The sequence below is a fragment of the Haloferax sp. s1 genome (assembly GCF_058382125.1).
On the sequence record NZ_JBZRPK010000731.1, the window covers coordinates 1 to 41279 of the forward strand.

Annotated in this window: 32 protein-coding genes and 1 pseudogene; 11 read left to right on the top strand and 22 right to left on the bottom strand. The window is 55.2% G+C overall.

What is annotated here, in order from left to right; all coding sequences use genetic code 11:
- Nucleotides 1-336 (top strand): annotated as a pseudogene (locus QT222_RS22465) (sulfatase); the annotation flags it as partial.
- Between the two features lie 294 nt (nt 337-630).
- On the opposite strand, the gene QT222_RS22470 reads toward QT222_RS22465, so the two are convergent.
- The 6 genes from QT222_RS22470 to QT222_RS22495 all read right to left on the bottom strand — a co-directional run bounded on the left by QT222_RS22470 (nt 631) and on the right by QT222_RS22495 (nt 8529).
- Nucleotides 631-2376, bottom strand: coding sequence for a hypothetical protein (locus QT222_RS22470; RefSeq protein ID WP_491478428.1), 1746 nt, complete (start codon nt 2374-2376; stop codon nt 631-633).
- 142 nt (nt 2377-2518) lie between these two features.
- Nucleotides 2519-3976 carry a flippase gene (locus QT222_RS22475; protein ID WP_491478429.1) on the bottom strand — a complete coding sequence of 486 codons (1458 nt, stop codon included), beginning with the start codon at nt 3974-3976 and terminating at the stop codon, nt 2519-2521.
- Nucleotides 3966-5153 (bottom strand): glycosyltransferase, encoded by a 1188-nt coding sequence (locus QT222_RS22480; RefSeq protein WP_491478430.1) that lies wholly within the window; start codon nt 5151-5153, stop codon nt 3966-3968. The genes QT222_RS22475 and QT222_RS22480 overlap by 11 nt, the downstream gene beginning before the upstream one ends.
- The gene (locus tag QT222_RS22485) at nt 5150-6166 is read right to left on the bottom strand and encodes a DUF354 domain-containing protein (protein WP_491478431.1); all 1017 of its coding nucleotides are present in this window, start codon (nt 6164-6166) and stop codon (nt 5150-5152) included. Before QT222_RS22485 ends, QT222_RS22480 begins: the two co-directional genes overlap by 4 nt.
- Entirely contained in the window at nt 6163-7239 is a 1077-nt protein-coding gene (locus tag QT222_RS22490; protein WP_491478432.1) for a glycosyltransferase family 2 protein, read from the bottom strand. The genes QT222_RS22485 and QT222_RS22490 overlap by 4 nt, the downstream gene beginning before the upstream one ends.
- On the bottom strand, nt 7240-8529 hold the full coding sequence (locus QT222_RS22495) for a nucleotide sugar dehydrogenase (protein ID WP_491478433.1): 1290 nt from the start codon (nt 8527-8529) through the stop codon (nt 7240-7242).
- A 267-nt stretch (nt 8530-8796) separates the two neighbouring features.
- On the opposite strand from QT222_RS22495, the gene QT222_RS22500 reads away from it, so the two are divergent.
- Entirely contained in the window at nt 8797-10464 is a 1668-nt protein-coding gene (locus QT222_RS22500) for an acetate--CoA ligase (RefSeq protein ID WP_491478434.1), read from the top strand.
- Between the two features lie 662 nt (nt 10465-11126).
- Here the strand turns inward: QT222_RS22500 and QT222_RS22505 are convergent.
- Nucleotides 11127-12560, bottom strand: a complete 1434-nt coding sequence (locus QT222_RS22505) for an aryl-sulfate sulfotransferase (RefSeq protein ID WP_491478435.1) — start codon at nt 12558-12560, stop codon at nt 11127-11129.
- 309 nt (nt 12561-12869) lie between these two features.
- Between QT222_RS22505 and QT222_RS22510 the strand changes: the two genes are divergently transcribed.
- Entirely contained in the window at nt 12870-14450 is a 1581-nt protein-coding gene (locus tag QT222_RS22510) for a sensor histidine kinase (RefSeq protein WP_137685645.1), read from the top strand.
- Between the two features lie 64 nt (nt 14451-14514).
- On the opposite strand, the gene QT222_RS22515 is transcribed toward QT222_RS22510, so the two are convergent.
- A complete protein-coding gene (locus QT222_RS22515; RefSeq protein ID WP_491478436.1) occupies nt 14515-16029 on the bottom strand; it encodes a hypothetical protein in 1515 nt (504 codons plus the stop codon).
- Nucleotides 16030-16625: 596 nt separating this feature from the next.
- Here QT222_RS22515 and QT222_RS22520 point away from each other — a divergent pair.
- Nucleotides 16626-16868, top strand: a complete 243-nt coding sequence (locus QT222_RS22520; protein WP_004059566.1) for a hypothetical protein — start codon at nt 16626-16628, stop codon at nt 16866-16868.
- A 166-nt stretch (nt 16869-17034) separates the two neighbouring features.
- On the opposite strand, the gene phnE (QT222_RS22525) is transcribed toward QT222_RS22520, so the two are convergent.
- The 5 genes from phnE (QT222_RS22525) to QT222_RS22545 all read right to left on the bottom strand — a co-directional run bounded on the left by phnE (QT222_RS22525) (nt 17035) and on the right by QT222_RS22545 (nt 21976).
- A complete protein-coding gene (gene phnE / locus QT222_RS22525; protein WP_491478437.1) occupies nt 17035-17841 on the bottom strand; it encodes a phosphonate ABC transporter, permease protein PhnE in 807 nt (268 codons plus the stop codon).
- Nucleotides 17842-18654, bottom strand: a complete 813-nt coding sequence (gene phnE, locus QT222_RS22530; protein WP_004059568.1) for a phosphonate ABC transporter, permease protein PhnE — start codon at nt 18652-18654, stop codon at nt 17842-17844.
- Between the two features lie 3 nt (nt 18655-18657).
- Nucleotides 18658-19452, bottom strand: coding sequence for a phosphonate ABC transporter ATP-binding protein (gene phnC, locus QT222_RS22535; RefSeq protein WP_491478438.1), 795 nt, complete (start codon nt 19450-19452; stop codon nt 18658-18660).
- 18 nt (nt 19453-19470) lie between these two features.
- Nucleotides 19471-20622: a phosphate/phosphite/phosphonate ABC transporter substrate-binding protein gene (gene phnD / locus QT222_RS22540; protein ID WP_491478439.1), complete on the bottom strand. Its 1152-nt coding sequence runs from the start codon at nt 20620-20622 to the stop codon at nt 19471-19473.
- A 106-nt stretch (nt 20623-20728) separates the two neighbouring features.
- Nucleotides 20729-21976: an MgtC/SapB family protein gene (locus QT222_RS22545; RefSeq protein WP_491478452.1), complete on the bottom strand. Its 1248-nt coding sequence runs from the start codon at nt 21974-21976 to the stop codon at nt 20729-20731.
- Nucleotides 21977-22227: 251 nt separating this feature from the next.
- Here QT222_RS22545 and QT222_RS22550 point away from each other — a divergent pair, with 251 nt between their 5' ends.
- Both QT222_RS22550 and QT222_RS22555 read left to right on the top strand, forming a co-directional pair.
- On the top strand, nt 22228-22665 hold the full coding sequence (locus tag QT222_RS22550; protein WP_004059572.1) for a universal stress protein: 438 nt from the start codon (nt 22228-22230) through the stop codon (nt 22663-22665).
- 85 nt (nt 22666-22750) lie between these two features.
- Nucleotides 22751-23470 carry a helix-turn-helix domain-containing protein gene (locus tag QT222_RS22555; RefSeq protein ID WP_491478440.1) on the top strand — a complete coding sequence of 240 codons (720 nt, stop codon included), beginning with the start codon at nt 22751-22753 and terminating at the stop codon, nt 23468-23470.
- Nucleotides 23471-23483: 13 nt separating this feature from the next.
- On the opposite strand, the gene arcD is transcribed toward QT222_RS22555, so the two are convergent.
- A complete protein-coding gene (gene arcD / locus QT222_RS22560; protein ID WP_491478441.1) occupies nt 23484-24953 on the bottom strand; it encodes an arginine/ornithine antiporter ArcD in 1470 nt (489 codons plus the stop codon).
- A 346-nt stretch (nt 24954-25299) separates the two neighbouring features.
- Here arcD and QT222_RS22565 point away from each other — a divergent pair, with 346 nt between their 5' ends.
- Both QT222_RS22565 and QT222_RS22570 read left to right on the top strand, forming a co-directional pair.
- Entirely contained in the window at nt 25300-26103 is an 804-nt protein-coding gene (locus QT222_RS22565; RefSeq protein WP_004059575.1) for an IclR family transcriptional regulator, read from the top strand.
- A gap of 253 nt (nt 26104-26356) precedes the next feature.
- On the top strand, nt 26357-27685 hold the full coding sequence (locus tag QT222_RS22570) for a class-III pyridoxal-phosphate-dependent aminotransferase (protein ID WP_491478442.1): 1329 nt from the start codon (nt 26357-26359) through the stop codon (nt 27683-27685).
- Between the two features lie 91 nt (nt 27686-27776).
- Here QT222_RS22570 and QT222_RS22575 read toward each other — a convergent pair whose 3' ends face one another.
- Nucleotides 27777-28043 carry a hypothetical protein gene (locus QT222_RS22575; protein WP_491478443.1) on the bottom strand — a complete coding sequence of 89 codons (267 nt, stop codon included), beginning with the start codon at nt 28041-28043 and terminating at the stop codon, nt 27777-27779.
- A 226-nt stretch (nt 28044-28269) separates the two neighbouring features.
- Between QT222_RS22575 and QT222_RS22580 the strand changes: the two genes are divergently transcribed.
- Nucleotides 28270-29289, top strand: coding sequence for an NADP-dependent oxidoreductase (locus QT222_RS22580; protein ID WP_491478444.1), 1020 nt, complete (start codon nt 28270-28272; stop codon nt 29287-29289).
- Between the two features lie 86 nt (nt 29290-29375).
- Here QT222_RS22580 and QT222_RS22585 read toward each other — a convergent pair whose 3' ends face one another.
- Nucleotides 29376-29942 carry a TATA-box-binding protein gene (locus tag QT222_RS22585; protein WP_004059579.1) on the bottom strand — a complete coding sequence of 189 codons (567 nt, stop codon included), beginning with the start codon at nt 29940-29942 and terminating at the stop codon, nt 29376-29378.
- A gap of 187 nt (nt 29943-30129) precedes the next feature.
- On the opposite strand from QT222_RS22585, the gene QT222_RS22590 reads away from it, so the two are divergent.
- Complete coding sequence (locus QT222_RS22590; RefSeq protein WP_491478445.1) at nt 30130-32670, top strand: extracellular solute-binding protein; 2541 nt, start codon at nt 30130-30132, stop codon at nt 32668-32670.
- Between the two features lie 179 nt (nt 32671-32849).
- Here the strand turns inward: QT222_RS22590 and bluB are convergent, their stop codons facing one another.
- The 6 genes from bluB to QT222_RS22620 form a co-directional block, all read right to left on the bottom strand.
- Nucleotides 32850-33545 carry a 5,6-dimethylbenzimidazole synthase gene (gene bluB, locus QT222_RS22595; RefSeq protein WP_491478446.1) on the bottom strand — a complete coding sequence of 232 codons (696 nt, stop codon included), beginning with the start codon at nt 33543-33545 and terminating at the stop codon, nt 32850-32852.
- Nucleotides 33546-33650: 105 nt separating this feature from the next.
- Nucleotides 33651-34556 (bottom strand): hypothetical protein, encoded by a 906-nt coding sequence (locus QT222_RS22600; protein ID WP_491478447.1) that lies wholly within the window; start codon nt 34554-34556, stop codon nt 33651-33653.
- A gap of 415 nt (nt 34557-34971) precedes the next feature.
- Complete coding sequence (locus QT222_RS22605) at nt 34972-35187, bottom strand: hypothetical protein (RefSeq protein WP_491478448.1); 216 nt, start codon at nt 35185-35187, stop codon at nt 34972-34974.
- Nucleotides 35188-35309: 122 nt separating this feature from the next.
- The gene (locus QT222_RS22610) at nt 35310-36506 is read right to left on the bottom strand and encodes an ABC transporter substrate-binding protein (protein ID WP_004059584.1); all 1197 of its coding nucleotides are present in this window, start codon (nt 36504-36506) and stop codon (nt 35310-35312) included.
- Nucleotides 36507-36680: 174 nt separating this feature from the next.
- Nucleotides 36681-37523, bottom strand: coding sequence for a helix-turn-helix transcriptional regulator (locus QT222_RS22615; RefSeq protein ID WP_491478449.1), 843 nt, complete (start codon nt 37521-37523; stop codon nt 36681-36683).
- 220 nt (nt 37524-37743) lie between these two features.
- The gene (locus QT222_RS22620; protein ID WP_491478450.1) at nt 37744-38664 is read right to left on the bottom strand and encodes a hypothetical protein; all 921 of its coding nucleotides are present in this window, start codon (nt 38662-38664) and stop codon (nt 37744-37746) included.
- Between the two features lie 423 nt (nt 38665-39087).
- Between QT222_RS22620 and QT222_RS22625 the strand changes: the two genes are divergently transcribed.
- A partial coding sequence (locus QT222_RS22625; protein ID WP_491478451.1) for a PAS domain S-box protein occupies nt 39088-41279 on the top strand: 2192 nt, incomplete at its 3' end.

A 41279-nucleotide genomic window follows, 5' to 3' on the forward strand; every position in this document is an offset into this window, starting at 1 on the left:
GTGGTGACGCAGCGCGGTGGGGAGAGAGCTCAACAAAAACTTGAGAAAATTTGCTCCTACAATAATCAATTCCCGTCGGATCAGTTTCTGGCCGGAGATGTGATAAGCCTCCGGTCAGAGGATTGGCGGTATCAGACCAACGGCTCCGATGCAGACCTATTCGCGTTACCGAACGAGAAAGAAGACATCAGTGAGGAACACCCGGTAATCACAGAGCAATTTACTGATCAAGCACAAGATTGGCTTAGCACATTCGGCCAGCCAGTGGGGGAAGCGGGTATCGCGGAGTTTGACAAGGAGATGGAAAGTCAACTCCGAGATCTAGGTTACCTGTGACGTAATCGATTGAACCTTATATACGGTGAGTGGAGTTTTGTCATCTAAATTAAATATATTGTACGAGGCGACTTCCTGCTCTTCGAGTAATTACTGAGAGAGCCTTGGTTTTTATTGTGACAGCTGCGAATGGCGTGATATGGTTTCAGATGCGATTCTCGGTGCTCTGTTGGTGGTGAAGATGCCGTTGCAGGCTCTTTCGTTCAAGCTATTTTAGTCGATAGAATACGAAAGACCAGATTAAGGCACGGGCAACACGCGTTCGTCGCAGGTCAGAAAGTCCAAGCATTGGTCTCAATCGATCTCTTGTGGTTCATTAATCGGTTTGATTATGTATACATTCGATTGTTTAGTATCAATTATGTTGGAAATGTGTTTACTAGAATCTAAATAAGAGTAGTCCGCTTTTGAGTATCGAAAACCACCGTACATTTGATCGGTTTGCCTGTCCCGTTCTGTAACAACGAGAGTATGTTCTTCCGAGTAATATGTTTCTAATGATTGATTTGCGAAATGATCGGGTGCTCTTTGTGATGCTTGTCCAACCTGCTTTGATTTACTGACTTGCTCAATATCGGTGGCAATGGCAGCATCATGATATCTACGTGAGGGTGATCTGACGTGTACGAATTTAGTTCCTTGAGGTGATGTCTCAAAAATAATATCGTATCCAGAAAACTGTGCTTCGGTCACTTGTGGAGAGGGCTTTTGGATGTATGGTGATGGGTGAAGAACAGGAATTGAAACCATCATTGTGGTGATGATAAATAGACAAACGACAATATTCGCAAACCGTTTAGAAAAGCGTTCGGATGCCTTATTATGGAAGTAGACTATTCCAACTGCACCAATGATTGTTCCAATGGATAAGATCGTTCCCAGATATCTTGTATATTGATTCATCATCCCTCCAGCTAAGAAACCAGTAAATAATACGAAAATTGGTATCGCCCCCGCCACTAGTCCTACTATCTGAGTATCTTTAGTTCGAGAGCGGTAGTACAGAGCAATTGCTACTGGGAGCAAAAATAGAATATACCTGCCACCAATCTTTAATACAAGATCTTGGATGCTAATACCGATCTCCGATAGTGAACTTGATTTGGAACTGATACTACTTCCAAACTCAGTAAGTTTCACAGCTCGTATAAATAACCCAGATAAGGCGGTAGCAAAGCGTTCTCTCGGTGCGATCCATGTCCAAATTGATACTGAAATCGCCGCAATTATCGCAATACTACCTCTATAATCTGATGACTCACTGACAAGGTCCGAAGTGATAGTCATACCACCAATAATGAATAGATAGTTGACTGCTTGTTGTGGATGATAGAGCACTGAAACCAAAATCAGAAGGGTAAATAATAGTAGCCATCGTGGTTGATTAGTTCGACTAAATTTAACATAGAGGAATACAATCATTGGCGTCCAATAGATCATCAGTGTTGTTGGGTGTGGCCGCAAATAAGTACTGATCGGGTTGACTGGTAACAACAATAGACTCGTTGAGAATGCAATTTCAAGAACCCGAGGACCATCAGAAAACTCTCTCACAAGAAGAGGTGTGAAAACAACCCAAGGTACAAATAGGATAACTGACGCTAACATGAGTGCCCATCTTGGCGAGACATAAATGATATTTGATATTATTCCGGAGAAAATGTGCAATCCGGGATAAAATAGTTCGATTGAACTGACATTTCCAGATAAAATCCCTTTTAACCAGCCGAGGTGAGTCATCGGATCACCAGGGGCCCAGAACCAGTACCCTCGGATAAGTGGTAGAGAAACAATACAGATTATACTAATCATAGAAACAAATAGGGATACAGCTCTGAGGGAATGGTCCTTAATGAAAATCCCTCCCGAAACACCAACAACAGAAGTGACTAGCAATATCGACCAGAAGGGAGTCCCTGCTTCCTGAAAAACCGAGACATCGTATCCAGTGATTGGCGCTGAGCGTGTCGCTAAAACAACTAATGCCACCGAAAGAAGACAGACTGAAACACTCAACTTTGGTATCTTTTCACCATTCATTATATTCCCTTTTTGTGGCACCATAGTAATGTTTCTTGATGAATCTCTTTCCGACTGATAACTTCATAATCATGGTTGAGAGAGATACAAAACACCTTCGTATTAATTCTCCAATCCCATATATAAAAATCCAACATAGATATTAAATTGAATTAATCAATTGCTTATCTTGGTCTGTAACCGAAAAACGAATACAAACTATAATATAAAATATTAAAGTCAAAGATCCAACTACGAGAGCAGTGATAACTCCTTTTGGAGCTAATAATCGAAGGGCTATCATGAATGCAGTTGCTCCCAAAAAAGGAAGTACTAACGGTGAATATGTCTTAATGTCTTGATTAATATCCAACAATATCTTTACTTCTAATATTCTCATACTATTGAGTAAAACCGTTGATGCTACAGTTGCTATTGCAGCTCCGATTCCACCTAGTACTGAAACAAGCACGTAATTCAGAACGATATTCACAACCATCATTGATATTGTATTTATTGATTCTAGCCTTTCGAACTCCGTCATAGTAAGTAGATATCCAACTGGTCCTGCAAGAGAAGAAATGATAAATCCTAGTACCAAAACACTAAATATTAAATTTGAATTCCCAAACTCAGACCCAAAAATTGATAATATTTCTTTAGAGAAGAGGATTGAATATATGCCACCTAGTAACGTAATTGAACCTAACCACTTGGTGGCGGTTCTGTAATATAATTCAATTCTACCATAATTAGAATTTGTATGAAGATGAGATATCAACGAAGGGAATATTGAATTCAATGATACAAGGCCAAACCCAAGAATTGAGGCGGTCTGAAATGCTGCCTGGTATTTTCCAACGACATCTGCAGGAACAAGAAAACCAAGCATGATTATGTCTGTCCAAGTGATCAGATATTGGGCTGTCGCAGCGAACATTAGCGGCACAGAGTATTTTAAAATTTTGAATATTCGAACCTCTGGGTCTCGTATGCGCCGGAACCCACCCAATTGCTTGAGATAGAATAAGATCGCAAAAACACCCAGCAGAAGTGATAATATGTACGAAATTATAACACTAGTTACTGTTCCGATAAGATATGATGATGCAGCTACAAGTAATAGTGAACTCCCTGATTGAATGATATCTTTAGCATATACCGCATATTTTGTCTCAAGGAATCCTTTAGAAGCTGAGAGACCTACATTCAGTATTCCCAGGAGTGGAATTCCTACAAAAAATAGTTGTACAGATTCTGAAATACCTAAATCAATGTATCCCTGACTAAACTTCACCACTATGTATGAGAGTAATCCTACAATGCTTCCGACGATTAACGTTGCGACTAGTCCCAAAACGACAGTGCCCGTCAGCCTTCTTTGATTGTTGGATTCTATATCTGCTGGGACAAATTTCCTAACACCATTCCCGAGACCCATTCGACCAATAATCGATCCGAGGTTCATTATCACGAACCCTATTGAAAAAACACCTAATGCAGTGGGTCCAAGGCTTCTACCGATGACTACGTATAGTAGATATTGAAATAGTCGGCCAAGTAGTCCTCCTATGATTGAGAGAGAAACCAGTCCGAAAATGCTGTCTTTTTTAATTTGCATATTCTAGTACCTGCTTGTATACTCCTTCGATTTGTTTCGTAATGTTGTTCCAAGTATATTCTTCACTATAATTGCGAATCGCTTCTCTATCCCAGTCCATATCTAAACCTCTCGTAATTATCTTTGCCAACTCATGTGAATCTCCGGACTCGCACATAAGCCCATGTTTGCCTTGTGTGATAATTTCCCTGACGCCACCAACGTCGGTTCCAACATAGGGCTTTCCACAGCCCAACGCTTCGAACATTACTGTTGGATTTCCTTCTGCGAGGCTTGGGAGCACAAATATGTCACACGCGTTCATCCACAAGTCAAGGCGGTCTTCAGGTACAAACCCTAGCACTTTCACATGTTCGCTGAGCCCGAGGTCTGAAATCTTTTGTTCTAAATGCTTTTGCTGTTTTCCTCGACCACCAATAGCACAAATGACATTCTTGTGCTCTTCTTTGATATGTTCGATAGATTCAATTAAATAGCTAAACCCTTTTCTTTCTATTAGGAGTCCAAGAGAAAATATCACTTTCTTGTCCTCTGGGATTTCCAGTTCTCGTCTTGCTTTAGCTGTCTCTAAGTAACGGAACCTATCTCGGGAATATCCATTTGGAATTGCGTAGACTTCTGAATTGAACTCTTTGAGTAAGGGCTTATCTCGCTCATTTACCCGTATTATTGCATCTGCCTGCTTCCAGGTTGTCTCTATTTTTTCGTTGTCTGAGTTATATTCCTCAAGAAATCGATCCCGGTTTGCGTGTGACGTCACAACTGCAGGAACATCATAGTCGTTGCTAATCTGTGTAGCAACATAACCAGATGTCCATGAGAAATGGGCGTGTATTATATCGAAGTTTATGTTATTTGACTGAATTTGGTTTTTCACCTTGTTATAGTGCTTATCACCAAGCTTGTCATACCCTGAACTAGTTGGGAGGTAATATATTGATGACACATCTAATTCAACGTTTTTTGGCATTTGATCCTTGTTGATTTTTGCTGATTTTATGTATGGGTCAAATCGTGATGTTGGGAGGCACTTTCCAAGCTCAGCAATCGGATTATATCGGACAAGGATCTGTACCGAATTGAATAACTCAGCCAATCGGTCTACTTGCTCTTTCGTAAATGTAGTGTACGAGTGGGAAATCACAAGCAGGTTTTTCTGTTGTAGTTCTGCAGTCATGGTAAGACCTCGGAGAGGATTACATTCGTCGCATCAACCTTTGATTCTATTAGCTTGTTACGCTGTTCTTTCCAATAGGACTCACTTTTATTTAACATGTTGATCGCTATTTCTACTGGATTCTCTTGGTTAGCGTCTCCGTTCACGTGATTTACCAATTCATATCGTTCTTCAAGCTCAGAAATATATCCTAATTCGAGTGAGTTCACATATACTGCTGGTGTTCCTAATACGGCACACTCAGATGCCATTGTCGAACTTTCTCCTACAAATACATCTGCGAACGCCATCAGGTGATGAATTTTGTGTGGGGGTAATGAGAAAGCATTCTGTTTAACACTTTCTGGGAAATCACCTTCTGCGCTGAGCACAACTGTTGCACCTGCATCCTCTAATTGGTGCACTACCTGCTCTACTCGGCCAAATCCTCTTTGTCCAACATCATGAGCTGCATTCCACGCAACTGAACGCACAAGTGCGATATCGTCATCTGGATCGATACCCAAATCAGTTAACACACTTGTGTCTGGTGTGAATCTATCTGGGTGTAAGTAAGCAAGCTCGTGGTAACTAGGATAGCGGTTCTGTTTCGCACCGATATCTCCACGATAACAGTCTGGTGTACATATCTTGTGTGCGAATGGATATGCCAGCCGGTTTTGAAGACTTGCGTGTTCTGTGTCAGAAAACAGTACACTTTGAGCGCCAGTTAAGCGCGAGACATGTGTAATTGCTGGCTCTGAAATTGCGGTAATGACGTCTGGCTCGAACTGGCGAGCTTGTGCGAGTAAGCGTGACTCATAAACTGCCTGTGTCTTAACTAGCTCCAAAAATGAATTTGCACGACCTGCTAGTATCTGGTAATCAATCTCGTATTCGTCTAATAGTTGGACTGCGATATCTTTTCGACGACAGTAGACTTGAACCTCGTGACCATCTGACTGTAACTCGTTGATGGCATTTCTAAAGAAGTGAACATGTGCTGGATGCTGGATAGTAACGATTACTCTCATTGGTACACCTGAGTCTCCAAATTTTCATTTACTTGCATGTCGAATAGCATTGCAAACATCAAAAACATACTACCCATTGAGAATAATATAAGTGATAGGGTTCCTCGAACGAAAATGGATAAATTAGTAGTGAGATATGCATATGCAGTGTACCCTGCACCCAAACACCCTAAGAGAGTACTGACCGCTCCAAACACATAGAATAATGCGAGAGGGTGAAAATCGAATATCAGATATTTCGTTTTTAGCCTCCAGAGAAAGTCCCTCAACAACATTATGGATACTTTTGAGATATACTGTCTGTAATTAATGCTGCTTTCTTCCTCTCCATACTTTGCTGGCATCGAGACATCTGCGATTCTGATGTTTTTTGCATTCAGTTTCACTAGGATGTCATTACAATAGCCGTAATATTCGTAAAGGTTCGTGGGATCAATCGAACGTAGTGCTCTGTTCGAGATTGCCGTATAACCATTCTGTGGGTCCATCATTTTCCAGTACCCACTTGCGATTTTGGTTAAGAACGTGAGTATTGAATTGCCAAAAAACCGGAACTGAGGCATTTCTTGGCGGAACTCCCGGTACAGCAGCCGGTTGCCCTTCACGTAATCGGCGTTGTCGTTGACAATGGGATCTAAAAATCGGTCAAGCATTGAAGCGTCCATCTGTCCATCGCCATCAATTGTAGGGACGATATCGACGCCAGCTTGAACCGCAGCCAAGTAGCCTGTTTTAATTGCTCCCCCCGCCCCGAGATTCTCGTGATGTTGAATCGGAACAACACGACCAATCCGGGTTTCTACAACTGCACGTTTAGCTAGTTCGCTCTCACCTCCATCCGTGACAATCTCAATACTCGAATTTCCTATCTGAGTCTTATCGCGATGTTTCTCCCATTCCTCGCCGTCTCGCTCTGCAGCATCAATGATCTCGTCCCATGTTCCGTCAGTCGATTGATCGTCGATGACGAAGATCCGGTCCACGTATTCGGGCATGCTGGTAATGACATCGCCGATCAGGCCCTCTTCATTAAACGCTGGTACGACGACCCCTACCGTGTGTTCTTGATACATCTACAGTGTGTGATATGTTGAAGTGATTTTTTGGGAGTTGAAAACACGCTCCGTATCGACAAGTGTACCACCTTCAACGAGCTGAGATTCTACCTCCGTCTCTCTGATCTCGTTAAATTCATCGTGACCAGTGGTAAGGATGATTCCTTGATACTGTAGATTCTTCCAGTCACCAACTGGTTCTATTCCAAACTCTTCCTTCATCACTCCACCGCTAACATGTGGGTCATATCCATAGACGTCAGCCCCTTCTGATTGAAGTAAATTAATCAGCCGCCGATTTGGAGCAGATCTAACGTCTGAAGTATTTGGCTTATATGACAGGCCCAGAATCAGTATGTCTGAATTTTGAAGTCTTCCTTCCATCGAACTGTTGAGCCAACTCACAATCCGATCAGGAACACGCTCATTTACTTTCCGACTAGCTTCGATGATCTCTGGTGACTCCCCATTTCGTTCCGACTGGAATATTAGATAATTCGGGTCAACGGGGATACAGTGACCACCGACTAACCCAGGATGATAGCGGTGGAAGTTCCACTTCGTATCTGCAGCATCTAGCACTGCTTCCGTGTCAATATCGAGAGCTTCGAATACGCGTGATAGCTCATTCATCAGGGCGATATTCACGTCACGCTGAGTATTTTCTACAACTTTTGCAGCCTCTGCAGCCTCAATACTAGGTGCTTCATGAACCCCTGCATCAACGATATCTCCGTACAACCGGGCGAGCTGCTCTGTGGTCTCCTCAGTATCCCCACTCACAACCTTGACGACATCATGGATTGTTCGACCACTGTCTCCTGGAGATAACCTCTCTGGTGAGTAGCCAACGTTAAAGTCTTGACCTACTGTGTACCCTGATGCTTTCTCAATTTCTGGAACAAACCGCTCTCTGGTTGCTCCTGGGTATACTGTAGATTCGAGTACTACTGTTGTCCCTGTACTCATGTGCTCACCTACTGTTCTTCCTGCTGCTTCAACAGCGGTCAAATCAGGGACTCCTTCACTTGTAACCGGTGTTGGGACAGTTACAATAAGAATATCTGAGTCTTGAAAATGACTCGGGTTGGTAGTAAACTCTATATCTGTCTCAGAAACGGACTCCCCAGATAGTTCTTCAACCTTTGTTCCTGACTTAGTCAGTGATTCAATCTTATCTTTATTAATGTCGTAACCTGTGACATCGTACCCCTGCTGATCTAAGGCGACGGCTAGAGGAAGACCGACATATCCTAATCCGACTATAGATACAACTGTCTCTGAGGCAGATGACTGCAGCTTTTCCATCTTGTACTCAAGAGTAGCGCGACAGGTAATCAAAATTTCGGCAAACAAGACATATCACGAATATATATTATGTGTAAATAATGTGTGGGTGTGACTTAGACACACTCTATAATTCGAAATTGCTGATTTCAACGATGTAGATAAATGGCCCTCTACACGGTTGTTAGTAGATATATGATAAATTCGATTGGTGCTTCACAACCAACCACACGTTCCCTGTTCCCATCCCTCACAATTATTTACCCAAATATCGTCTCTCAGGTCGAAATGTCAACACACAATCTCGGCGACTACGACGCGACGCGAGCCGACTTCTCGTGGGACGACATCTACACTGAAGCCTCGTGGAACGCTCCGGAGGAACTCAACATCGCTCACGAAACCGTCGACCGACATGCGGCAAACGGCGACCGAGTCGCTCTCTATCAGGTCGACACGGACGGCGAACTCACGACGCTGACCTTTTGGGAACTCGCAACCCGTTCGAGCCAGTTCGCGAACGTCCTCGACGACCTCGGCGTCGAGGCGGGCGACCGCGTGGTCTCGTACATGCCGCGCATTCCGGAACACTACGTCGCCCTCGTGGGGACGCTCAAACACGGCGCAGTGTGGGGCAGCGTCAACGAGCGGTTCGGCCCCGACGGCATCTCCTACCGACTCGACGACTGTAACACCTCGGTCGTCGTCACGACGACGGACAATCGCGAGACCATCGCCGACGCACTCACCGACGCGCCGAGCGTCGAACACGTCATCACAGTCGACCGCGGTGACGGCGCACCGACCGACGATGTGGTCTTCAACACGGCGCTCGACCACGCCAGCACGGACTACGAACCCGCACGGACCGGCGGCGAGGACAACGCGCTTCTGTACTACACCTCCGGGACGACCGGGCTCGCAAAGGGCGTCCTGCACAAACACCGCTGGATTGCGGGCGTCGCGGCGACCCAGCGTTACGCCGTCGACCTCCAACCCGGCGACGTGTACTGGAGCACCGGTGACCTCGGCTGGCTGACGGGGGCAATCAACACCCTCGGTGCGTGGTTCTGGGGGTCGGCACTCTTCACCTACGAAGGCGAGTTCGACCCCGAAACGTGGGCGGACCTGCTCGACACCTATCCCATCACGGTCCTTTTCTCCGTCCCGACGGCCTACCGCATGCTCCGCGAACACGAAGACGTGCTCGCGGACACCGACTCCGACCTCCGTCACGCCCTCTCCATCGGCGAACCCCTCAGTGCGGGCGTCGTCGAGTGGGCCGAAGACACCCTCGGCGTGACCGTTCTCGACACCTACGGCCAGACCGAGACGGGGAACATGATTATCAACAACTACCCGACGATGCCCGTGCGACCGGGGTCGATGGGCAAGCCCCTCCCCGGCATCGAGGCAGCCATCGTCGACCCCGAGTCCGGCGAGGTTCTGCCGCCGGGTGAGACGGGCGAAATCGCCGAACGCGGTGACTACCCCTGTTTCTTCGCGGAGTACTGGAACAAGCCCGAGAAGACGCGTGCCTGCTTCATCGACGGCCCTGACGGGGAGTGGTATCTGTCGGGCGACCTCGCGCACATGGACGAAGACGGCTACTTCTGGTTCGAAGGCCGCGCCGACGACGTGATTCTCTCGTCGGGCTACCGCATCGGCCCGTTCGAAGTCGAGAGTTCGCTTGGCGAGCACCCGGCGGTCGCAGAGGCCGCGGTCGTCCCCAAGCCCCATCGCGAACGCGGGAACATCGTCAAGGCGTTTATCGTCCCGAGTGCGGATGCGACGCCGTCGGACTCGCTCGCCGAGGAGATCAAAGCGCACGTCAAATCTGAACTCTCCGCGCACGAGTACCCCCGCGAAATCGAGTTCGTCGACGAACTTCCGAAGACTGTGACGGGGAAGATTCGGCGGACGGAACTGCGGGAAACCGCGGCTGAAGAGAACTGAGCCACCCACCAGAACGGGTTTTCCACGCCAGCTGTCACGAGGTGCTGCGGTTGAAGATATAACGGACATATTCATGTTACACTAGTAGGCCACTGTAACTCCGAAAACGGAATGTGATTCAGACCGGGTATCTCGTTTAAACTCGCCTTACCTCTCCTGAGCTGGCGTTCGTCTATCGAGCAGTCGAGAACTTTGTTGAACTCGACATTGAATCCGATAGTATTGAACAAAAACCACACTACTATGGTGGACATCTGACCGATTCCCGACCCACAAATCGTGGAACAGCTGATTCTCTGTTCACGTTTAAAATCGATTCCAATCATATTTTTGTCAGTGTCTGACATTTGTCTGTTTATCCAGAGTAAAACCTCTATACCCTCAACAACTGATATGGGTAGTATGATATATTGCTTGTAGATAATCGTGTGTCCCGGTACGGTTGTGAAGGAACGCACTCGACGGTTCAGTCACGTGTCGCTTAAAACTACGATAGGACAGTGTAATCCCTCGACCGATATTGTAGTTTGTAGACAAGACAATCGCCGTTATTTTGGCGGTGGTCTCGTCAACACCGTAACCGACTGAACGCTCTCCTTGAGTTAGATTCGGGTCAGAAGAGGACGGTCCAGAAGAGGACTAGACAGTGCCCAGTCTTCTGACTACCAGTCATCGCTTGCGGCACGGACCCGCTCGGCGAAGTTGTTGACGCGGTCCCAGAGGCGTTCCCGGCGGTAATAGGTCTCGACGGTGGTCCAGCCGAGCAGGACGAGCATCGCGAGAATGGTCCGCGCGAAGTCCCAACCGGTCATCCAGACGGGCGTCAGCCACGGCGTTACGTGCGCCCAGCGGAGGGCGAACTTCTCGACAGGGCCGGAAAGCGGTGTTCCGGCAGTAGTCTCGGTGAGCCAGCCGTGGAACGTCTGACGGTCGCCGGTCCCCGGCGTCACCCCCACTGAATTCGACAGAGTGGCGTGTTTGGGTGCGTCGATAGAGACCATCGGAGGGCCGTTCGACCCGTCGCCGGTGCCGATTCGCTCGGCGTCGTAGGGACCCCAGGTAGCGTAATACTCCCAGACGATGCGGCCCTCGGGGGTGACCTCGATGACGCGGTGGTTGAGCGTGTCCGTCACGAGTGTGTTACCGTTTGGGAGTCGGTCGGCGTCCCGCGGCCAGTTGAGTCCACCCGCGAGTGTCCACGTGCGTTCCCACTCGCAGTCTTCGGGGTCGGCCTCGACGACGCCGACTTTCCCATCCTCGCAGTGCCGGGTGTGCTCCACGACGCGGTCGTTTTCGCTGTCGGCGACGAGGACTGACACCGAACCGTTCGGCCCTCGGATAAGGTCGGGATTGTGTTGTCTGTGGAGAATCTCACGGGTGTCGTCCTCGCCAAGCCGGAGTTCTATCTCTCCCGTAGAGCGGTTGACGACGATGACCTGGTCGAAGTTGCGCGGCGATGCCAAGTAGAGCCCGTCACCAACCTTGTCGACATCGTTGACGTGGGTCCAGTCGCCAGCAAAGCCGCCGTCCGTCGAGTTGGGGTAGTGCTCGTGAAACAGCCACTCCCAGACTACTTCGTCCTCGTGACGGTCGTAGACGAGCAGCCGGTCGTTGCTGACGCTCGTCGTCTCGTTGTACTGACGCATGTTTGCGATGAGCAGTTTGCCGTCGCCGAGGGAGTCGACATCGTGCGTGTCGTGATACGGCAGCTGCTCGGACCAGACGACCTTGCCCGTCAGGCGGTCGAATCGGACGACGACGGTCCCCTGCGGAATCGTTGCACTGACCAGAATGTCGTTATCGCCCACTGGGTCGACATCGTAGAACCACTGCGCGCCGACGCGAGAGCCGTCGAACGACCGGTGCAGACTAGCCTTCGGCCCCACGGAGATGAGCCGCGCTGGCTTCTTCGTGGCACCTTGACCACGGAAGTGGAATCCCTGGATGCCAACGACCGTCGGGCCATCAGCGGGCGACTCGACCGTGCCAGTTCGGGAGTCCGTCGGCGTGTGGGTCAGCGCGGATATTCCCACTGAGACCAACAGCGAGGATACCACCAGCGCCGCGAGCGCCCGCGCCAAGTGACGTCGAGGCATGGGTGTGGGTGACATGGAGATAATATGAACATATTAGATATTCTCGCTTATACATTCACCTGCCGACGACCAGTTACTCACTTGATTCCTCTTCCAACTGTGAGCAACACGTCACCTGTCGCCTGCACACCACCAGAATATACATCAACTCACATGTCGATTCAAAGTGTTTGTATTCGGATAAAACATATGAACTCTCTGAGTGTTGGCTCGAACTTCCGGTCTACGACCGACTATAGAAAATCCAGTACTCTTACATGTGTATGGTGGAACGCCATCTTCAAGCGCGCGGAGGGTGCACCGAAGCGTATGGATAGGTGGTCTCTCTCGTGCGAGAAACCCTGCGCCGATAGGCGCGTCTGTTTCGATGGCGGGTGGGTTCCGCCCTCGGACCACGACATGGTCGATCAGATGTATTTCCAGGAAGCGGTCGAAAGCTCCGGGCACGTCGTGATGTTCACCGACTTGGATGGAACAATCCAGTACGTCAACTCGACATTCGAGGAGACGACTGGCTACGATGCATCGGAGGCCATCGGGAGCAATCCCAGTATGCTCCGCTCGGGGGTTCACGACGACGAACTCTATGCCGATATGTGGGAGACCATCTCGTCGGGGAATGTCTGGGAGGGTGAACTGGTCAACAAACGCAAGAACGGCGAGACGTACGTCATCGAGCAGACTATCGCCCCGATTACACAGGATGGTGAGCGACACGGCTACGTCGCCATCAATATCGAGATCACCGAGAAGTGGGAACGCGAGCGAAGCATCGAAGCACTGCACACCGCGACGCGAGACCTCCTCCAGGCGGAGAGCTTCGATGGTGTCGCGACCGGTGTTGGAGAGGCGATTACGGCCATTCTCGGGTTTCCCATCAACGTAGTTCGGCTTCGCGACGACAACCAGTTAGTCCCGGTGCACGTCGACGACCAGACCAGAGACCTCCTCGGTGACCGCCCCGTCTACGACATCGACGATAGTCTGGTCGGCGAGGCCTTCCGAGCGGGCGAGCCACGCGTCTACGACGATATTCAGGCACTTTCGGACACCGACACCGACACTGAGACCCGCGGTTCGATCCGGTCGTGGCTCTACGTCCCACTCGGTGACTACGGCATTATCAGCGTTGGCCAGACCGCCCCGAATGCATTCACGGAGACCGACACGCAACTCGTCGAGATTCTCGGCATGAACGCCGAATCGGCGTTGCGAATGCTCGAACACGAACAGGAGTTAGCCCACGAAAACGAGCGACTCGAACGCTTCGCACAGACCGTCTCGCACGACTTGCGAAACCCGCTGAACGTCGCCGAAGGCACACTCGGACAGATGCGCGACTTCACCGAGCAACTCGACCGAATGACGCGCGCGCACAAACGCATGGAAGAAGTCATCGAAGGCGTCCTAATGCTCGCACGGCAAGGCGAACGTGTCGTCGACCCGGCCCCTGTTGACATGGAGGCACTCGCTACGGAATCGTGGGACTACGTCGAGACGGAGGCTGCAACGCTTTCGGTCGAGACGGCCGACACTGACGACCTCGTCGTCGAGGCGGATGCTATGCGGAGTCGACACCTCTTCGAGAATCTCTTTCGGAACGCAATCACACACGGCGGCGCGACGGCAGTTACCGTCGGCCCACTCGACAGTGGTGGCTTTTTCGTCGCCGACAACGGGTGTGGGATTCCCACCGAACAGTTCGAGCAGGTGTTCCGTCCGGGATACTCGACTGCATCGCAGGGGACCGGCCTCGGGCTCTCGATTGTCAAAGAAATTGCCGACGCTCACGGGTGGACTGCGTCAGTGACCGAAAGTTCGGCTGGTGGTGCGCAGTTCGAATTCCAACCAAAGCGGTCATATGGTCGAGAAGCAGGGGCGGGACAGTAGGATACCTCTTCGCTTCGGGCGTAGTAAACGTTGTCTCCCAAACAGGTAGAATCCTCCCGAACAGTCAGCGGGAGGGTGACTGGATTGGCGACTCTACGCCGCCAGCGTGGCTAGCGAGTTCTTCTTTGTAGTGTCGGTAGATGACGACGACGACCAAGAGCCAGAGGAGTACCAACAGGAGGGGGAGGATGCTGCTGGATTGGTCGGTGGGCGATGTAAGGTTGTCACCACCGGATGGGCCGCTGGGTTGACCCATCTCAGCGACAGCGGCATCCGTCGTTTCCGTCTCAGTGCTCACCGAATCGTCCGCAGACTGCCCATCACCGTCGTCACCTTCGGTGTCGCCTCCGACGACAGCCCCATCGGTGACATTCGTCTCCGTCTCAGAACTCCCCGCCTCGGAGGTCGCGTCGGTAGTCGTCGTCGACGAACTCGAATCTCCACTATCCAGACTTGATGACCCACTACTGGACGAGATCTCGTTGCTGGTGGTTGTCTCGTCTTCCGTAGATTGGGTCGTGTCGTCGCTGGATGTCGAAGTAGTGGTTTCGTTCTCTACCTCGCCAGTTTCGTTGGAGTCGCTGGTGTCGTCGGTAGTGTTTTCGGTACTATCACCATCGCTGGTACCGTCGTCACCAGTACTATCGCCGTCTCCAGACGTGGTATCTCCACTGCTGTCTTCATCAGTAGAGTTGTCAGCGTCACCAGTGCTGTCTCCATCGTCGGGGGTGCCGGCGTCGTCACCATCGCTTCCATCATCCGCATCGTCGCCATCGTCACCATCACCCGCATCGTCGCCATTATCTGTATCCCCGTCGTCGCAGTCCACCGGGTGAGATGGCTGTGAGTCGGGTACTGCAGGCCGGTCGCTTCCGCCGAGAAGGCTAGCGACGTACTGGGAGACCTGTTCACCGATGCTGGTCGGTGCGTCGTCGTCGTCGTCTTCGGTGGGCTGGTCACATTGGTGCGCGGGTGGCGTGGCCGGAACACCGGAAGGAGATGCATTGGAAGCTGACCCACAGTTTGAGTGGTTATTCGCCCGCTCGTCAGCGCCGACAAGACCACCGACGAACTCGGAGACGTGCTGTCCAATCGTCTTCGAGTCGTTGGACGCAAGTTGGCAGTCGTTCGGATCAGCATGTGGCATGGACGGTGTGGAACTTCCAGCGGCAGACCGATTGTCCGCTCTCGGGTCGGTGGAGTCGTTCTCTGCTGCCGGAACGACAGCGACTTCGGAGTGATTCGATGACTGCTGAGGGGCCGGAGTCGCTTCGAGCGTCGTGTTCGCGCCGGACTCGGTCCTCTCGCTGGCGGCTTCGGTAGTGTTTGATTCGGACGCGGACCTGTCGCTAGCGCGTGAACTGCCATTCGTCGCCGTATCGGAGTTCGAAGCGGCTCGCTCGGACTTGTTGGTCTGGTTACTGTCGTTCGATGCATCATCCGCGGCACCGGACGCACCTGCACTATCTGCCGTATCCGTTCCATCGGCGGTCTCGACAGGCGGGGTACCTGGGGGCTGGCTCGCGACGGTTGGAACCAGTGTTGCCGCCAGGAGCAACCCGGCGATGAAGAGTACCAAAACTATTCTGAGGGACACCATAGGATTTCATCTATGAATTTGTTTTATTCTGATAATGTAACTAGTATATTAACTACCGTTAGCAGGCCATTACCAGCCAGTAAAGCGGGGTAACTCGGGAATATCGGGGGTAGCTATCTCGGGGTTTATGAGGCTAATACTGAGGCTGATAGGAGAAGACGCCACATTTCGTGGTTCTCAACACAGGGTTGGAGCGTCCCCCACTTCGGTAGTTCTGTCTCTGCCTCGAAATCCACTAAGAACACCGTAATTTGAGGGGTGAACCAATATACCTACCATGCTTGCACCAGAACATATCCACGCGCAGGACTTGCTGTCTGGTCCTGCGGCACGTAATGTGCGGCGTTCATAGATAGCGCAGGCCGCTGTCCGTGTGTGTAGCAGTTTCCGCTCCACGGAACTGCCGAGGAGCAGTGGCTTGCATCTCCCTCCCCCTCTCCTCGTGAGCACACACTTACGATGGTCCATACTGTCGCCTGACGCGAGTGATACTGCTTCCATACGTTCCAACGAACGCCGTACTGTTAGAAACCCGAAATTTCAAGACAACTGAATACAACCATGAACGAGAAAACATGTCGCTCATTCGCCGAGTCTGGTGGAACCTGCCTCCATCTGCTCGGATTGCCCTCTTTGCGATTACTACATTCGGGGCACTGTCATTCATCGCTCTCGGCTCGGTTGCCTACCAGTTTCAGCTTTTGACGCCCGAAGAATGGTCACTGTTGGCCGTTCCACTGCTTGTTAGTGGGATGTACATCTGCGGACTCACAATCTACATTAAGTGGGCCATCCCCAGCAGTGGGACTTCTGACTGACGAATAATTCAGCACGCACTGCACCAGTTGGTTCGCAACCGAATTCGATGGCTACCGTATTGCGAATCAACGAGTAACGAGTAATCCCTCGCCGATGGCGAGGGACAAAATCGAGGTTGGAAACGAGGTTGCGCGTCGAGAACGGTGTTCTCGACTGAAGGTGAAGTTAGCTCACCTTCCCGCGGAGGTACGCGGAGACGCCCTCGCTGATGAGGACGATGCCGAGGATGGCGAGCAGAATCGTGAGCACGGCATCCCACTTGAAGTAGTTAATATTCGTCTGCAGGGGGACGCCGATGCCGCCCGCGCCGACGAATCCGATGATGGTCGACGCGCGCACGTTGATGTCCCAGCGGAAGGTCGCGACGCTGATGAACGCTGGCTTGATCTGCGGGACAATCCCGTAGATGAACGTCTGAAGCGTCGACGCACCGGTGGCTCTGACGGCCTCGACTTCGCCGGGGTCGATCTCCTCGATAGCTTCACCGAGAAGTTTCGCGGTGAATCCGACCGAGCGGACCGCAATCGCCAGTACGCCGGCGAGTGCGCCCGGGCCGAACACCACGACGAAGATGAGCGCCCAGATGATGACGTTCACCGAGCGCGTGAACGAGACGATGAACTTCCCGAGGAGGTACGTCGCGCGGCTGGGTGTCGTGTTGCTGGCGCTGAGGAACGCGACCGGAAGCGCCATGATGATGGCGAGCGCCGTGCCGAGAATCGAGATGTTGATGGTCTCGAGCAGCGGCTTGGCGATTTCGCTCGTGTACATCACGTTCGGCGGGTACATCCGCGTGAAGAGGTCCATCACTTCGCGCGGCGCGGACGCGACGTAGCCGTAGTTGATGTCCATTGCCCGCCACGAGGCGGCGAGGACGACCAACACGCCCAGCGTGACGAGATACCGAAGCAGGCGTTCGCGCGGTTCGAACCGCTCCCACTCTGCCGTGCCGTTCGAAGATTTACTCGCCATTTACTGAACCCTCCGTCGGGCGTACGCACTCGCGGCCTCGCCAATCATGACGATGCCGACGATGACGAGGATAATCATCGAACTGTACTGGTAGTCGTACTTCTGGAACGAGTTCAACAGGGTGATACCGATACCACCCGCGCCGACGATACCGACGACGGTACTGTGTCGAAGGTTGATGTCGAGGCGGTAGATGGACAGCCCGATGATTCGCGGGATAATCTGCGGCAGGACGCTGTAGAGGTACACCTGTAGGCGACTACCACCGACGGCCTCGATAGCCTGCATCTGTCCCGTGTCGATATCCTCAATCTCCTCCGAGAGGAGCTTTGCGAAGAACCCGACCGTCTTGAATGCAAGCGCGAGCACGCCCGCGAGCGGGCCGAAGCCCACCGCTTTCACCATGACGATAGCGACGATGAGTTCGTGGAACGACCGCGTGACGGCGATGATACTCCGTCCGACGAGGTAGATGGGACGCGGAGCGAGGTTGTTGGCCGCCATGAACGCCACGGGTGCACTGACGATGATGCCGAGCGTCGTGGCGACGATGGACATGAGGATACTCTCGAAGATACCCTGCACCATCAGGTCGAACTGCACCGGCGTCAGCGCCGGTGGGAGCATGTTCGAGACGAGTGCTATCCCCTCTCCGACACCTCGAAGGAGGCGGTCCGGCGGGACGCGAATGCTCCAGATGCTGTAGAGGACGAACGCAGCGATGACGGCGTACACGAGGTACTTGGTCGTCCGATTGTAGAAGGCGGTTGGGCGCTCCCATTTGCCATCGACCGAGCCGGACTTGGTCGCCATCGCTTACTCCCCCGCGCTCGCTGTCTGTTCTGCCTTGGCGGCGTCGCGCTCTTCGCGCGACTCGCCGCCGCGGTAGATGATGTCTTTGGCGCGCTCGTCGAGGTCGTCCGCGTCGCCCTCGAAGACGAGTTCGCCGTCGCTCAGGCCGACGACGCGGTCGGCGTAGTCGGTCGCGAGGTCGACTTCGTGGATGTTGATGAGGACGGGGATATCGTCTTCGCGCGCGATTTCGGTGAGCAGGTCCATCACTTCGACCGACGTTTCCGGGTCGAGCGCGCTCGTCGGTTCGTCGACGAGGAGGATTTTCGGGCGCTGAATGACGGCTCTGGCGATGCCGACGCGTTGGCGCTGGCCGCCGGAGAGTTCGTCCGCGCGGTCGTTTTCGACGCCTTCGAGCCCGACCCGGTGCAGGACCTCTCGCGCCTTGGCGATGTCCTCGCTGTCGAAGTTGCGGCGGAACGCGTCCCAGGTGCTCATGTAGCCGAGTCGACCCGAAAGGACGTTTTCCATCACGGTTAGGCGCTCGATGAGGTTGAACTCCTGGTGAATCATGCCCATGTCGCGGCGGGCTTCACGGAGTTCCGTGCTCGATAGCCCCGTAATCTCGGTGTCGCCGAGCCAGACCTCACCGTCCGTCGGCTCCGTGAGACGGTTGATACAGCGGATAAGCGTACTCTTACCGGCTCCGCTCGGCCCGATAATCGAGACGATTTCGTTGCCACTGACTTCCATCGAGAGGCCCTTGAGGGCCCGGTCGCCGGAGTCGTATACTTTTTCTATGTCGTTGACAGTCAGCATGGGATTGGGTAGTGTAGATTATTCGCCGAGGTTCTCCGTCTGGTACTCGACGCCGTTGTTCTCCTGAATCTGGAGGATGATGTCGTAGACGGTCGCGTAGTCGATTTCAGTGAACTTCCCACGCCCTTCGAACGTCTCTGCGATCTGCGTGTCAGAGTAGTCGTAGTCGACGAACGCGGCCCGGATTCCCTCCTGAATCTCGGGAGTGAGGTTGTAGCGGTAGGTGAAGCTCGTCGTCGGGAAGGGGTTGCTTGCCCAGACGACCTTGATTTTCGAGGGGTCGAGGTTGCCGGCGTTTGCGACGCGCGTCACACACGTACTGCAGACGGGGGCGGCGTCGTAGTCGCCGTTTGCCACGCCGAGGACGCTCTGTTCGTGCCCGCCGGAGTAGGCGACTTCGTAGTCGTCACCGGGCACGACGCCCTGATTGGCGAAGAGTGCGCGCGGAGCCTGGTTACCGGAGTTCGACGACGGCTCGGAGTGGGCGACGCGCTTGCCCTTCAGGTCCGAAAGCGAGTTGATTTCGTCGTTGTCGGCCTGCGTTGCCAGCCAGAGCCGGTAGCCGAAGTCTCCTTCGCCGGAGACCTGCAGCGAGAACGGCACGGCACCGGCGAGGTTCACGGCGAACGGCGTCGGTCCCGTGGAGAAGCCGGCGATGTGGAGTCGCTCGGAGCGCATCGCTTCGACCTGCGACGCGTACGACTGCAGTGGGAAGTACTCGACTTCCTTGCCGGTCTCTTTGGCGATGTTGTCCATGAGCGGCTTCATGGTCGTCCGGTAGGCCGCCGGGTCCTCGGATGGCGTCATCGCGAACGCGAGTTTGTCGGGGTCGAGGAGTTCGCTTTCCTTGGTCGGCGTCTCCTTGACCGGTTTCCCGTAGCGGGGCTTGTCCCGCTCTTCCATGTTATTGAGGTCCGAAAGTGACCCCGTCTCGAACCCGGCGTTGATGAGCGCCGCCATGGGCTGTGGGAACTCTGGGTTCGACGGATCGAAGTCCGACGTACTGCCACTATCCGTGCTGTCACTGCCGGACTCGCCCTCTGAGTCGGTCGCCGACTCGGTGGCGTTACCGTCTTCGCCGCCACTTTGGATACAGCCTGCGAAGCCGAAAGACATGGCTGCTGCGCCGCTAGCGAGGAGTGAACGTCTCGATTGGTCGAACCTAGTCATTGGTGTACCGCCATTGAAACGGACATTCGGTATAAATGTTATGAATGATTATATAGTAGTATATCGTGGAAATACCCGAAAATAGTAATATGTATATATTGGGCTGTTAGATGGCGGCTAATAGTCCGCCACTGATGAGACCAGCAACGATGAGTGCGCCACTCGCCTTTGCGACGGGTCGGAAGAGCGAGCGGTTGATGCTGGCTGCGAGGACGATTTTCACGATAATACTCGCGCTCGTCCCGGCGAGGATGCTTGCTGCAGCGACGTCGGCGGACACCTTCCCGGCGAGATAGAGCGTGACAGCGGTCGTGGTCGTGGACCCGCTGGAAATAAGACCGCTCAGGAAGCTGGTCGTCACCAATCCGGCTGCACCGAAGAACTGCTGTGCGCCCGCCGAAACGACGAGAATCACCAAGAACAGCCCGCCGAACTTGAGCGCGTTCGACAGGCTAAACGGAGAGTCGAAATCGAGTTGCAACTCGGTATCCCAGTCGGTAAGGTAGACGGAGAGACCGACACCGACAATCGCTATGACGCCGAGTGGCGTTCCGACCTCAGGGACGACCTCCGGGATGAACACCCCGACGAGAAACAGGTTTCGGACGGCCATCGCCGCGTCCGCGAGCAACACCGCGCCGACCGACAGCGAGAGGATGTTTTTGTTGCGCTCCGCGCGGTCCGCGAACTCGCCGATGACCGCTGTGGAGTTCACGAGACCGCCGAAAAAGCCCGTAATCGCGATGCCGCGACTCCCGTAGCGCTGCATGATGACGTAGTTGACGAAGCCGAGCCCGCTCACGGCGACGACGAGCAACCAGACGAGTTGGGGCTGAATGGCGTTCCACGGGCCAACCGGGTCTGACGGGAGAAGCGGATAGACGACGAACGCGAGAATCGCGAACTCGGCCGCGCTCTTGACCTCCTCTTTCGAGAGGCCCCACGCGAACTGGTGTAGCTCTCGCCGGAGCACCAAGAGCAGCGACGAGATAATCACGAGCACGACCGCTTCGAGGACGAAATCTGCGGCGACCATCACCCCGGCGCTGTAGGCGACGAACAGCGAGGCAGAGGTGGTCAACGAGAGGCTTCGCGGCGAGTCATCGTCGAGGAGACCATCAGCACCGAGAAGGACTGCCTGCAGCAAGACGAGAACCCCGCCGAGTATGAGGAGCGCGTTGTTGTCGATTGTCGTCGAAATCGCCCCGATAAGACTCGTGAGTGCGAAGGTTCGAATCCCTGCTGACTTCTGCGACCACTCGCGTTCGAGACCGAGAAACATCCCTAACGCCGCCGCGATAAACAACTGCGTGATGCGAGGGCTAATCGGAAGGACCGTCACATCGACCTGCATCATGGTCGCCTCCGTCGGGCGACGTGTCGCCCCGTCAGCGGCCGTCTCCACGGAGAGTGGGCCGCGAGTTCATCTCTTCCAAGCATGTGATTCGCTGTGCACTCATCACGCACACCATATAAATATTCTCTATAGACTATGTATGTGAATTGTTTTCACTTTTTAACAGGGGTATGGTAGTTGTCTGAACTACATTCGGCCGTACTCCCCCCCGACAGAGGCTTTTTCTCGATTCCAACGCAATTTTCACCATGTACCAGTCTATTCTCGTTCCGATTGACGGTACTGACGCGTCACATGCTGCCCTCCAGCACGCACTGTCGATTGCGGAACCGTTCGACGCAGCCGTCCACGTGATTACCGTGGTCGAGCCGTCCGGTGGCGGACTCGGATTCGCTTCCAACGATGTCGCGGAGTTGGATGCCGCGATTCAGGACCTCGTCGAGGCGGCTGTCGCGGCCCGTGAGCGGACTACCGTCGAGATTCAGACCGAAGTCCGGCGGGCACAGACCCCCTACGATGGGATTCTTGCGCATTCGGAGGCGGTCGATGCCGACCTCATCGTCGCCGGTCGACACGGCAGTACTTCGCTTCCAGAAGCGATTCTCGGAGGCACTGCGGACCGACTTGCGCGACTGTCACCGGTGCCGGTCGTGCTCGTTCCCCGGCCCGAAGAATCGAGTGACTGAATCGGGAGATGGTCACTCGCTGCCCTCCCGAAGAACCCGACGGAAAAATTGATACAGTTACGACGACGTGTGTTTCACCGACCCCATGAGCGCGTCGTCGACGGACACTGGCACTCACTTGACGCTCGACCTCTGGCATCCGAACTGTTGGGCCATCCAAGCGACTGCCGAGCACGCAGGCGGCATCATCGCTCACGCGGTGTACGAAACCCCGACGTACGGTACGGAGTCATCGACGGTGACGGGCCTGTACACTGCATACGCCGATTCGGAACGGGAGCTGACGCGGTTAATCGAGGCTATCGGGGCCTCACCGCTGGTCGGGGCGATTGACGAGATTCAGACGCAGTTTGATACCCGAAGACAACGCATCGCACCGGGGGCCGTCGCCCGGGAGGTGTTCGTCGAATACGACCCCAACGACCTGATTTTCCCCCAGTTGCGAAAACACGGCTTCGTCCACAGCGCGCCGGGCAAAATCGAAGATGGCCGCGAGTATTGGGACGTTCGCTACACGGGGACGCGAAGTGAAATCGAGACGGCGCTCGATGCGGTCCGCGACAGTTCGAACGCGGATATCAAAATCGCACGCATCGGGGCCGTCAGTGGTGGTCCGCGGGAAGTACACCAACTGGAGACACTGACTCCGCGACAACGCGAGGTGTTCGAACTGGCCCGCGAACGAGGATACTACAACTGGCCACGTGACACTTCGACCCGCAAACTCGCTGCCGCGTTAGATATATCGAAAACGACGTTTCTCGAACATCTCCGCAAGGCCGAGGCGAAACTGCTCGACCCCTGAGCCACGACTGGTGTCAGTCGTCGGTCGTCGACGCCGGCCCGCGGTGCGTTTCGGCACCGGCGGGGGCCGCACCCGCTTTGTACGTGATTTGCCAGCCGGTGAGACCCATCAGCAGTAAGACCACCGGCGAGAGGATGCCGAAAAAGTAGTACGGCGCGTATTCGAGGGTGCCGACGCCGAGTGTTCCGGCCATGAAGAGCGCCCCGCTGTTCCACGGGATGAGCGCGCTCGTGGTCGTTCCGGCGGACTCGATGGCTCGCGAGAGGTTCTCACTGCTGAGTCCCTGGTCTTCGTAGAGGTTCCGGAGCGTGATTCCGGGGACGACGATGCTGATGTACTGCTCTGCGGCGAGGATGTTCATCGAGACCGCGGAGATGGCAGTGACGCCGGTCAGACTGGCGACGCCACGGCTGAGCCGACCGAGGTGGTGTGCGAGGACGGCAAGAATACCGGTCCGTTCGAGCATGCCACCGAGCGAGAGCGCGGCGATGGCGATGGTGACGACCCACGCACCGCCGATCATGCCACTACTCGCCAGCAGACCATCGACGAGTTCCATGCCGGTCGCGGGACTCGTTCCGGACTGGGCAATCGACCACACGGCGGCGAATTTGGTACCTTGCGTCGTTACTGCCGTCGCCGCGCCCGCGAACACGCCCGCCCCGAGCGTCGGCAGCGCGGGAACGCCGTAGATGGCGAGTCCGAACGTAACTAAAAGCGGGACGAACGTGAGCACCGAAATCTCGTACGACCCGGTGAGTGCGCCCTGTATCTCGGCGATACGACCCACTGGGATGTTACCGGACGCCTGGAATCCGAGGACAGCGTACAGTGCGACCGCGATTACGAACGCGAGGAGCGACCCGTTGCGCATCGCGTTGACGTGGTCGAATAGGTCCGTGTTCGTTACGGCCGCCGCGAGGTTCGTCGTATCCGACAGCGGTGACTGCTTGTCACCCATGTCCGCTCCAGGGAGGATTGCACCGGCGGTCATCGGTTCGGGGATTCCGAGTCCAGCCCCGATACCAATAAGGGAGACTCCCAGCGTCCCGGCGGCCGTCCACGACGACCCCATGGCGAACGTGACAAGTGCTGCGAGCACCGCCGTGACGGGCAGGAAAATCTTCGGTGTTAACAGTTCGAGCCCGTAGTACATCAGGCTCGGAATCGTCCCCGCGGCGACCCACGTAGCGATGAGCGTGTAGACGACGAACATGATGAGGATGACCTGAATCCCCATGTGGAGACTGTCCGTGATACCGCTGTAGAGGTCGTCCCACGTGATGCCGAGCCAGTACCGACTGAAGAGTCCAGTAAACGTAATGCCCCAAAAGAGGGGGAACTGCGGGTCAAGCCCGTACACCACGATGCCTGCTCCGAGGAACACGAGCATCCCGACAACCGGTACCAACGCCTCAAGCAGCGATGGTCGTTTTTCTGGGTCGATTTCCTCATACAGTTGCGGTTCGAATGCTAGTCCCATCGGGGTACCTCCGGAGTCTCCCGTTGAGAGTCAACCACAAGGGTGGGAGTGAGCCTGTTGTCTCCCCGTGCCATCAGAACGCTTCTGCTGCGAGAGATTGAAAGCCGATGCGCGAACACTCGTAACCAGTCCCCCGCGTCGACGTGCCGACGGCGGTGGTGTGGTTGACAATCCATACCACTCAAACAATCATGAACGTCGCATATAAATTTTTTATTCGGACACTATGCCGTGATATGTTTGGGAATCTCAAACATATGGGTGCCGAAAGCGGACATATGAAACACGCCACTGATTCACTGTTTGATATACCAGAACTATTACACGGCCGTCGAGAAAGAGGGGTATGGACGACAATCGGCACGCAGACGCCCCCCGTCGAATCAAGTCCGTACAGACTGCGAGTGAGATATTGGACACGATACAACAGCAGTCCGAACCGACGTTCAGTGAACTGTGTGACGTGCTCGATGCATCGAAGGGGACCGTCCACACCTACCTCGCGACGCTCGAAGATGAGGGATTCATCGCGAAGTCGGATGGACACTACCGGCTCGGCTTGCGCTTCGTTACGATGGGTGAGACCGTCCGCAACGAGACGGACCTGTACCGGGCGGGCCAAGTCGAGGTCGACAAACTCGCAGAACAGACCAGCGAGTACGTCCACTTGACTGTTGCTTACCGTGGCAAGGAAGTGACGATGTACGAGAGTCGCGGTGACAACGCCGTCGCGATGGATTACCACCTCCGCATGCGCGAGGCACCTCAGTACCTCCACTGTACGTCGACTGGGAAAGCGATGCTCGCGAACTTCGACGAAGCCCGCGTCCGCGATATCATCGACGAGCAGGGTCTCGCCAAGCGGACTGAAAACACCATCACCGACCCGGACCGCCTGTTTCGCGAACTCGAACAGATTCGTGAACGGGGGTACGCTGTCAACGACGAAGAAGAGCTACGCGGCACGCGGTCGATTGGTGCTCCGGTCCGCGGCGTCGACGGCGATATCTGTGGCGCGGTCAGCGTGACGGCCCCGACAAGTCGACTCTCCGGGGAGCGCTTCCAGACGGAGATTCCAGAACTCGTGATGCAAACAGCGAATATTATCGAAGTGAATCTTGAAACGACTGTTTTCGAACAGCAGCACTAATCGAGAGCATCTGTTTGATAGTTCCAAACCCATCTGTCGGTGAATAGTCCCCTGACTGTGAAGGATTGACGATGTTATCGCAGGATTACGAGCGATACCATAATCTGGTGAGTGTTCACACGCTCCAATATTGTTTGGTATTATCGAATTGAGTCCGAACAGAGTCTGACAATCGTCTGTTCAACACAGCAATTCGAGTAGATAGATAGTTTATCAGCTAAATTTATGTATGATTGTTAAGTACGGTGTTAGTATGGATCGAGACACAGTCGAGCCGAGTGTTACGTCGCTTCCCGGTCCCAAAGCGACAGAGTGGGTTGAATATCACCAACAGACGGCCGCAACCAGTACGTACGTTTACGAATTCGTCTGGGATATCACGAAGGATGCGATTGGTCCGTTCTGTACCGACCCGGACGGCAACGTGTTGCTGGATTTCACCAGCCACGTCGCTGCGGCCCCGCTCGGGTATAACAACCCGGAACTGAAGGCGCGTCTCGATGGACTTGACCTCGTCGACCCGATGAAAATCGCCGGGCAGGATTTCTATGTGAGCACCGGCGGAACGCCGGAGACCACGTCGCTCCCCGGCCCGTCCCACCTTATGGACCTCTTGACCGACGCCACAGACCAGTACGGGCTAGATACGGTCTTCCTCTCTAACTCCGGGGCTGAAGCGGTCGAAAACGCAATCAAAGTCTGCTACGACCACTGTGAGACACCGAAGTACGGAATCACGTTCGAAGGAGCGTTCCACGGTCGGACGCTCGGCGCACTCTCGCTGAACCGGTCGAAATCCGTTCACCGACGAAAATTCCCCGAGATAAGCGGGATTCACGATGTCCCGTATTCGATGGCGGGACTCGAACAACTCCGCGCCAAACTGGACTCCAAACACGGCCACGTCCCTGCCGACCAAGTCGCGTTCCTCATCCTCGAACCGGTGCAGGGAGAAGGCGGCTACCGCGTACCGAGCGAGGAGTTCATGCGCGAACTCCAGGATATCTGTAGCGAGCACGACATTCCCGTCATCGCCGACGAAATCCAGTCGGGCGTTGGCCGTACCGGCGAGATGTGGGCATCGGACCACTACGACCTCGAACCGGACGTGATTACGAGTGCAAAGGCCCTCCGCGTCGGCGCGACGGTATCGAACGACGAGATGTTCCCCGATACGGAAGCGCGACTCTCCTCGACGTGGGGCGCAGGCGATATCCTCGCTTCGATTCAGGGCGCACTGACGCTCGAAATCATCGAAGAGCAGAACCTGATGTCGAACGCCGCCGAGAAAGGGACGTACCTCCGCACCCACCTCGACCGCCTCGCCGAGCGCACCAACTGCATCACCGATGTCCGCGGTCTCGGTCTGATGACCGCAATCGAGTTCGATACCAAAGACAACCGTGATGCCGTCGTCGATGCCGCGCTGGCCGAAGGCCTGCTGACGCTCGGCTGTGGCAAGCGGTCGCTCCGACTCCTCCCGCCGCGCGACGTCACCGAGCGCGAACTCGACCTCGCTATCGACCTCCTCGACACGGCCGTCGGCAACGTCGTCGGTGTCGCACAGTCGCGGATGAACTGAGGCCCCTCCCTCGAACGGTTTTCGGCGACGGTAGCGCATTCGGTAATCCACCGAGATGCACACTCCTGAATACAGGTACAGTTGTTCGAGTCTATAGCAGCGCACCCACGGCGAAGCCGACCCCAATCGCAACGGTCGAGATGAGCGCCTGTCTGTTGGGTCTCCGGAATATCCCAGAGAGAAGTATCCCGAGCGAGCATCCGAATACGAACTCGTGAGGAGCGGTGCCGTCGACCGTTAGCGGTCCAGCAACGAGTGACTCTGACGGCACGATGGCTTCGATGAACACCAACCCAGTAATTCCGAGGAGAGTGAAGAACCCGTCTCGCCGTCGGTTTCGGGGTCGTTTCTCAACCATGCTTCGAAAATTGTCTCTAAACAGATATATGTACTACGAAGTAGCAGCACGCTCACGGTTACCTCCTCACAGCGGCACTCTTACGACTCTGACAAACCATCGAAGATCAGAGACGACGGCTGCTGCGAGTCGACGACAACGCTCGAAAACGCCGAATGAGTTGTCAAATGGCAGAAATGCGTGCCGAAGCCCGAAGGCCCTTTTATAGGACACTCGGAAGGGCGGTATGCGAGATACGAACCGTGCGTGGTACTTCGCTGCGCGACCGGATGGCGAACCAGACGCGGACAGCTTCGAACTGCGCGAAACCGAACGTCCAGAGCCGACGAGTGGTGAACTCCTCGTGCGCGTCAACTACCTCTCGGTCGACCCGTACATGCGCGGCCGGATGCGCGATACCGAATCGTACGCTGAGCCGTGGGATGTCGGCGATATCCTGATAGGCGGTATCGTCGGCGAGGTCGTCGAGAGCGAAAGCGACCGGTACGACGTAGGCGACCTCGTTACCGGCGAAGGGACGTGGGCAGATTACAGCGTCGTGGATGCGGACGATGTCGCCCCAGTCGACCCGACGGTCGCCGACCTCCCGGCATATCTGGGAGTTCTGGGAATGCCCGGCCGAACGGCGTACTTCGGCCTGCTCGACGTCGGTGAGCCAAAGCCCGGTGACACGGTCGTCGTCTCCGGTGCGGCGGGTGCTGTCGGCTCGGTCGTCGGCCAGATTGCGAAACTGAACGGCTGTCGTGTCGTCGGGTTCGCCGGGTCGGACGAAAAGACCGAGTGGCTCACGGAGGACCTCGGTTTCGACGCCGCGATCAACTACAAAACGACCGACGACTACCGCACTGCACTGGACGAGGTTGCACCTGGCGGTGTCGACGTGTACTTCGATAACGTCGGTGGCCCGATTACGGACGCCGTCTTCACGAAACTGAACGTCGACGCCCGCGTTGCAGTGTGCGGACAAATCGCCCACTACAACGACGAAGACGTGCCGATGGGGCCGCGGAAGCTCCCCATGCTCATCGCTCCGCGCGCCAAGGTTCAGGGACTACTCGTCGGCGATTATGCGACACGATTCGGTGAGGCAAGCGAGCGCCTCGCGACGTGGGTTGCGACCGGTGATCTCTCCCACCGCGAGACCGTCGTCGACGGACTGGAGAACGCACCGGATGCGTTCCTTGGTCTCTTCTCCGGTGATAATATTGGAAAACAGGTGGTGCAGGTGTCCACCCCCTCGTCGTAAGAACACCTCGCATACCCCGATTGACAGAGGGGACGGCGGCCCATCCCCCGGACGTTACTTCTGTTTTGTGCACTCTCGACCGGCGCTTAGCCGAGCAGACCGAGCGAGTCGATTTCGTCGGTGACGACGTTAATCGCCTCGCGCGCGTGTTCGACCTGTTTGGCTCCCGTGATGACGATTTTACCGGAGCCGAACATCAGGACAACCACACTCGGTTCGTCGATTCGGTAGACGAGACCGGGGAACTGTTCGGGTTCGTATTCGACGTCTTCGAGACCAAGTCCGATAGCAAGCGCGTTCAGGTTGAGTGTCGTTCCGAGGTCGGCACTCGAGACGATGTTCTGAATCGTGGCTTCTTCGCGGTCCTCAGTTGGGATACCGAGTTTACTCAGTTCCCCGAAGACTTGTTCGAGCGCTCGGTCGACATCGTCGACGCTGCTCGCGCCAGTACACACAATCTTACCCGAGCGGAAGATGAGACTCGCTGCTTTCGGCTCTTGCGTGCGGTAAACGAGTCCGGGGAAGTTGTCCGGGTCGTAGTCCGCGCCGACGAGGTCCATCGAAAGCGATTCCAGGTCTAACTCCTGACCAACGGCCGTGGAGGCGACGACGTTCTGAATCTCAAGAGACTCGAGACGAGCTTCGTGCGACATCATAGTTGTGTTTTATATACTACTACTTAAAGAATCCCCGAGCGAACGCAGTCCTTCTCCAATCAATGATTATAAATTGTTATATTTACCCGGATTACCCCTCCGTCACCACATGGCCTTCTCATCAGATATCAACCCTGATACTCGGAGCCGAGTGATTATTAGCGATGATAAATGAACTCAGATAATGAACAGCGATGACCGAATTCGACAACAATTGTCATCGGTCCGAGCGGCCCTCGAAACAGCACTCGTCACGAATGGCACGGAGCAAACAGATGCTTCGGAACGGGTCGAGGATGACGACCCACCGTCACCTTCGTCGAGCAACGGGCAGACAGTTCTCACAGGCGAGACTGAAGTAGATCCGCACGAACGCGAACGCGACGATGCAGTTGCGTCGAGGGAGCAACTCGAAGCACTCTCTGACGCAGTCGCACAGTGTATCGACGGTGACCTGACCGTTCGCGTCGATGTCCCGGACGACCCGACGCTCGAACGCCATGCGCGGTTGCTCAACGAACTGTTCGAGGGCATGCAAGCATCGATACGCAACGTCGATGCGTTCGCAGAACAGGTCGCTGCCTCGACTGCGGTCGTCGCGGATTCGGTCGAAGAGAGTCGGAGCGAAAGTCGGACGGTCGCCGAATCGGTCGACGATATCGCAACTGGTGCACGCCAGCAGAGTCAGAGCGTCGACGAAGTCGCAGACGAGATGCGGAACCTGTCGGCGACGATTGAAGAGGTCGCCGCGTCGGCAGACGAAATCAGACACTCCACCGACGAGGCAGTCACGCGGGGTGAACAGGGGAAGCAAGCGGCCGAGGAGGCAATCGAAGAACTGGACGCAATCGGCGAACAGACCAACGCGACGGTCGAACAAGTCGAGACGCTCAACGACCACATTGGGGAGATTACGGGTATCGCCTCGAAAATCTCCGATATTGCCGAACAGACGAACATCCTCGCGCTGAACGCTTCAATCGAGGCAGCACGCGCCGGTGAAGCAGGAGAGGGATTCGCAGTCGTCGCGAACGAGGTGAAGTCGCTCGCCGAGGAGACACAGTCCGCAACCGAAGACATCGAGACGACGATTGACGCGGTCCAATCACAGTCGGTCGAGACGGTCGACGAAATCACGGACACCAAACGTCGCATCGAAGACGGCAGCGAGACCATTCAAGATGCGTTGCTCGCGCTCGATAGCGTCGTCGAAGACATCCACGAAACCAACAGTAGCGTCCACGAGATTAGTGATGCGACGGACTCGCAGGCGGCCACGTCGCAGGAGGTTGTGACCCAGGCCGACAACGTCGGTGCAATCAGTGAAGAGACCGCCTCTCAGGCGACCGAGGTTGCTGGCTCGGCCCGGCGACAGACCGTCTCGCTCTCCGAAGCGGTAAGCAAGATACACAGCCTCACGGAGCAAGCCGATGCGCTCCAAGAGACAATCGACGACTACCAGTTACGTTCGGAGCGGACGACGGAAAGCGGCCAGACGGTCGTCCAGTTCTGGCATGCGATGTCCGGGTCGAAGGCGATGTTACTGGATTCGTTGGTGTCGGAGTTCAACGCCGAGCACGACGATATCCGCGTCGAAACGGCGGCAAAAGGAAACTATCGCGGGACGTTCGATGCGACCCTTGCTGCCGCACGCTCGGGGATGCCGCCGACGATTGCACAACTCTACGAAATCGGAACGCAGCGCGCACTGGACAGCGGGGAGTTCACGCCCGTCGAATCGGTTCTCCCCGGAACCGCATCGGCAAACGCTCTCGTCCCCGAAATAGCGAACTACTACCGCCACGATGGCACGCTCTGGTCGATGCCGTTCAACGCGTCGAACCCTGTCTTATACTACAATGCGGATGCGTTCCGCCGTGCCGGACTCGACCCGGATTCGCCGCCCGAGACGTTCGACGACGTGACGAATGCTGCGGCGACGTTGACGACGAACGGAACCACTCAGTACGGAGCCACGTGGGCGAACTACAGTTGGTTTATCGAACAGTGGTTTGCAGCGGCGGGCGAGTGTCTCTTCGACGCCGAAAACGGACGACACGGGGCTTCAAAACACGCAAATTTCGATGGAGAGGCTGCGGCGACCATCTTCGGGTGGTGGCGCGACCTCGAACAGAACGGGCTTCTCTACGACCCCGGCGTCGAGGCGCGTGGCGATGCGCGGGATGCATTCCTCAACGGGGAGGCGGCGATGCTCATCGACTCCAGTTCGAGTACCATGTCGGTCATCGAAGGAGCGGACGCAAACGGATTCACCGCCAAGGTCGGAAAGCTCCCGGCACCCGGGTCGCGCTCGGGAGTCGTCGTCGGCGGAGCCTCGCTTTGGGTCGCCGACGACGTGCCGGACCAACAGCAGGCCGCCGCAGGCGAGTTCCTCGCGTGGTTGACACAGCCCGAGCAGCAGGCCCGGTGGCACCGTCAGACGGGCTATTTCCCGGTTCACCAGCAGACGAAACAGCTTCTCGACCGGGACGGCTGGTTCGACGAACAACCCGAGTTTGCGGTCGCATTCGAACAGTTGGCCGAGAGCGAGGACACACCGGCGACGCGCGGTGCTCGCGTCGGTCCGTTTACGACCGTCCGGACAATCATCTCCGAGGGACTCTCTGAACTCTTCGATGGACGCGACCTCGACCGCGTGCTTCGGCAGATGAACGACCAGGTTTCCACTCGCCTCTCAGAGTACGATTCGTCGAACGGGCGCTAACTCGAGATTCTTCGTTCGCTGGCGTCTCATAGTTCTTCGTTCGCTGGCGTCTCATAGTTCTTCGTTCGTTGGCGTCTCATAGGGAGTATCGTAGTTGACCGAACGTTTCGCATTCTGGGAGCCGACACCGTGTTTCGATTCCCAAGCGGGAAATCCTTGCATTGCGACGATACACCCTTTCAATCGTCTACTGAGACGCAGTCGTGCGGTTGCTTTGCTGGCGTCTGCGTGTGGTTCCACTCCCCGTAGTGAACTAACTCGTCTCCGTCAATCCGCTCTCGCCACCCCTGTTTTTGAAGCACCGGTTCGTCGGGGAATCCGTCCTCGGGATAGCCAACACAGAGGTAGGCGATTGGTTGGATGTGGTGCGGAATATTCAGCACGTCACGGACTTCGTGGGGATAGAGAAACGAAACCCAGCCGACACCGATACCCTCGGCACGAGCGGCTAACCAGAGGTTCTGGACCGCGAGACACGTCGAATAGCGGTCCATCTCCTGCATCGTATTGCGGCCGAGGACGTGGGGGGCATCGCGAGTCGGGTCGCAGGTTACACAGATGTTCACCGGCGCATCGGTAATACCCTCTAATTTCAGCTCACTGAAGTCGGACTTTCGCGGTTCTTGATAGCCCTCACGCGCGGCAGCAATCGCCCGCTCAGCAATTCCTGCAATCTCGCGTTTCGTGTCGTCGTCTTCGATGACCACGAAGTCCCACGGTTGCGAAAACCCAACGCTGGGGGCGTGATGTGCAGCATTGAGTATACGCGCGAGCGCTATTTCGGGAATCGCCTCCCCGCTAAAACGTCTGATATCCCGGCGCGTATAGATGGATTTGTAGACGGCCTCCCGCTCGTCCGGTCCGAAAGCAACCATATCTGTGGTAGTCCAGCGATAGTTTCATATCTATTTTGATGGGACTACTGCGGGCGAAAGTAGCCACGGAATCACTACTGTGGCCAAAAATTGTTGGGACGGTGTTCAGTCCTGGTCGAGGTCGAGGTCGCCGCCCTCGAACTCGAATTTGTCGCCGTCGTGGTCGATGTCGAAGTCGTCGTTCTCGAACTCGACGCGTCCGTCACGGATTTCGATGTCCACGCCGCCACCAGAACGAACCTCGATGTCGACGCGACCGTCATCGCTGTCGAACTCCAGGTCGTCGCTGTCGACCTCGACGCGGTCACCACGGCGTTCGACTTCGAGGTCGTCTAGTTCAACGTCGAAATCCACGCCGTCGTCATCGGCGTCGATGTCAAGGCCACTGCCGCTGGCGAGGTCGAACTCGAAGTCTTGGTCGTCGCCGTCGACTTCGATACGGCCGTCGTCGAACTCGACGTCGAAGTCGTCGCTTTCGAGGTCGAGTTCGTCGCCGTCGTACTCGAATTCGAAGTCATTGGTCTCGACTTCTATGTCGCCGTCGGCGTCGATTTCGATGTCGAATTCGTCAGTGTGGATCTCGATACGGTTGTCGTTGAACTCGATGTCGAAGTCATCGCCTTCTATCTCGACGTTGTCGCCGTCGCTCTCGATTTCGAGGTCGCCACCGTGGGATTCAACGTCGTATTCGCCGTTTCTGCGTTCGATATCGAAGTCGTCACTGTCGACTTCGAGGTCGTCGCCGTCGTATTCGACGTCGAGCCCGAGGCTGCTGCCGCTGCGGCCCTCGACTTCAATCGAGTTGTCGTCGATATCGACGTCGACGTCATCACTCTCGATTTCGACCCGATCACCGTCGAGTTCGATTTCGATATCGTCACCTTCGATGTCGATGCGGCCGTCGCTTCTAAATTCGATATCGAAGTCGTTTCCCTCGACCTCAACACGGTCATTTCCGATTTCGACGTCGAAGTCGGACCGGTGACTCGCTGCGGCTGGCGCAGCTATCATCGACAGAACCATGCTAAGTATTAGCAAGGTGGAGAGAGGTTTGGTTAATCGCTTAGGTATCATTGTTTTTCACCTCTGCTCACGGGAAGCCGAAACAGTTTCAGAACAATAATGTACTGCAACTGATAGCAGCTCAAATTATTGATTCGCCACAGTTGGGGCTACAAACACTGTGAACAGCGTATACTAGTAAGCATTCTTAGAAGATATACTCTCGCTAACCAATGGGTGAGGGAGAAGAAGGTCGGTAACCAGCTATACTTTCGATAACTAATGGGTAAGACAGGTACCCAGTACGGTAATTCCCGAATTAGCGTTGAGGTAGTCCTCGCGGACGCGTATTCGTAATTGGTTACGTCCATCGTCGTTTGAATAATAAGCTGGTCTTGATGTCAGAAGCCCAACGTCAATACCGCTACTCGATGTATCCCATCTTGCGGAGATTCTCGAACACGTCCGAGTCGATTTCACCGCTGTCCTCGATGATTTCGAGTTCGTCTTGGTGCTGGACTCTGAGGGCCGACAGGAACTGAAGCGCCGTCCTAATTTTAAAGTGAATCTCCGAATCGTCCGTCTCCGCAAGGACCCCCTCTAGTAATGTTTCTATATTGTCAACAGTTGCACCTTTCATATTCGATATACCGTTACTATGTACATTAAGACTGTCGTACATCTCGATATAGTCGTTTGTCCTACTATGGCACTATTGTATGAAAATATACAATTAGTACGGGGTCGAGTATTCCAGACGGCCTAGTTGTTTCCGTTGATGATGTCCGAGACTCGTTGGCGGTCGAAGAGCCGTTCTGACTCGGGGATTTCCGCTGCGGACCCCGGCCATTCGCCGAACGTGTCGGGGTAGACCATCTTGGCGAGCGCCTCGGTTGCGAAGAGGTCGACGATAGGACCCATGAACTGCCCGGCGGTTCGGACGAGATTTTTCTCTTGAACGGCGGTCAGGTTCTTCGCGTTCTGGTTGTTCTCGAACGGTTCGACGATGGTGTTCACGAATTCCTCGTGCGTCAACGAAGTGAGACCACCGACTGCGCCGATGTAGTCCGGGTCGACGTCGAGCAGTTCTTCGTAGCCGATGGGACCGTCCGGAACGCGCCCCGCAAACGCGTCTCGCATCCCGAGGCGACGGTAGGTGAGCGTGTTGTTCTGGAGTGGATGGAGCGGTGCGATGCGGAACTTCCCGGAATCGGGGTTGACGCCGCGCCAGATTGCAGCGACAGTCGGCCGTTCGTCTTCGGGCGGAAGCTCCGATGTAATCTCAGACATGAAGTCGTCGTGAAGCGACTGCCACGCCTCGAAGCGGTCCTGTCGCTGGAAGATTTTTGCCCCCTTCTCGAATGCACCGTATAGGTCGTAGTACGGCTCGTTTTCGGTCACCGATGTGGAGGCGAACCGAATCGACGAGCCGAGGAACGGACCGACACTGGTGGAAATCTCGTCGAGGTCGGACTCGTCCCAGTTGGCATAGAACTTCAGCATCCGACGGTCGATGAGGTGGACATCGCAGTCCGCCGCGTAGAAGTTCTCCTTGTCGAACCCCGATTCGGAACCCTCTGCGAGCTTTGTAATCTCGCTCTCGTCGAAGGAGACTCCAGGGAGCAGCTCGTAGAATTTCAACGGTGCGCGTTTGAGACTCGCCGTCGCCGAGGGCTGTATCCCGAGTGCCATCCCGATATCCATCCAGACGCTGGGGATAGTTGCGTACGTTTCGGGGACCTCCTCGAAGGTGTACGACGGGTTCGGCTCGACCGTCACGGTGTACGGTTCGATACCTTCTTCCGTCTCAGAAGCGGTCGTATTCGTCGGTGTCTCCGTCTCCGTAGACTCGTTCGTGCTTGTTGTCGTCTCCGAGTTGGAGTTACTTCCCAGACAGCCAGCGAGACCAACGGCAATCAGACCTGCGCTACGAGAGAGTAGTTGACGCCTATTCGGCATGTGGTTTAGGCTGTCCTAAAACGTATTAGTGATTCCTGGCTTACGTTGAAACACACCGTGTTACGTGTATCACGGTGTGTTTCTATCACTCCAATGTCATTTCCCTACAATCTCCTCACTGCAATCTCCTATAGAACTGTATCCTCTGGCCGGTCGTGTTTTCGATTCGGATGTTTAGGTCTCGCTGTTACTCGCACGCTGCTTGAGTGGGGTTGCTATCGCTTGGTACTCCTCGAGTACTTTCTGTGCCCACTCGACCACTTCAGGGTGCGTAGACCGTATGATGTCAAAGCCGCTTTGCTGTTCGCGGTCGACGGTCAGGAACACCGTCTCCTCGTCGATGAGGTCAATACTGCAAGGGACGCGATTCTCGACACAGTAGTAGACTACAGACTCGGTGGCGCCCTCGATCTCCTGCCACCGGTTCACTAAGTCCGAATCGGTGAGCATGGTTTCGGTAACATCGGCATCGAAGACGACGGTCGTCTCCGGCTCGTTTCCCGCCCGGACCGCCTCTTCGTAGGTGTACATTGGAAGGGTGATAAACGTCCCAAGGAGGGAGTCACAGGAAGATGCATTCTGAACGGCGTTCGCAACGACACGAGCCGCAGACAGCGGGTCCGCGCTCTCACCAGCCACCAGTTCACTGTCGGCGAGACACCGAAGGTCGAAGTCGAACCACTCCGTCGGCAGTCGCTCGACGATGTTGGGGTATTCGCTTCCGACCGACACAGTCCCGAGTAGTCGGCTGAAATCCGTGTACACAAGTTCCCCGAAGTTGGTGAGCGTGTACACGTTCTCCGACGTGTTTCGTGTAATCCATCCGCGGTCCGTTAAGTCACCGAGGATTCGACTAAGCGTTACTCGTGAAACGTTCATCCGCTCCTTCAGTTTATCGCGGGTACAAGGCCCCTGGTCAAGCAGTTCGAGAACGTGGACGCGGTGTTCCGAGCGAGTAAGGAATGCGACCGATTCAATCGCACTGTGCGACGGGCCTCCGTCGTTCCAGCCTTCCACCCGGTGCTCCGAATTTACTATCGGCATCTGAATGAAAACGCCTTGTTTAGGGCAGCCTAAATTAGTTTCTACACGCGAATTATTCCGACACCGCTGGCGCTGTTTAGGCTCGATTGCTCACATATTACAGGCCAAAACGGGACCAAAGTCGGAGCCACGATAGTTCCTGTCAGTGTCTCTACTCCGTCTCTACTGCGATCAAAAATCACTGGGACGGTGCTCAGTCTTGGTCGAGGTCGAGGTCGCCGCCCTCGAACTCGAATTCGTCGCCGTCGTGGTCGATGTCGAAGTCGTCGTTCTCGAACTCGACGCGTCCGTCACGGATTTCGATGTCGATGTCGCCGCCAGAACGAGTCTCGATGTCGACTTCACCGTCATCGCTGTCGAACTCCAAGTCGTCGCTGTCGACCTCGGCACGGTCACCACGGCGTTCGACTTCGAGGTCGTCTAGCTCCACGTCGAAGTCGACATCGTCATCGTCGGCATCGATATCGAGGCCACCGAAGCCATTGTTCGAGTCGAGGTCGAACTCGAAGTCTCTGTCGTCGCCGTCGACTTCGATACGACCGTCGTCGAACTCGACGTCGAAGTCATCGCTTTCGAGGTCGAGTTCGTCGCCGTCGTACTCGAAGTCGAACTCATCGGTTTCGACCTCGACGTCGCCGTCAGCGTCGATCTCGACGTTGAAGTCGTCACCCTCTATCTCGATACGGTCGTCGTCGAACTCGACATCGAAGTCGTCGCTCTCGATTTCGATGGTGTCGCCATCGCTCTCGACCTCGAGGTCTTCGTCGTTGGTCTCGATGTCGTGTTCGCCGTTTCTACGTTCGATGTCGAAATCGTCACTTTCGACCTCGAGGTCCTCGCCGTCGTACTCGACGTCGAGCCCGAGGCTGCCACCGCTACGGCCTTCGACCTCGATCGAGTTGTCGTCGATATCAACGTCAACGTCATCGCTATCGATTTCGACCTGGTCACCGTCGAGTTCGATATCGAGATCGTCATCTTCGCCTTCGATGTCGATCCGACCGTCGTCTCTAAATTCGATGTCGAAGTCGTCGCCTTGAAGCTCGACACGGTCGTCTCCAATCTCGACATCGAAGTCGGACCGGTGACTCGCTGCGGCTGGCGCAGCTATCACCGACAGCACCATACTGAGCACTAGTAGAGTGGAGAGAGGTTTGAGTAGGTATTTAGTTATCATTGTGTTCACCTCTGCTCACGGGAAGCCGATAGCTTCAGAATCAAATCATGCTGCAATTGACAATTGCTCAATTCATTGATTCGTGGCTTACAGACACTGTGAACAGCATATACTAGTACGTATTATCAATCGATATATTCTCGCTAACCACTAGGTGACGAAGAGGAAGGTTGGTAACCAGCTATACTCTCGATAACTAATGGGTGACGAAGGTACCCATATGGTTACTGGTCAGTAACGCACCGGCTAGTTTTGCGTGGTGAGCGTGACCACCGCTGAGATTGGCTTGCAACCTTTCCGGAAAAGACTCTCTGTGTGGTGTCGACATCTTGAACCTCACCGCTCTGTTACCCCACCGCAATGGACGCATCCGCCGGTACCTTGAACACAGCGAGCGTCGTTCTCGTTGGGAAGACCAGTTGGGTCGCTCCGGTTGCAGTGGCCCTGCAAACGAGTACCGAGGCGACCGTACGGATGGAACCGACCGCCGAGGATGCGCTCGAAGCAGTCCGGTCGCAGGCCATCGACTGCGTTATCACGGAGTACGAACTGGATGAATCGACGGGGCTCGAACTGCTCGCGCGGGTTCGTGAGTACGCTCCCACGCTTCCCGTCGTGTTGTGTACTGCCGGGGGAAGTGAATCACTCGCCAGTGACGCGATTGCCGCTGGGGTCGACGACTATATCGCACTCTCGTCGTCGGATACGGTCGATCCGGAGCACGTTCTCTCGCGGGCCGAACGCTGTCTTCGTGATACCCGGCGAACTGGGACCCGCCGCGAGCGAGCACGACAGTTTGATGCCATCTTTCACGACTCGCGAACCGCGACGTGGGTGCTCGACGCCGACGGCAACCTCGCTCGCGTGAACCGGACCGCACAGGAGATGGTCGACCGTGGCGTTGAGGAAGTCGTCGGGCGGCCGTTCTGGGAACTCCCGTGGTGGACCGACTCCGCTGGTACGCGGGAAGACGTGAAACAAATCATCGACCCCGCGCTAAACGGCACGTTCGGGAACGCGGTCGTCACCCGCCCCGACGCGGATTCGGTGCAGGTCATCGAACTCTCCGCACGGCCGGTTCACTCCGAGCGCGGTGAACTCGTTTCGGTCGTTGTCGAGGGAGTCGATATCACCGACCGAGTCGACCTCGAACGGGACCTTCGACAGTCCGAAGAACTCCACCGCGTCACGCTCAACAACATGACCGACACCGTCCTCATGACCGACGAGGCAGGTGAGTACACCTACGTCTGCCCGAACGTTCACTTTATCTTCGGCTACTCAGCCGACGAAATTCGCGAGTTAGGCGGTATCGACGAACTACTCGGCGAAGACCTGTTCGACCGCGACGAACTCGCGTCCGAGGGCGTGCTCAAGAACATCGAATGCACCGCGACTGACAAACTCGGCCGGGAACACACGCTGTTGGTGAACGTCCGTGAAGTCTCGATTCAGGACGGGACGCTCCTGTATAGCTGTCGTGACATCACCAAACGAAAGCAACGCGAAGAAGCGCTGGCGACTCTTCAGGAGACGGCGCGCGATTTCCTCTATGCGGAGACGAAACACGAAATCGCCCAGCACGTCGTCGACGACACCGCCGGGGTACTCGACGTGGACGCGAGCGCCGTCTACCTGTTCGATGCGAAGGCGAACGACCTCCGGCCAGTGGCCAGTTCGCCCGAGATAGAGCGAGTGAACGGACCGCTCTCGGTCGTCCACGCGGACACTGAAACACTTCCCAGTCACAGTTTCGTCGAAGACGAGGCGTTGTTTTTCGATGACGTACACGACGCCCAGAAACTCGAAAATAGAGCGACTGACCTCCGAAGCGCGGCGTACGTTCCGCTCGGCGAACACGGCGTGTTCGTCGTCGGGTCGCCCGATGTAGCGGTCTTCGACGACGTCGCCCGCGAACTCGTCGACCTGTTGGCCGCTACCGCCGAGGCGGCACTCGACAGGGTCGCTCGTGAGAGCACGCTGCGCGAGCAGGACCGAGAACTGCAACGTCGAAACGACCAGTTGACGGCGCTAAACCGAATCAACGAGACCATTCGCGAAATCGACCAGGCACTGGTGCAGGCGGAGACGCGCGAAGAAATCGAACACACGGTCTGCGAACTCCTGACCGCCGACGACAGGTTCGACTTCGCGTGGATTGGCACTGCCGATTCGGCGACTGGTACGCTCGAACCCCGCGCGTGGTCCGGTGCCGAACAGGGCTATCTAGATAGTGTGATGATTCAGCAAGCGCAGTCCGGCAGCGAGCCATCGGTCCGAACGGCGGCAACACAGCAGATGGTGATGGTCACCAACGTCGCCAGCAAACTCAGACAGGAAGAGTGGCGAAAGCACGCGCTCTCGCGTGACTTCCTGTCGGTACTAAGCATCCCGCTCGTGTACAACGAATTCTCCTACGGCGTGCTGACAGTCTACGCAGACAGCCAGCACGCGTTCGACGAAACCGCCCAGGCGGTCTTGGGCGAACTCGGTGAGACGATCGCCTCAGCCACGAGTGCACTCGAACGGAAAAACGCACTCCTCACAACGTC

Excerpts from the sequence above, each read along its gene's own strand:
- QT222_RS22545 (WP_491478452.1), bottom strand. The coding sequence starts at position 21,976 with ATGCAGGTCGATGTGACGGTCCTTCCGATTAGCCCTCGCATCACGCAG.
- QT222_RS22495 (WP_491478433.1), bottom strand. The coding sequence starts at position 8,529 with ATGGAAAAGCTGCAGTCATCTGCCTCAGAGACAGTTGTATCTATAGTC.
- QT222_RS22475 (WP_491478429.1), bottom strand. The coding sequence starts at position 3,976 with ATGCAAATTAAAAAAGACAGCATTTTCGGACTGGTTTCTCTCTCAATC.
- QT222_RS22470 (WP_491478428.1), bottom strand. The coding sequence starts at position 2,376 with ATGAATGGTGAAAAGATACCAAAGTTGAGTGTTTCAGTCTGTCTTCTT.
- QT222_RS22520 (WP_004059566.1), top strand. The coding sequence starts at position 16,626 with ATGTCGCTCATTCGCCGAGTCTGGTGGAACCTGCCTCCATCTGCTCGG.
- phnD (WP_491478439.1), bottom strand. The coding sequence starts at position 20,622 with ATGACTAGGTTCGACCAATCGAGACGTTCACTCCTCGCTAGCGGCGCA.
- phnE (WP_491478437.1), bottom strand. The coding sequence starts at position 17,841 with ATGGCGAGTAAATCTTCGAACGGCACGGCAGAGTGGGAGCGGTTCGAA.
- QT222_RS22505 (WP_491478435.1), bottom strand. The coding sequence starts at position 12,560 with ATGCCTCGACGTCACTTGGCGCGGGCGCTCGCGGCGCTGGTGGTATCC.
- QT222_RS22575 (WP_491478443.1), bottom strand. The coding sequence starts at position 28,043 with ATGGTTGAGAAACGACCCCGAAACCGACGGCGAGACGGGTTCTTCACT.
- QT222_RS22590 (WP_491478445.1), top strand. The coding sequence starts at position 30,130 with ATGAACAGCGATGACCGAATTCGACAACAATTGTCATCGGTCCGAGCG.
- QT222_RS22490 (WP_491478432.1), bottom strand. The coding sequence starts at position 7,239 with ATGTATCAAGAACACACGGTAGGGGTCGTCGTACCAGCGTTTAATGAA.
- QT222_RS22565 (WP_004059575.1), top strand. The coding sequence starts at position 25,300 with ATGGACGACAATCGGCACGCAGACGCCCCCCGTCGAATCAAGTCCGTA.
- QT222_RS22610 (WP_004059584.1), bottom strand. The coding sequence starts at position 36,506 with ATGCCGAATAGGCGTCAACTACTCTCTCGTAGCGCAGGTCTGATTGCC.
- phnC (WP_491478438.1), bottom strand. The coding sequence starts at position 19,452 with ATGCTGACTGTCAACGACATAGAAAAAGTATACGACTCCGGCGACCGG.
- phnE (WP_004059568.1), bottom strand. The coding sequence starts at position 18,654 with ATGGCGACCAAGTCCGGCTCGGTCGATGGCAAATGGGAGCGCCCAACC.
- QT222_RS22555 (WP_491478440.1), top strand. The coding sequence starts at position 22,751 with ATGAGCGCGTCGTCGACGGACACTGGCACTCACTTGACGCTCGACCTC.
- QT222_RS22570 (WP_491478442.1), top strand. The coding sequence starts at position 26,357 with ATGGATCGAGACACAGTCGAGCCGAGTGTTACGTCGCTTCCCGGTCCC.
- QT222_RS22510 (WP_137685645.1), top strand. The coding sequence starts at position 12,870 with ATGGATAGGTGGTCTCTCTCGTGCGAGAAACCCTGCGCCGATAGGCGC.
- QT222_RS22585 (WP_004059579.1), bottom strand. The coding sequence starts at position 29,942 with ATGTCGCACGAAGCTCGTCTCGAGTCTCTTGAGATTCAGAACGTCGTC.
- QT222_RS22580 (WP_491478444.1), top strand. The coding sequence starts at position 28,270 with ATGCGAGATACGAACCGTGCGTGGTACTTCGCTGCGCGACCGGATGGC.
- QT222_RS22485 (WP_491478431.1), bottom strand. The coding sequence starts at position 6,166 with ATGAGAGTAATCGTTACTATCCAGCATCCAGCACATGTTCACTTCTTT.
- QT222_RS22600 (WP_491478447.1), bottom strand. The coding sequence starts at position 34,556 with ATGATAGCTGCGCCAGCCGCAGCGAGTCACCGGTCCGACTTCGACGTC.
- bluB (WP_491478446.1), bottom strand. The coding sequence starts at position 33,545 with ATGGTTGCTTTCGGACCGGACGAGCGGGAGGCCGTCTACAAATCCATC.
- QT222_RS22550 (WP_004059572.1), top strand. The coding sequence starts at position 22,228 with ATGTACCAGTCTATTCTCGTTCCGATTGACGGTACTGACGCGTCACAT.
- QT222_RS22480 (WP_491478430.1), bottom strand. The coding sequence starts at position 5,153 with ATGACTGCAGAACTACAACAGAAAAACCTGCTTGTGATTTCCCACTCG.
- arcD (WP_491478441.1), bottom strand. The coding sequence starts at position 24,953 with ATGGGACTAGCATTCGAACCGCAACTGTATGAGGAAATCGACCCAGAA.
- QT222_RS22500 (WP_491478434.1), top strand. The coding sequence starts at position 8,797 with ATGTCAACACACAATCTCGGCGACTACGACGCGACGCGAGCCGACTTC.
- QT222_RS22605 (WP_491478448.1), bottom strand. The coding sequence starts at position 35,187 with ATGAAAGGTGCAACTGTTGACAATATAGAAACATTACTAGAGGGGGTC.